Source organism: Caballeronia sp. ATUFL_F1_KS39, assembly GCF_023630985.1.
In the GTDB taxonomy this organism is placed as follows: Bacteria; Pseudomonadota; Gammaproteobacteria; order Burkholderiales; family Burkholderiaceae; genus Caballeronia; species Caballeronia zhejiangensis.
This window is the reverse complement of sequence record NZ_JALQDZ010000041.1, coordinates 1-57,671: the sequence shown is the minus strand read 5'-3', so window position 1 is coordinate 57,671 and position 57,671 is coordinate 1. Positions and strand designations below refer to the sequence as shown.

The window sequence follows — 57,671 nt, the reverse complement described above, 5'->3', positions numbered from 1 at the left end:
TGCCTGGCTGCCGCTGATATGACGCGACACCAGTTCGACGCTCGATGCGCTGTCGCCGCGACGAATGGCATCGAGAATGGCGGCATGCTCTTCATACGTCTCCGCGATGCCATCGCCCTTCACGAGATCGAGCCGGCGCACCACGCGGATACGGTCGGTGACGCGCTGCATCGTCGCGGTGAGTTCATCGTTGCCCGCGGCCGCTACCAGCGCATGATGCAGCGATTCGTCCAGTTCGACGAGCTTTCGTCCATCGACGACCCGGCGCGCACGGCCAACGCGCCAGATGCGATCGAGCGCATCGAGCAGCAAGTGGAGATCGGCTTGCGGCGTTTCGCCATTGCAGAGCTTGCGCACGGCGAAGACCTCGATCATCTGACGCATCTCGTAGAGGTCGTCGAAACGCTTGTTGTCGATGGGCACCACTTCCCAGCCGCCGCGCACATAGCCTTGCATCAGGCCATCGCTTTGCAGGCGTTGCAGCGCTTCGCGTGCAGGCGTACGCGATACGCCGAAGCGTTCCGCAATGGCGCCTTCCGTCAGCCGGTCGCCGGGCAGGATCCGCATGTCGAAGATTTCCTCGCGCAGCGTGTAATAAACGTGATCCGCGCGCGACAGCGCGGCGTCTTGCGCGTTGACAAGGCTTGCGTCGGCCATAACGGTGAGCGGGATAGCGTGCATGGACGGGAAGCTTATCAAAGGGCTGCGCGTCGCCAGAATTGCCGGACGGCAAAAATCGCTTTGTGGATAAATGGCGCGTTCGCCAGCGAAGCTGCCGCGCGATTTAACGCTTCAATTCGAAGATGCTGTCGATCTCGACCGGGATGCCCATCGGCAACGTATGCACGCCGAGCGCGCTTCGAGCGGGAAGCCTGTCTTGTCCGAACAATGTCAGCAAGAGGTCGCTGGCGCCGTTGGCCACTTGCGGATGTTGCGTGAACGACTGTTCGCCGCGCACGTAGACCGTCAGCCGGCTGCATCGCTCGATGTTGTCCAGACCGCAGGCTTGATCGACGCAAGCCAGGATCATCAGCATCGTCAGATGCGCCGCGTGGCGCGCCGTTTCGACAGACATGTCGCCGCCGACCATTCCGACGATTGGCTTGCCGTTTTCGAAAGGCCCGAGACCGGAAACATAGACCTGACTGCCCGCAATCGACACCGTTCGATAGGAGCCGAGCGGCGCGATGGGCGCCGGCAGTTCGATCCCCGCTTGTGCAAGGCGTTCGGATACGTTCATGTTCGGCTCACCGTGATGTGATCAAAACACTAGCGTAACCCGGTCAATATCCTCGGCTATCGCGATCGCGATTTGTATTTCCAGAAGGGCGGCCCGTCCTGCGCGTCACTGTTTCGCTCCGATCCCCTCGATGCGCCACAACTGCGTCTCGAGGCGGGGGCCTGTCTCGGGCTTGAACCAGCTCATGTCCTGGATGTGGGAACTCGTAACGTAGAGGGTCCCGTCGGGGCCCTCGGAGAACGTATCGGGCCAGCGCAGCCGCTTGTCCTGCACGAGGGTCGTGATGCGATCCCCGTCACGGACTCTGACTGCGTCCTGCTCGATCGCGCTCAGATAAAGCCGCCCGCGCTCATCGATCCAAAGACCGTCGGTCGGCTCGGTCTCGGCGACACGCTCCACGCGCGCTTCGAGGTCCTTCTCCGACAGACGCGGGTTCTGCAATGCGTTTGTCGCGATGCGATAGAGCGTGCGACCGGTCAGTGCTTTCCAGTAGAGCGTGCGCCCATCGCGCGAAAGCGCGAGGCTGTCGGCGGCGAATTCGACTCCGCGTCCGTCGGGTCGGCGTAGCGGCTGCCCGTCGATCCTGACGACCACGTCCTTTTCCGGCTGCGTGCTCGGATGGCCGCCGAGCACGCGCCTGGCCTTGCCGGTCTGCAGATCCACGACCACGAGCGCTCCCTTGGCCCCGGCATCGGTCAGATAGGCATAGTGACCATCCGGCGAAAACCGCACATCGTTCAGATAGCTTCCCTGAGGCGCGACGCTCTCGTCGAAGCGGATCACCTGCGCGACCTGGTTCGCCTTGAGGTCGATCTTGACGAGCTTGGGTCCGCCCGGCACGAGCGATGCCGTGGCTGGCGCGGCCGGATCGACGACCCAAAGATTGCCGTGTGCATCGGTCACGACGCTCTGGACGCACACGAAATGATCTCCGGCGGACATCTGGTTCTTCTTCTCGTTGCGCCATGCATTCCACTCGTCGTCCGGGTAGGGTTTGATCTGGCCGTCGCGCGTCACTTCTGCAACCGAGACCGGCGCATCTTCTGTCCAGCGCGGAAAATTGACGAAGATGCGCCCATCCTTCGAAACGGTCACGCCCGTAACCTGGTGTTCGAATTTTGCGACCTGTTGCAGTTGTGGCGTATCGGATGTAGGCCCCGCGTGCTGCTGTGCGATGGATGCATTGGCGAGAAGCGTCATCGCCACGATGGCGGACGCGGCTGCGATTCGGATCATGGTCGTTTCCTTTGCATGGCGGCACTCGGGATGCGCGGCGAATTCAAGGCGCGAACACGGCGCGGACGCAGCCGTCGGTCTTGTGCTTGAACATGTCGTAGCCGCGTGGCCCGTCCTCCAGCGAGAAGCGGTGAGTGGCGAGGTAAGCAGGGTTCAGCTCGCCTTTCTGCGCGTGCGAGAGCAGCCGATCCATATAGGCTTGCCCGTGCTGCTGCGCGCTGCGCACCGTCATGCCCTTGTTCATGATGGCGCCCATCGGGAACTTATCGATCAGCCCGTAGACGCCGAGCACCGACAGCGTGCCGCCTTTGCGGCAGGCCGTCACGGCCTCGCGCAGCGCCTGGCCGCGGTCCGTCTCCAGACGCAGCGCCTGTTTGACGCGGTCATACGCGTATTGCGGCCCGGTGCCGTGCGCTTCCATTCCTACCGCGTCGATGCACGCGTCGGGGCCGCGCCCGCCGGTCATCTCCATGAGCGTTTCGAGGACGCTGTCGACCGCCGTATAGTCGATCGTCTCGGAGCCGGCGTGCTCGCGCGCCATCTGCAAGCGCTCGGGAAAGCGGTCGATCGCGATGACGCGCTCCGCGCCCATCAGACGCGCGCTTTGCTGCGCCATCAGCCCCACGCCGCCGCAGCCCCAGACCGCGACCGTGTCGCCCGGCTGGATGTTGCAGAAGTCGGCGCCCATGTAGCCGGTCGGCGCCGCATCGAAGAGGAACAGCGCCGTATCGTCCGCGACGCCGTCAGGGACTTTGAAGCAGTCGTTGTCGGCAAACGGTACGCGCACGTATTGCGCGTGCGCGCCCGCATAGCCGCCGAACGCGTGCGTGTAGCCGTAGATGCCTGCGGTCGTATGTCCGCCCAGAAGGGGTGCCTGTAGCTCGGGCTTGGGATGCGTGTTGTCGCACAACGAGTAGAGGGAGTGCTGGCAATACCAGCATTGCCCGCAAACGATGAATGAAGGAACCACGACGCGGTCGCCCTTTGCGAGGCGCTTCACCTCGGGGCCGATTTCCTCGATCACGCCCATGAACTCGTGGCCGATGACATCGCCCGACTTCATCGTCGGGATGTAGCCGTCGATGAAGTGAAGATCCGAGCCGCAAGTCGTCGACAGACTGACGCGCAGGATCGCGTCGCGGGGATTGATGATCTCCGGGTCTTTCACAGTCCCGACGCGCAGGTCGTTTACCCCGTTCCAGTACAGTGCTCGCATGCTCACTCTCCTTAACGCGTGGTTGCGCGAGCAGCGGGCTGCCGCTCAGTGGTGGGAATCTCGCCGGTCTCGACGAGGCTCTTGAAGCGCCGCAGCGCGTTGTCCGCGACCAGATTCAGCGGCGTGGTCCCGAGAAGTTGCAGCAGGCCTTCACCGAGCGCGCCGCCGGGCGGGTCGAACCGGACGTGCAGCGTCGCCACGGTGCCGCGGTCGTTCGGGGCGGCGTCGAAGCGGACGGATCCCTCGTTCGGAATGGCGGCGCCAGGCAGCGAGCGCCAGCCGACGCCTCCGCCGGGGCCGTCGACGATCTCCGATTCCCATTGGTAGGCGCGACCGAGCGGCGTCCTTATTTCCCAGCGCATGCGGCCGTCGCCCGCCGGGTGCAACGTCGCGAAGCCTGCCACGAGTTGCGGGAGCGTCCCGGGCGCAAGCCAGAGCCGACGAAGCTCGTCCGCAGTCTTGCCGATGGTGATTGCGCGCTCCACCTCCGGCGTCGCGCCGGCGGTCCCACTTCGCCCCTTGTTGTCTGCCCGTCCGCGATGGAGCGGGACACCGTACCCGGCACTCGCCGCTGCCATGCCCGCGCAGGCAGTGAGCGCGAGAGCCACGGCGCCTTTCTTTCGTCCGGCGAGTCCGGACACGATCAAGGCCGCGCTGAGCGCGACGGGGATCCAGCCAATCCCTTGCATGGCTTCTCCGGCCGACACGCCCGAAGAATGGCCGCCGCGCCTCAGTGATTCGCGCGGCCGGATAGCATGAATGTTGCTTGCCATAACAAATGCTCCAAAGGTTACTGATCGCCGTGGTGCCCGCTACGCGGTTCGTACCGTGCAGCGGGATCGACGAGACATGTTGGCGACGCTCGAGCCCATTGCACGCGTGGCAATGATTGAGCGATGAGCCCGAGCGCTCATGCAACCACGATCGCTGCGTCGCTTCGCTAGCCTCCCGGATGCAAGACCACCTTGGTCCAGCCGTGGTCGCGCACGTCGAAGTGCTGATAGGCGTCAGGCGCCTGGTCGAGTTTCAACTCATGCGACACGATGAACGATGGCTTCGCGCGGCCCGCGTGTATCAGATCACGCAACTGCCGGTTGTATGCCTTGACGTTGCACTGGCCCGTGGCGATGTGCTGCCCCTTGAACCAGCACTTGCCCCAGTCGAACGCGATCTGACCTTTCTTCGCCAGTTCGTCCTGCGCGCCCGGATCCTCGGGAATGAACACGCCCACCACGCCGATCCCGCCGGTGAACTTGACCGACGACACGAGGTTGTTCATCGTGAGATTGGGGTTCTCGTGGCGTTGCGGAGCCGGATCGTGGCACTGGTAGCCAACGCATTCGCATCCCACGTCCGCGCCCATGCCTTGGGTGAGATCCATGACCCGCTGCACCGGATCTTCCTTCGAATAATCGATCGCGATCGCGCCGATGGACTCCGCGAGCTTGAGCCGGTCGGGATGGCAATCGACCACCATGACGCTGCGGGCGCCCTTGATCATCGCCGAGTGCGCGGCCATCAGACCGACGGGGCCGGAGCCGTAGATCACCACGGCGTCGCCGGGCCTCATGCGGGCGAGTTCGGTCGCGTGCCAGCCGGTCGGGAAGATGTCGGCGCACATCACGTAGTCGGTCTGCTTCTGCTGGGCGTCAGGCGGCAGCTTCAAGGACATGAAGTCGGCCCAAGGCACCCGGAGATATTCGGCCTGTCCGCCCGGCCACGGACCCATGTCCGCAAAGCCGAATGCGCCGCCGGCGATTCCCGGCTGGTTCGCGCTCAGGCAAAACGCCGTGAGGCCGCGCTCGCAGTTCATGCAGTGGCCACAACTTACATTGAATGGCAGGCACACCCAGTCGCCGGGCTTGATCCGCTCCACGGCAGGCCCGACCTCCTGAACGACGCCCAGATTTTCATGACCGAAGATGCGGCCTTGCTCGAAGTCGGTTCGGCCCTCGTACATATGCAGATCGGAACCGCAGATGTTGGTACTGGTGATTCTGACGATGGCGTCGGTCGGACGCTCGATCTTGGGATCCGGAACATTCTCGACCGTAACTTCACGAGGACCGCGATACACAACGGCTTTCATATGTTTCTCCCGAGAGTTCAACTGCGAAGAGCCTGAGCCGCGAAACCTTCGGCGGCTGTCGGCGTCGACAAACCCGCAGACCCACCTGCGGTACGTCCCTCTCTCATGCAGACCGGCACTTTGCAGACAGCGTCTGCTATTGCTGGTTGAAGCCGGACAATCTATCGCCATCCTAAATAGTGAGTGCCATGCGCTTCCGGATTTTTGGTGACGGTGCGCGATGTAAGGGCAGCTATCCGCGTGCCCGATTCGGGTCGACAGAGGCGACTCGCGGATGAGCATCGAGATTCAGTGCGATTGATACGGCTATCTAATCGATGCGTGGGGGTGACGTGTAATCGCGTAGTCGCGGAGAACTTGCACCGGGCTGCAGATCTTGCAAGAGCGGCCTGGTTCGAGAACCGGAAGGGTCGCTATTCGGTCAGTTGACTCGCGGGCTTAACCTGCATCGCCGGTCGTTTGTCGAAGCGCTTGTCCATGACAAAAAAGCTCGGCGCGCCCGCAGATCGGACACGGCAGCGCATAAGGACATTCATTGACATGGACGCCGATGCAGGACCAGCGACTCCCGATTCCCGGCCGGCGTCGATGGCCCGATGGACAACCAACGATGCGGGCAAGACAGCATGCGTTGAACGGAACGTCGAATGCTGTTTGCGTGGCGGTTGCCGCGTTGCTGTGAAGCGAAGAGGATGCCGCGCGATACAACCGCTCACTCACAGTGGAGGCTAGCGATGAGAGCGCTCATCTGGGAAGGCAAGAAGGACATCCGGTGCGAGTCGGTTCCGGACCCGGTCATAGAACATCCCCGCGATGCGATCATTAAGGTAACGACATGTGCCATCTGCGGCTCGGACTTGCATCTGTTCGATGGGTTCATGCCCGGCATGGAATCCGGCGACATCATGGGCCACGAATTCATGGGCGAGGTGGTGGAAGTCGGCAACGCGAATAGCACGCTGAAGATCGGCGATCGGGTCGTCGTTCCCTTCACGATCATCTGCGGCGAATGCGAACAATGCAAGCGCGGCAACTTTTCCGTCTGTGAGCGGAGCAATCGGAACCAGGACGTCGCGAACAAGGTGTTCGGCCACACGACTGCGGGCTTGTTCGGCTATACGCATCTCACAGGCGGCTATCCGGGCGGTCAGGCCGAATACGTGCGCGTACCGTATGCGGACAGAACGCACGTGAAGATTCCCGACGGCCTCACCGACGAGCAGGTGCTCTTCCTCGGCGACATCTTTCCGACCGGCTGGCAGGCGGCGGCTCAGTGCGACATCGAGCCGACAGACACCGTTGCGATCTGGGGGGCAGGGCCCGTCGGCCAGATGACGATTCGCAGCGCCGTTCTGCTCGGCGCGAAGCAGGTGATTGCAATCGACCGGGTGCCCGAGCGTCTCGCCATGGCGCGTGCGGGCGGGGCCACGGTCATCAACTTCGAAGAAGAGAGCGTCCTCGAGCGCTTGGCCGATCTCACACAAGGCAAGGGCCCCGAGAAGTGCATCGACGCGGTCGGCATGGAGTCGCATGCGACGCGCTCATTCGATTCCCTGTACGACCGGGCGAAGCAGGCCGTGATGTTGGAAACGGACCGGCCGCACGTATTGCGGGAGATGATCTACGTCTGCCGTCCGGCGGGCACGCTGTCGGTTCCAGGCGTGTACGGCGGTCTCATCGACAAGATTCCGTTCGGCGCTTCCATGAACAAGGGGCTGACATGGCGCATGGGTCAAACACATGTGAACCGCTGGACGGACGACCTGTTGCGACGCATTCAGGAAGGGCAGATTGATCCGTCGTTCGTCATCACGCACACGGTGCCGCTCGATCAAGGACCCGAGATGTACAAGACATTCCGCGACAAGGAAGATGGCTGCATCAAGGTCGTGCTGAAGCCTTAGTCGGGAAGACGGCGGCTTGCCTGAATCCGCTGGTGCGGAGGTTCCGCCGTGACCGTTGAAACGGTCGCACGATCATGGACGGAAGCACCGCGAATGTCACCGCCGCAAGCCGCCTTCTTCTATGGCGCGGCGACCGCACTGTCGACGGCTTGAGTCAGTTGCGCGATATCGACCGGCTTCGTGAAGTGAAAATCGAATCCGGCGTCTGTTGTGCGCGCCCGGTCCTGTTGCTGACCCCAGCCGGTGACGGCAATGAGCGTCACGTCGTGCGTCGAGGGCGTTGCCCGTATGCGGCGCGCGACGTCGAGCCCGCTCATGCCCGGCAAGCCGAGGTCGAGCAAGATCACGTTCGGGTTGTATTCGCCGAGGAGTTCGATCGCCTCTTCGCCGGAATAGACTGTTCGTACATCGTGTCCCTGCATCTCCAGAAACGCCGTCATTGCGTCCGCTGCATCGACGTTGTCGTCGACGACCAGGATTCGGCGCTTCGGGGCCGACGCGTGAACGGCAAGCGCAGCGCGTGTTGGCGCCGGCATGGGCAACACGCGCGACGTCGCGGGCAGATGAATGGCAAAGCAGCTCCCCCGATCCTTTCCGCCACTCGACGCGGTGAGTCGGCCTCCATGCAGCTCGATGAGCGATTTGGACAGCGCGAGTCCGATGCCAAGACCGCCCTGCCGATGCTGATCGCGATTGACCTGGGAAAACATCGCGAAGATCGCCGACAGTTTGTCCGGCTCGATGCCGATACCGTTGTCCGTGACCGACAGGACGATCTCGGCGTCGTCAGCCGTCGCCGCGAGTTCGATGCGCCCGCCCGGTGGCGTGTACTTCGCCGCGTTCATCAGCAGGTTGGCCAGCACTTGCGCGAGCCGGAGCCGGTCCGCCTCGATATGCAATGGTCTGACGGGCGGCTTGATGACGAGCTCGTGCCCCTTGCCTGCGAGGATCGGTCTCGCGATTTCGACCGCTTCGTCGACGACTTCGCGCATCGCCACGGCCTCTTTGCGCAGCTTGAGCGCGCCGCGCGTGATGCGCGACACGTCCAGCAAGTCGTCGAGCAGAAGCGCCATCGCGGCCGACTGCCGGCGCAGCACGCTGATGCACCAGATCCTGCGCTCTTCCGTCAAGTTCGGCTGTTCGAGTATCTCCGCGACGTGTCGGATCGGCGCCAACGGATTACGCAATTCATGTGCGAGCGTCGCGAGAAACTCGTCCTTGCGGCGGTCAGCCTCCGAAAGGGCCTGTTCGGCCCGCACGCGTGGCGTCACGTCTCCGAACCACGCCACGACCGAACCGTCCAGAGACGCCGCGACGACGTGAAACCACTGCTCGCCGTTTTCACCCGATACGCGTATGTCGAAGGCCTCTCTTCCCGGGCGCTGGGCGAGCGGTGTGAGCCGCTCGAGCAGCATGTTCGCCTCCCACCCGGTCGGACGCACATATGCCGTGGAACTGCCGATCACGACTGCGGCGTTCTGATTGAAAAGCTGGGCGGCCGCCTTGTTCAGATAGTCCCATCGAAACTCGGCGATGCGGCCCTCGCGAACGACCGGGGTCAGGATGACGAACGGCACGCCTGCGCTGTCCAGGGCCACGTCGAACCGGTGTCGCGCCTGGCGCTCGACCTGCAGAAGGCGATCCGTGGCCTCCTGCGTAGCGGCTTCGGCGCTTCCTGCACGCCGCGCCACCTTGGCGAGTTGCTGCCCGGCCGCCACCAGAAATGCCCCGACCAACGCGTATGCCACCAGCACGATGCGGTCGTCGTGTTGCAGAACGGCCAGACTGCCGACGGGCGGCATCCAGAGCGCGCCGAAGGCCATGCCGCTCACGAGAAGCAGCGATCCCGACCACGCGCCGAACAGCACCGTGATCAACGGAAGCGTCGCGCTGAAGAAGAGGAATGTCAGCCGTCCGTGGGCAACCATCGTCAGCGCCTGTTGAGCTGTCACGATAACGGCGGTAGCTGCAATACCGAAGACCAGGCGCTGTTTCGGTGGATATTGGGCGATGCGTACGATCATGGTCGTGACTCGATTGGGCTGGTTGTTATCCTGTCCACTGTGCAGTCTTTGTTCCTATCTTCTCGCGACTTGCAGAGCGTTGGAATCCGCTGCCGGCGGAACTCGGTGCCCCTCGCTCGGTCAGCGAGTCGGGTCCGAGTCGCCAACAAAAAAGCGCCGACTCCATTACGGGGGCGGCGCTTGAAAGTCCGTCAAAGAAGCGAGATTCCGACGAACCTGAGAGACCTGAATTCTAGGCAGAAAGGTCCACCGGTTCTAATAGCATCGCGTGATGGCTCGGATAAAACTTTCTTATATCGGGATTACACAGGATGACTCTTGCCTTTCTTTTTGGTGCCTTGGCTCGGCACGACGAAGCCGGCCCGCCACCCGCCATCACCGCAGCGGCGCGATCCCGTCCGCGACGCCGGCTGGCATGCAGATATGCTTGAGCTCGGTGAAATCCGCAAGGGCATCATAGCCATGAAGCCGTCCCAGCCCGCTTTGACGATAGCCGCCGGTTTCCGCCTCGGCGAATAGCTTGTTGTGATCGTTGATCCACACCGTCCCGTTGCGCAGCGCCCGCGCCATGCGAAACGCGCGCGGACCATCGTTCGTCCACACGCTCGCGGAGAGGCCGAAAACCGTATCGTTGGCTTTCAGAATCGCTTCCTGCTCGTTCTCGAACACCTCCAGCGTGACGAACGGACCGAATATCTCGTCCTGACAGAAGAACGCCTTGGGGTCGGCATGCTCGACGAGCGTCGGCGACAGAAACGCATGTCCCGATGGAGCACCGCGCAGCAGCACGCGATCGGCAGTCGCGCACGCACGTTCGATCGTGTGCTCGACGGAATCGCGCGTGGCGGCGTCGATGAGCGCGCCGATATCCGTCGCCGGATCGATGCCCGGCCCCACCTTCAGCGACGCGAGCGCCGACGCGAGCTTCTCGCGCATGTCCGCCGCCCGCGACGCATGAACCAGCACGCGGCGCGCCGCGGTGCATTGCTGACCCGAGATGATCGTCGCGGCCCGCGCGAGACGCGGCGCGATGGCGTCGATATCCGCATCGCCGAACACGACGCAGCACGACTTGCCGCCGAGTTCGAGCGACAGCTTCTTGATGCTGTCCGCCGCCGCGACCATGATCTTCTTGCCCGTCGCGGTCGATCCCGTAAAGCTGAGGACATCGACGCCGTGTGAATCCGCGAGCCGCTCGCTCGCCGCATATCCGCGCTCGTTGACGAGATTCACGGCGCCCTTGGGCAACGCGGTGAGCTCGAAGCAGCGCATCATCGCGGCCGTCACGAGCGAAGTCTGGGCGGCGGGCTTGACGATCGCCGTGCAACCGGCCGCCAGCGCGGGCGCGAGCGAGCGCACGAGCAACACGGCGGGCGCGTTCCACGGCACGATGATCGCGACGACGCCGGCCGCTTCGCGCAGCATCGTCGATATCGTGCCGGGTTCAGGCTCCAGCACATGCCCGGCGATATGGCGCGCAAGACCCGCGTAATAGCGCACCTCCGAGATGGCGCCCGCGATCTCGCCACGCGACTGCGCGATCGTCTTGCCGTTCTCGCGCGTGAGCAGCGTCGCGAGCGACTCGCGCTCGTGGTCCAGCGCCGCGGCCCACGCCAGCAGCACGTCCTGACGCAAACGCGCGTCCTGCGCCCACGTCGTGCGATCGAACACATGTCGCGCGGCGGCGATGGCTGCGTCGGCTTCGTGCGCGCCGCCGTCGGCATATTGGCCGATGGCTTCCCCCGTCGCGGGGTCGATGCTGTCGAGCGTCGGCGTGCCGGTCCATTCGCCGGCGATCCAGTGTCGTGCGTTCATGCGGAGCTTTCCTTGATTAAGGGGGAGGGTTCGTCACCCGAAAAGTTCGACGCCCGATGCAACTCGTCGCCGATGATCGCGATGAGCGCTTCGGCCGCCGCGCTCAACGGGCGGCGCGGATGGCTCACGCAGAGAATGTGTCGCACGATGCGCGGCGCAAGAATCGGACATGCGCGCAACGTGCCGTGCCGCGCGGCCCGCTCGACGACGATGCGCGGCAGGATCGTCGCGAAGCGCGTATTTTCGACGAGCTTGAGAATGGTCGACAGCACGTCGATCTCGAAGCGCGGCGCAAGCAGGATGTCTTCGTGCTGCGCGGCGCTGTCGAGCACGCCGCGCAGACCGTGGCGCTTGGTCGGCAGCACGAGTTCCAGTTCCGGCAGTTGCGCGAGTTCGATCGCGTGCGGCAGATCCGGTCCATGCGTCGCACTGGTGGCGAGCACCATCTCTTCGTCGAGCAGCGGGCGCGAGTCGAGCGAAAGACGCGCGCGCGGCTTGTTGATGATGGCGGCATCGAGCTGGCCGCCCGCGACCCAGTCGATGAAGGTGGCGCTGTAGCCATCGGCGACGGTGACTTCGACATCCGGGTAACGCGCGTGAAAGCGCGACAGCGAATCCGCGAGCACGCTCTCCGTCACCGATGCGATCAACCCTATGCCGACATGTCCCGTGACCACTTCGTCGCGCTGCACGAGTTGCTGCCGCGCGTGGGCCAGGTCCCGCATGATCGGCAAGAACAGGCGGTACATCAGCCGTCCCGCGGCGGTCGGCGCCATGCCGTGCGCGCCGCGCTCGAAAAGCTGCTGATGCAATTCGTCCTCGAGCTTCGCGATCTGCATGCTGAGCGCGGGCTGCACGATGTTGAGACGCTTGGCCGCGCGCGTGACCGAGCCGTCCTCGAACAGCGCGATGAAGTACTGGATTTGCTTGAGGTCCATGTTCCGTGGGGTATCAGCGATGCTAATAGGCGACCGCACCGTTATCAGACTGCTTCGATGGACCGCGCCGGGCGTTTGTTCAGGCTTGCTGCTCAAGCGCCCATTCGCGCGTGCTCCATTGATACGTGAGCGCAACAACCGTGTCATCCGGGCTAGCACCGATATAAGCACGAATGATTCGGCGCATCAATAAACAGTATTAGCCGTTATGGGGCGATCTCGCTACGCTTCATCCAATGCGCTGGCTTTGGCAGGCGCGCCCAGATGGAGACGCTGATGAACACACGCGATGCCGCAACGAACGGCAATCCCGCATTCTCGTGGGCCCCGGATCGCACCGATACCGGCTCCCTTTCGCTGCGCGACTGGCTCGCGCATCTTGCGCGGACCGGCCGCGTCGCGACGATCGACAAGCCCGTTGCGCTCGAACATGAACTCGCTGCCATCGCCAAGCGCCTCGACGGCACGCAGGCGGCGTTCTTCACGCAGCCGGGCGGTCACGCGGTGCCTGTCGTCAGCGGCTTCATGGCGAAGCGTGCATGGATCGCGGAAGCGATGGGCGTCGACGAAACCGAACTGCTCGCCCGCTTCTCGGCTGCTGCTGCTGCGCCGCTTCCATCGAAACGCGTCGAACGTGAAAACGCGCCGTGCCAGCAAGTCGTGCATACGAACGGCATCGACCTGCACGCGCTGTTGCCGATTCCGACGCATAGCGAACACGACAACGGCCCGTACATCACCGCGGGTCTCGTGATTGCACGCAATCCGCGGACCGGCGTGCAGAACGTTTCGATCAACCGCATTCAGGTGCATGGCCGCGACCGCATGGCGATCCTGCTGCTGCCGCGCCACCTCTATGCCTTTCAGCGCGCGGCGGAAGAAGCCGGCGATGCGCTGGATGTCGCCGTAGCCATCGGCGTCGATCCGCTCACGATGCTCGCTTCGCAAGCGATCACGCCGATCGATCACGACGAGCTGGAGATCGCGGGTGCGCTGCATGGCGCGCCGCTGCCCGTCGTCGCGTGCGTGACGAACGGCGTGCATGTGCCGGCGTTCGCGGAGATCGTGATCGAAGGGCGCATTCTGCCGGACGTGCGCGAGCCGGAAGGCCCGTTCGGCGAATTCCCGAAGTACTACAGTGCAAAGGAAGCGCGCGAAGTCATCGAAGTGACGGCGGTGACGCATCGGCTCGATCCGGTCTTTCATACGATCGTGCCCGCCGAGATGGAGCATCTGCTGCTCGGTGCGATTCCGCGCGAAGCGACGCTGCTCGCGCACCTTCAACGCAGCCATCCCAACGTGAAGGACGTGCATCTTTCGGTGGGCGGCGTGTGCCGTTATCACCTGTGGGTGCAGTTCGACAAGAAGCGCGAGGGCGAAGCGAAGAACGTGATCCTCTGCGCGTTCGGCGCGCATTACGACATCAAGCAAGTGGTCGTAGTCGATCCCGATGTGAACGTGCACGATCCCGCCGAAATCGAATGGGCCATCGCGACGCGTTTTCAGGCGGACCGCGATCTCGTCGTGATCGCGGGCGCGCAGGGTTCGCCGCTCGATCCGTCGACGACTGTCGGCCAGCCCGCCGATGCGCCCGCGCATCTGCAAGGCATGAGCACGAAGATGGGCCTCGATGCGACGCGCCCCGTCGTCTATGCCGAGCACGTCTTTACGCGCGTGCGCATTCCCGGACAGGACGCAGTCGATCTGGACGCGCTCGTCGCCGCCGACAACAGCGCACTGGACGCCTACCTGGCGCGCAATCATGGCTGAGCAGAAGAAGCGCATCGTCGTCGGCATTTCCGGCGCGAGCGGCGCGGTGATCGGCGTGCGCCTGCTCGCTGCGTTGCGGCGGCTCGGCACGCACGAGACGCATCTGATCGTGTCGGCATCGGGCGCGGTGACGGCGGCGCAGGAACTCGGGCTGACACGCGGCGACATCGACCAGCTCGCCGACGTCGTCCACAACGTGCGCGATATCGGCGCGTCGGTCGCGAGCGGATCGTATGTCAGCGACGGCATGGTGATTGCACCGTGTTCGATGAAGACGCTCGCGGCCGTCGCCAACGGCTTCGCCGACAACCTGCTCACGCGCGCCGCCGACGTGATGCTCAAGGAACGCCGCCGCCTCGTGCTCGTCGCGCGCGAAACGCCGCTCAATCTCGCGCATCTGCGCAACATGACGCTCGCCACCGAAATGGGCGCGATCGTGATGCCGCCGGTGCCCGCGTTCTACGCGCATCCGAAGAGCATCGACGATGTGGTCGATCACACGGTCGGGCGCATTCTCGATCTCTTCGGCATCGAGCATCAGGAGATCGCGCGACGCTGGAGCGGCCTCGCCGATGCATTCGGCCGCCGCGCGCAAGATGAGGAATGATGCGATGAATCAGCGCGATACCGCCTTCGCAGATATCAATGCACGCGTCGCCGACGACGCCGTTGCCACGCCGCAGCGCCACGTCGGCCGCGCCATGCAGCGCCTCGAAGATCCGGCGATTCTCACGGGCCGCGGCCGTTACGGCGATGACATTGCCGTGAAACCAGGCACGCTGCACGCCGCGGTCCTGCGCTCGCCGCACGCTCATGCCGACATCGTTTCTATCGACACGGACGCCTCGTTGAAGCTGCACGGCGTGCATGCGGTGCTCACGCGCGACGATCTGCGTGCGTGGTCGCGTCCGTTCGTCGTCGGCGTGAAATCGCCGATGGAACAGTGGGCGCTCGCCATGGACCGCGTGCGCTATGTGGGCGAGCCGGTCGCGGTCGCCATCGCGGATTCGCGTGCCCTCGCGGAAGACGCGCTCGATCTCATCAAGGTCGAATACGCGACGCTCGATCCGGTCACGTCGATCGAGCAGTCGGTGCGGGACGACGCGCCGTTGCTGCACGAGCGCGTCGGCAGCAACGTCGTCAGCGACCGGCATTTCCGCTACGGCGAGCCGGAAGCGGCGTTCGAGAACGCGCCGCATCGCGTGAAGCTCGTCGCGCAGTATCCGCGCAACACCTGCGCGCCGATCGAGTGCGGCGTCGTGATCGCCGAATATCTGTCCGGCGACGAAGGCTACGACGTCACGTCGAACTTCATGGGGCCGTTCTCGCTGCACGCCGTCATGGCGATGGCGCTGAACGTGCCAGCGAACCGTCTGCGCCACAAGGCTCCGCGCGACTCGGGCGGCAGCTTCGGCGTGAAGCAGGCCGTGTTTCCGTATGTCGTGCTGATGTGCCTCGCGTCGCGCAAGGCGGGCGCGCCGGTGAAATGGGTCGAGGACCGGCTGGAGCACCTGAGCGCGGCGACCTCCGCGACGGCGCGCCTCTCGACCATCGAGGCGGCGGTGCAAAGCGATGGCCGCATCGTCGCGCTGTCCTACGACCAGCTCGAAGACGTCGGCGGTTACGTGCGCGCGCCGGAGCCCGCGACGTTCTACCGGATGCACGGCTGTCTGACGGGCGCGTATGCGATCCCGAATCTGCTCGTGCGCAATCGGGTCGTGCTCACGAACAAGACGCCGACCGGCCTCGTGCGCGGCTTCGGCGGACCGCAGGTGTACTTCGCGCTCGAGCGGCTGATTCAGCGCATTGCCATCGAACTGAAGCTCGACGTGCTCGACGTGTATCGCCGCAACTTCGTTCCCGCCGATGCGTTTCCGTATCGCGCGGCGGCCGGCGCGCTGCTCGATTCAGGCAACTATCAGGAAGCGCTGCGCCGCTCGATCGACGAAGGCGGCTACGCCGAACTCGTCGCACGCCGCGATGCCGCGCGCAGGGAAGGGCGGCTCTTCGGCATCGGCTTCGCGGCGATCGTGGAGCCGTCGGTATCGAACATGGGCTACATCACGACCGTCATGCCCGCCGACGCGCGCCGCAAGGCCGGGCCGAAGAACGGCGCGATCGCGAGCGCCACAGTCAGCGTCGATCTGCTGGGCGGCGTCGTCGTGACGATCGCATCGACGCCCGCGGGGCAGGGGCACATGACGGTGTGCGCGCAAGTCGTCGCCGATGTGCTCGGGCTGGACCCGAAGGACATCGTCGTCAACGTCGAATTCGATACGCACAAGGACGCGTGGTCCGTCGCGGCGGGCAACTATTCGAGCCGCTTCGCGGGCGCGGTGGCGGGCACGGTGCATCTGGCCGCCACGCGCGTGCGCGAGAAGCTGTCGCGCGTGCTCGCGAAGCAGTTCGGCTGCTCGCCCGACGAGATCCGCTTCGAAGGCGCGCGCATCTTTCCTGTGCACGCCGAGGATCGCGCGCTGCCGTTCGCGCGCGCCGCGAGCAATGCGCCGCACTGGGCGCCCGCGCTCCTGCCCGAAGGCGAGGAGCCGGGCCTGCGCGAGACGGTGTTCTGGTCGCCGCCGCACATGGACGCGCCCGACGAGGCCGACCGCATCAACACGTCGGCGGCGTATGGCTTCGCGTTCGACATGTGCGGCGTCGAAGTGGACCGGGCGACCGGGCGCGTGCGGATCGACCGTTATGTCACCGTGCACGATGCCGGCACGATCCTCAATCCCGCGCTCGCCGATGGCCAGATTCGCGGCGCCTTCGCGCAGGGCGTCGGCGCGGCGCTGATGGAGGAGTTCCGCTACGGCGCGGACGGCAGCTTCCAGTCCGGCACGCTCGCCGACTATCTGATGCCGACGACCTGCGAAGTGCCCGATCCGGTGATCGTGCATCTGGAGACGCCGTCGCCGTTCACGCCGCTCGGCGCGAAAGGGCTCGGCGAAGGCAACAACATGAGCACGCCGCCGTGCATCGCGAACGCGGTGGCCGATGCGCTCGGCGTCGAAGACATTCGCTTGCCGCTCACGCCGTCCAGGGTCATGGCGATGATCGGCATCGACGATCCGGAGCCGTCGCGCCCCGAATATCGCGAAGCGCCGGCGGCGAAGCCCGCGACGCCGGGCGGCGGACGCGCACTGACGGCGCAGGGAAGCGTCGATCTGCCCGCGACGCCGGAAGCCGTGTTCGCCGTGCTGCTCGATCCGAAGGCGCTCGCTAACGTGATTCCGGGCTGTCATGCGCTCGAAGAAACCGCGCCGAACCAGTATCGCGCGGACGTGACCGTGGGCGTCGGCCTCATCAAGGCACGTTTCGAGGCGCGCATCGGCTTGTCGGAGATCGACGCGCCGCATCGTCTGCGGCTGGCGGGCGCGGGCACGTCGCCGCTCGGCAGCGCGCGCGGCAGCGGTCTCGTCGAACTGAAGCCGCAAGGCAGCGGCACGCGGCTCACGTACGACTACGAAGCGCAGGTGTCGGGCAAGGTCGCCGCGGTCGGCGGCCGCATGCTCGAAGGCGCGACGAAGGTCGTGCTGAATCAATTGTTCGAATCGCTCGGGCGGCAGGCGGCGGGCAAGCCGGTGCAGACGCGCGGATCGTGGCTCGCGAGATTCCTCGCACGTTTCAGGAGGCGCGCATGAAGCCCGTAGCGTTCGATTATCTGCGCGCGCCGACCACGCAGGACGCGCTCGACGCCCTTGCGCAATACGGCGAGGACGCGCGCGTGCTGGCGGGCGGACAGTCGCTGATGGCCGTGCTCAACATGCGGCTCGCGCAGCCGAAGATGCTCGTCGATATATCCCGCACCGCCGAACTCAGTGCCGTGCGCATCGACGAGAAAGCGGGGCGGCTCGTCGTGAGTGCGGCCGCGACGCAAGGCAGCGTCGAATGGCGCGCGACGCTCGCAGAAGAAGTGCCGCTGCTCGCGATGGCCTTTCCGCATATCTCGCATTTTCAGATCCGCAATCGCGGAACGGTGTGCGGATCGATCGCACATGCGGACCCGAGCGCGGAACTGCCGCTCGTGCTCTCGGCGCTCGGCGGCGACGTGATGCTGCGCTCGAAGAAGAAGCGGCGCACGCTCGCCGCGCAGGATTTCTTTCAGGGCATGTTGATGACCGCGCGCGAGCCGGACGAACTCGTCGAAGCGGTGCGCTTTCCGCTGCGAAAAGCTGGCGAGCGCTACGCGTTCAGCGAATTCTCCGCGCGTCACGGCGATTTCGCGATCGTCGCGTGCGCGGCGGTCGTATCGGACGATGCGATTCGCATCGCGGTGGGCGGCGTCGCCGACAGGCCCGTGGTCGAAAGCTGGCCGCGTCTCGCAGGCGACGACCTGCGCGGCGCACTGAACGATTTGAGCTGGAAACTGAACGCGCAGGACGACGCGCATATCAGCGCGAAATATCGCCGGAATCTGGTCCGGCAACTCGGATGGCGTGTGATCGAGGAGGCGAAGTGAGCGACATGTCGGCAAACATCATGCGGCGGGACGAACGGCAGCGCATCGCGCTGACGCTCAACGGCCGCGAACGCAGCGGCCATTGCGAGCCGCGCGAACTGCTGTCGGATTTCATCCGGCACGAACTGGGCGCGACCGGCACGCACGTCGGCTGCGAACACGGCGTCTGCGGCGCATGCACCGTGCACGTCGATGGCGTCGCGGCGCGCGCGTGCCTGATGCTCGCGGTGCAGGCGGACGGACGGCGTATCGATACCGTCGAAGGTCTCGCGCCCGAGCAGACGCTCGGCGACCTGCAGCAGGCGTTCCAGCGGCATCACGCCTTGCAGTGCGGCTTCTGCACGGCGGGCATCCTCATGTCGTGCGCGGATTATCTGCAACGCGTGCCGAATCCGACCGAGGAGCAAGTGCGCGAAATGCTGTCGGGGCATATCTGCCGCTGTACGGGCTACACGCCGATCGTGGCGGCGGTGCTCGACGTGGCGGCGCGCCGCCGGACGCAAGCGGACACGAGCGAGGTCGAACATGCTTGATCTCGGCCGCACCTTTCTGCAAAGCGTCGAGCGCAGTCCGAACGCGCTCGCGCTCGTCGATGGCGAACTGCAACTGACCTATGCACAGTGGCATCGCGTGATCCTGAATGTCGCCGATGGCCTGCGCGCGCTCGGTCTCGAACGCGGCGACCGGCTGCTCGTCGTGCTGCAGAACCGCTGGGAAATGGCGACGCTGCATTGGGCGGGACAATTCGCCGGCATCGTGATCGTGCCGCTCAACTGGCGCGCGAAGCCGGAGGAACTCGACTATTGCGTGACCGATGCCGGCGTGAAGGCGATCGTCTACGAGCCCGTTTGCGCCGATGCCGTCATCCAGAGTCCGGCTGCGCAGAACGTGCCGCGCATCGGCCTCGACGATGCGCCCGGCCGCAACCTGGGCTTCGATGCGCTCGTTGCCGACCGCAGCGAAGCGCGCCACGACGCGACGACGCGCGCCACCGCCGACGACATCTCGCTGATCCTCTACACGTCCGGCACCACCGGCAAGGCCAAGGGCGTGCCGCGGCGTCATCGTCACGAACGCGCGGGCGCGCTCGCGCATGTCGCGCAGAACCTGTATCGGCGGGGCGAGAGAACGCTCGGCGTGATGCCGCTCTATCACACGATGGGCGTGCGCTCGCTGCTCGCGATGGCGCTCGTCGACGGCCTGTTCGTCTGCGTGCGCCGCTGGAACGCGAAGCTCGCGCTCGAATCCATCGCCGCGCACGGGCTCACGTGCCTCTACCTCGTGCCGACGCTCTATCACGACCTGCTCGCCGACAAGACGTTCGCGGCCACGGACACGTCGTCGGTCAGGAAGCTCGGTTTCGCGGGCGCGCCGATGAACGACGGCCTGCTCAAGCGCCTGTCTGCCGCCTTCGAGCCGGAACTCTTCGTCAATCACTATGGCTCGTCCGAGGTCTATACGTTCAGCATCGATCAGGACGCGACGAAGAAGCCCGGCAGCGCGGGGCGCGCGGGCATCAACACGCGGCTGCGCGTCGTGAAGCTGGATGCCGTATCGCCCGATCAGATCGCCGCTGTCGGCGAGGAAGGCCAGATCATCGCGGACCTGCTCGGCGACGAGGCTTTCGAAGGCTACTGGAATCGCCCGGACGCGAATGCGAAGTCGCTGCGCGAAGGCTGGTACTTCACCGGCGACACCGGCTACTTCGATGCCGACGGCGACCTGTACGTCACCGGCCGCGTCGACGACATGATCATCAGCGGCGGAGAAAACATCTCGCCCGTGGATATCGAATCGGTGCTGTCGCTGCATCCGGCCGTCGACGAAGTCGCGGTCGCGGGCGTCAAGGACGAGCGATGGGGCCAGCGCGTCGTCGCGTTCATCAAGCGCCGCGAGTTCGTCGATGCAGAAGCGCTCGACGGCTGGTGCCGTCAGTCCGATCTCGTCAACTTCAAGCGGCCGCGCGAATACGTGTTCGTCGACGACATACCGAAGTCTCCGGTCGGCAAGATCCTGCGCCGCAAGCTGCAGGCCGGCGAATACGCGAGCGAGACCCACGCAACCTCTACAGAGACCACCAAGGAGTAACCGAACATGAGCGATTTGAACCATCGCGGCCAGACGCTGCTGCAAGACCTGGACGGCTTTTCAGTCGAGATCGACGCCGCCCGCGAGCGCGCCGACATCATCCTGCATCGCCCGCCGTTCAACGTCATTTCGATGCACGCCCGCGACCAGTTGCGCGCTGCATTCGAGGCGCTCGACGAGGACGACCGCGTGCGCGTGATCGTCGTGCGCGCCAGGGGCGAGCACTTCTCGAGCGGCGGCGACATCAAGGGCTTTCTCGAGGCATCGCCGGAACATGTGTCGAAGCTCGCGTGGAATATCGCGGCGCCCGCGCGCTGCTCGAAGCCGGTCATCGCGGCCAATCGCGGATTCTGCTTCGGCGTGGGCTTCGAGTTGTCGCTCGCGTGCGATTTCCGCATCGTCACCGATACGACGTTCTATGCGCTGCCGGAGCAGAAGCTCGGGCAGATTCCCGGCTCGGGCGGCTCGGCGCGCTTGCAGTCGATGGTCGGCATCGGCCGCACGAAGGACATCGTGATGCGCTCGCGCCGCATTCCCGGCAAGCAGGCGTACGAATGGGGCATCGCGGTGGACTGCGTGGCCGACGCGGAACTCGAATCGGCGACGGATGCGCTCGTCGACGAACTGCGCGCGTTCTCGCCGCTGGCACAGCGCACGGCGAAGAAGCTGCTGAACGACTCGGAAGACGCGCCGCTTTCGATCGCGATCGAACTCGAAGGCCATTGCTATAGCCGCCTGCGCTCGTCGGACGATTTCCGCGAAGGCGTCGAAGCGTTCCACGGCAAGCGCAAGCCGGTGTTTCGCGGGTCCTGATCCCGCGCTTTGCACAATAAAAGGAGACAGGCGATGGAGCGCTTCGATGTCGTGATCGTGGGCGGCGGCTCGGCGGGATGCGTGCTGGCGCATCGGCTGTCGGCGGTGCCGTCGCTGCGCGTCGCGCTGATCGAGGCGGGCGCGGATACGCCGCCCGGCGCCGTGCCCGAGGCCATTCTCGACAGCTATCCGATGCCGGTCTTCTGCGGCGATACCTACATCTGGCCCGACCTGAAAGCGAAGGCCACGAAGGATGCCGCGCCGCGCGTCTACGAGCAGGGCCGCGTGATGGGCGGCGGCTCGAGCATCAACGTGCAGTCGGCCAATCGCGGCCTGCCGCGCGATTACGACGAATGGGCCGCGAACGGCGCCGATGGCTGGGCGTGGCGCGACGTGCTGCCGTACTTTCGCAAGCTCGAACGCGACGTGAACTTTCCCGGCGGCGAGATGCACGGCAGCGACGGCCCGGTGCCGATCCGCCGCATCATGCCCGACGACTGGCCGGCGTTCTGCCACGCGTTCGCAAAGGGTCTGCGCGAGAACGGGGTCGCGCAGTTGCAGGACCAGAATGGCGAGTTCGGCGACGGGTTCTTTCCCGGCGCGTTCTCCAATATCGACGATCGGCGCGTGTCCACGGCCATCGCCTATCTCGACGAGGCCACGCGCAGGCGTCCGAATCTCGCGGTCTACGCGAAGCTGCGCGTGGAACGCATCGTGATGGACGGCGCGACGGCGCGCGGTGTCGTCGCGATTGCGGAGAACGGCGAGCGCGTTCAGTTCGATGCGGACGAAGTCGTGCTGAGCGCGGGCGCGCTGCAGTCGCCGGCGATGCTGATGCGCGCGGGCATCGGCGATGCGCGCGAGCTCGCGGCGCTCGGCATCGCGTGCGAAGTGGACTTGCCGGGCGTCGGACGCAATCTGCAGGATCATCCGTCGCTGACGTTCTGTCATTTTCTCGAGCCGCGCTTTCGCATGCCGCTCGCACGACGCCGCGCCAGCATGATGGCCGCGCGTCTGAGTTCCGGCGTCGCGGGCTGCGATGCCTCGGACCTGTATCTGTCGAGCGCGACGCGTGCGGCGTGGCATGCGCTCGGCAACCGGCTCGGACTCTTCTTTCTGTGGTGCAACCGGCCGTATTCGCGTGGCCGCGTGCAGCTCGCATCGCCCGATGCGGCCGCCGCGCCGCGCGTCGATCTCAATCTGCTCGACGACGAACGCGATGTGCAGCGCCTCGCCGCGGGCGTGCGGATGCTGGCGAGCGTGGTCCACGCATCGGGACTCGGGCGCAGTTCGCGCGACTTCTTTCCGGCGGCGTTTTCTGCGCGCGTGAAGGCGCTGAGCCGGGTCGGCGAGGGCAATGCGCGCCTCACGTCCGTTCTCGGCGTGCTGCTCGATGCGCCCGCGCCGGTGCGCCGTTTCCTCATCGAACGCTTCTTCACGCGCGGACTGAAGATGGACGCGCTGCTCGCCGACGACCGCGCGCTCGCCGCGTTCATCCGCGCGAACGTGTTCGGCGTGTGGCACGCGAGCGGCACATGCCGCATGGGCGGCGCGGAGGATCGCGATGCCGTCACGGATACCGAAGGGCGCGTGCACGGCGCGCGCGGCTTGCGCGTCGTGGATGCATCGCTGATGCCGAGGCTGCCATCGGCCAATACGAACATACCGACCATCATGATCGCCGAGAAGATCGCCGACGCGATGGTCGCGCAGCGAAGCGCGAGCATGGCCCCGCCGCTCGCCGCCGCGTACTGACACTGCTCGAGCAATTTCGTTTTTCAATCGTAACAAGAGCACGCATCCATAAAAGCGTGCCTGCGGTAATCCAAAGGAGATACACATGTCCGTAGCAGCGCAAGACGGAGCCGCCGTGCTTCCGGCAAATCAGCGGCAGATCATGGGTGCAGTGATGGCGTCCTGCATCGGCTGGGCCCTCGATCTGTTCGACTTGTTCGTGTTGTTGTATGTGGCGCCGGTTGTCGGGCGTCTGTTCTTCCCGTCCGAACACGCGATGCTCTCGCTCGCGGCGGTCTACGCTTCATTCGCGGTGACGCTGCTGATGCGTCCGCTCGGCTCCGCGCTCTTCGGCTCGTATGCGGATCGTCGCGGCCGCAAGGGCGCCATGATCTTCGCGGTCGTCGGCGTCGGGTTGTCCACTGCGGCTTTCGGCGCGCTGCCGACGGTCGCGCAGGCCGGCATCGTCGCGCCGATCCTCTTCCTGCTGCTGCGTCTCGTGCAGGGCGTGTTCGTCGGCGGCGTGGTGGCGTCGACGCATACGATCGGCACCGAATCGGTCGCGCCGAAATATCGCGGCGCGGTGTCGGGGCTGATCGGCGGCGGCGGCGCGGGACTCGGCGCGCTTCTGGCATCGCTCACCTTTCTCGCGATGTCCGCGCTCTTTCCCGGCGATGCCTTCGACGTGTGGGGCTGGCGCTGCATGTTCTTCACCGGGATCGTGAGTTCGGTGCTCGGTCTCTTCGTCTTCAACAGTCTCGAAGAGTCGCCGCTGTGGAAGAAGCTCGCCGCCGAAAAAGCCGCGAAGGCCGCGGCGAATACCGAGCGCGCAAAGGCCGAAGTGGTGCGCTCGCCGATCCGCACGCTGTTCTCGCGCGAGTACCGCGGCGTGTTGTTCGTGAATCTCCTGCTGACCATCGGCGGCGGCAGCGGCTACTACCTCACGTCGGGCTATCTGCCGACGTTCCTCAAGGTCGTGAGCCACGCGCCGAACGGGGCGGCCGCCGCGATCCTGATGATCTGCAGCGTGGCGGTGGTGATCGCATCGGTTTTGGCGGGGCATCTCAGCACGTTCATCGGGCGCAAGGGCGCGTTCATCTGGATCGGCATCATCCGGCTCGTCGCCTTGCCCGGCCTCTTTCTGCTGTTGCCGACGGCAGAAAGCATCACGATGATCGGCGTCTATGCGGTGTTGTTGTCCGCGCTCGGCAGCGCCGGTTACGCGCCCATACTGATCTTCCTGAACGAGCGCTTTCCGACCGCGATTCGCGCGACCGGAACGGGCCTCTCGTGGAACATCGGCTTCGCGATCGGCGGGATGATGCCGACCTTCGTCTCGCTCGTCGCGAAGGATGCGAGCCAGTTGCCGTCGACGCTCGCGATTTTCGTCGGCGCGATCAGCGTGATCTTTCTCGTCGGCGCGTTCGTGGTGCCGGAGACGCTCGGCAAGCTCGAGAACGGCAACGCGGGCAGTCCTTCGTGACCTTCACGGCGCGCGTCATTCCGGCGCGCGCGTCGTCACGCGTCCGATCTCCTCGGCGATGATCGCGATCAATGCCTCGGCGGCCGGCCCGATCGGCCGCTTCGGATGCGTCACCTGAATGATGTGGCGCACGATGGGCGGCGCCGAGATCGTGCGTATGCGCAAGCGGCCTTCGTCCGCTTGCGCCTGCACCACGACGCGCGGCAGGATCGTCGCGACGCTGCTCTGCTCGACGAACTGCACGATGGTACTCAGCAGATCGATCTCGAACTTCGGCTGGATGACGACATCGGCCGCCATCAGGGCGGCATCGAGCGCGCCGCGCAGACCGTTGCGCCGCGTAGGCAACACGAGCTCGATGTCCGGCTGCCCGGTCAGATCGATCGTGCCGGGAAGCTCGGGGCCGTGCAGCGCGCTCGTCACCAGCACCATTTCTTCGACGAGCAACGGCTTGACGTCCAGCATCAGGCGTCCGCGCGGCTTGTTGATGATGGCCGCATCGAGCCGGCCCGATTCGACGGCGTCGATCAGTTGCGCGCTGAAGCCATCGGCGACGGATACTTCGACTTGCGGGAAAAGCGCATCGAAGCGGGCGAGCGATTCGGGCAATACGCTCTGCGCTTCCGACGAGACCATCCCAAGCGACACGCGGCCCGTCACGATGACATCGCGACGGCTCAGGTGCTCCCTTGCGTGGTCGATGTCGCGCAGGATCGGCGTGTAGAGGCGGTACATCAATCGTGCGGCTTCGGTGGGCGCCATGCCGTGCGGCCCGCGCTCGAAGAGCTTCTGCCGGATCTCGGATTCGAGTTTGGCGACCTGCATGCTGAGCGCCGGCTGCGCAATGTTCAGCCGCTTTGCGGCACGCGTGACGGTGCCTTCCTCGAAAAGCGCGATGAAGTACTGAATCTGCTTCAGTTCCATGAGACGGGGTGTGCGGGACGGTCCGTGAACATAGTACCGCGCGCCGTCTTTCAGGGGGCGGCGTCGCGTCGCCAACCGGAGAATCGAGTCGCCGGTTGCCTGCAACGAGACCGCCCCGGCCGCCGTCAGCTCGTCGCGATGACGGCGATCTCCACCAGCAACGCAGGCGACGCGAGCTTCGCTTCCACGGTCGCACGCGTCGGCGCGCAGCCTTCGGGAACCCACGCATCCCACACTTCGTTCATGCCCGCGAAATCACGCGCGATATCCGACAGCCACACTTGCGCCGACACGAGACGGGTCTTGTCGATGCCCGCCTTGTCCAGGAAGCCATCGATCTTTTCGAGCACCTTTGCCGTCTGCAGCTTGATATCGGGCGTCTGATCCGCGGACGTCTGCCCGCCGATGAACACGAGTCCCGCCGCCTTCACGACGCGGCTCATGCGCTGATTGGTGTCGATGCGAACGATATCGCTCATTACTTGTTCTCCTTACGAAAGGGTTGGGGAATACGGATCAGTGCGTGACGAGCGGCAACGCATCGGCGGCTGCCGACGTGGCGCGCACATCGAAACGGTCGATGGCGAATGCATCGAGCGACAGCGACGGCTCGCCGTCGAGCATGAGTTCGGAGACGAGCTTGCCGCAGCCCGGCCCGAGCTGAAAGCCGCTGCCGCAATAGCCGAACGAGTAGTACAAATTCGACGCCGTGCGGCTTGCCGAAATCACCGGCAGTTCATCTTCGGTAAATGCTTCGACGCCCGCCCACGCGCGATTCACGCCGAGATGACGCAGATGCGGAAAAAGATCCGTGACCGTCTGCGCGCTTTTCACGAGGCGCATGAAATCGACTTCGCCGTGACGGTTCGCCAGTTCCGCGATGCCGATCAGCTTGCCGCCGATCACGACCGTGCCGTTGTCGAATTGCTTGAAGGACAGCGGACGGCCCGTCGCGCCGAGCGTCGCGCGGCAGAAGGGCGCGACCCGGTGCGTGACCATCAGCATCAGGCCTTCGGGATGCACGGGCACCGGCTCGCCCGCCTGCTTCGACAACTCGCCGGACCACGCGCCCGACGCGATGAGCATCTTCTGCGCGCCGAACGTGCCGCGCGGCGTCTGCGCGAACCATCGCTCGCCGCGCTGTTCGATGCGTCTCACCGGCGTGCCTTCCAGAAAGCGCACGCCCAGACGTTGCGCCGCGAGCCTGAAGGCAGTCGTCGTGCGGTACGGCAACGCGTAGCCATCGCGCTCGACCCAGATGCCGCCGGTCACGTGCCTCGCGAGCGCCGGTTCCAGTTCGAGCACGGTTTCGCGATCGATGATCTTCTCGTGCGTGAAGCCATGCGACGCCAAAAGCGCGACGCGTTCGCGGCAGGTTTCGAGCTCGGCTTCCGTTTCCGCGATCTTCAGTTGCCCCGACGGCACGAAGCCGCCATCCTCGCCCAGCAGATCGGTCATGCCGTGCCATATTTCGCGCGACATCAGCGCGAGCGGAATTTCGGGCAGCGGACGCCCGAGCGTGCGCACGCCGCCCGCGTTGACGCCCGACGAATGACGCGCCACGTAATCCGCTTCGAGCACGATGACTTTTACGCCGCGCTTCGCCAGATGCAACGCGCTGCTGGTGCCGTGCAGACCGCCGCCGACGACGATCACATCGCCTTCGCTGATTTCATTCACCGGCGAGTTCTCCGAGCGTGAGCGGTTTGATCGGCGGGCGAATGCGGTAATAGCCGACCTCGGCAGGCGACACGCGCCGCGCATCCGCGATGACTTCCGTCACCGTCAGCCCGCACATGCGGCCTTGGCACGGTCCCATGCCGCAGCGCCCGAACGACTTCGCCTGGTTCGGCCCGACGCAGCCCAGCTCGACGAACTTGCGCAACTCGCCCGCAGTGACTTCCTCGCATCGGCAGACGATGGTTTCGTTCTTCGGAATGCGGTTCACATCGCGCGGACGATACAGCGAATCGAGGAACGGACGGATGCGCAGGGCGCCCGCGAGATCGCGCCTGAGCGCCATCGCTTCGAGATCGCGCTTGCGGGTATCGATCGCGCCGAGTTGCGCCGCCACCGCGACGCCCGCGAGCGCGCCCTGCAAGGCCGCCGCCTGCGCGCCGCCGATCCCCGCGCCGTCACCCGCGACGAAGATGCCGGGCACGTCGAGCTCGCCCCATGCGTCGGTCTTCGGCGTGAAGCAGAGTTGCGCGTTATCCCAGCGATGCGTCGCGCGCAACGCCTGCGTGAACTGCGTATTCGGCACGACGCCCTGATGCAGCAGAATCACGTCCGCTTCGATGCGGTGCGCCGCGCCCTGCGTCGTGAAGCCGAGCGCGCTCGCATGCTCCACGCCGTCGGCGCCGGTGCGCGATTCGACGCGCAGGTCGTCGGCGGCCTCGAACATCGGCACGCCCGCTTCGCGCAGCGTGCGCATCAGCTGCAGTCCTTTGCTGAGATACGGCCACGCGCGCAAGGCCGACAGCATGTGACGCTTCGCGCGCCAGCGGTCTTCGTGGCGCGTCGTGTCGACGAGCGCGCGAATCGGCACGCCCGCGCGGATGTACTGCCAGCCGAGCAGATAGAGAAGCGGTCCGCATCCCGCGAGAATCGGCGGCGCGGCAGGCACTTCGCCCGCGCTCTTGAGCAGGATTTGCGCGGCGCCCGCCGTCAGCACGCCGGGCAGCGTCCAGCCGGGAATCGGAAAAGGCCGCTCCATCGCGCCGCTCGCGAGAATCACGCGCTGGGCGTCGAAGCTGCCGATCCTGCCGTCCTTCAGATAGTTGATGCCGCGCTCGCGCGTGACCTGCCACACGGTCGCGCCCGTCAGATGCCGCGCGCCCGATGCCGCGAACGCCTGGGCGATCGCGCCGCCCGCCGCGTAATCGGGACCGAGAATCTCCTTGCGGCGCGCGTCCGCCCGGCCGATGCCGCGATAGATCTGTCCGCCGGCGGCGTCCTGTTCGTCGATCAACACGGTCTTGAGGCCCGCGCGCGCGGCACGCGTCGCGGCGCTCATGCCCGCGGGACCGGCGCCGATCACGACGACATCGACAGCTTCGGCATGCGACGAAACGAGTTCAGCGGCCATGTGCGTTCTCCAGCGATGCGTCGGCGGTATCGGTGCCGATCGAAGGGGGCAGATCGCGCGCGCCTTCCTGCGACCGGATGCGCATGCCGGCTTTCACTTCGACCATGCAGCTCTGGCGGCTCGGCACGCCGTCGATCTCGACGAGGCATTCGAAGCACGCACCCATCATGCAGTAAGGCGCGCGCGGTGCGCCCGAAACCGGCGTCGCGCGAAACCGCGACACGCCCGCCGCGAGCAAAGCCGCCGCGACGGAGCGTCCGCCTTGCACGGTCAGCGCCCGGTCGTTGAAGAAGATGTCGATGCTCGCGCCGTCCGCGCCCGGCAGCGGCTTGAAAAGCGTAGGTGTCGATGAAGTCATGTCGTGCGTGCTCAATGTGCGGAGATGAGTTCTTTGGCGTGCTCGAAGCGGCGCGCGGAGAAGGTGGGCAGTTCGTCGGGAACCGGTGCGCCGAGAATCCACGGAGCGATGCGCATCGCGTGCGCGGCGGCGAGCGTCACGCCGCTGTGGCAGGTCACGACGAACGCGCCGGGATGCCGCTCCGACTGGTCATAGACGGGAAAGCCGTCGGGGCTGTAGACGCGCAACGCGGCCCACATGCGGACGAGGCGCACATGCTCCAGCAGCGGGAAGGCGCGCACCGCACGCCGGGCGATATCGGCGAGGACGGGCGTGGTCGTGAAATCGTCGAAGCCCACTTCTTCCATCGAATCGCCGAATTGCAGGCTGCCTTCGTCGGTCTGACGCACGTTGAGCGTCGGATAGTGCAGGAACGGCGCGACGCGCTCGCTCACCAGCACTTGTCCGCGATTGGGCGCGACCGGCGCATTCAGCCCGACGAACGGCGCGAGCGTGCGATTGCCGAGACCCGCCGCCAGCACCACGCGTCCCGCGCGATACGTGCCGCGCTTGCCCTGCACGACGAAGCCGTTCGCTTCGGGCACGATGCGCTCGGCGCGCTCGCCGGAAACGAGGCGCACGCCGCGCGTCTGCATCGACGTATGAAGGCCGCGCAGCAGTTTCAGCGGATTCACATGGCCGTCCATCGGCGTATAGCTCGCGCCGATCACCTTCGGCCCGACTTGCGGAATGCGCTCGCGCACTTCGGCGCCGGTGAGGATCTGATACGGGTAATCGCCGAGTTCGGCTTGCAGCGTCGAAAGGCGCTTTTCGCGGTCGGCGAGTTCGGCGTCGTTGAAGCAGAAGTGGAAGCCGCCGGGCTGGCGCAGCGCCACATCGACGCCCGATTCGGCGTGAAGCGACTCCGCGAGCGCAGGCCAGCGCACCGCCGACGAACGCGACCAGCGCGCATACGGCGACAGGCCGTAGCCCTTGCCCTGAATCCACACGAGGCCGAAGTTGCCGCGCGAGGCACGCAAGCCGCCGTCGTCTTCATCGAGCACGGTCACGCGCGCGCCTTCGCGGGCGAGACCGTAGGCGACGGCGGATCCGACGAGGCCGCCGCCGAGAACGAGTACGTCGGGACTAGCAGAAGTCATCGGGCTTCTCCGATCAGAATACGGTCGAGTCCGACCATGCGGTCGAGCAGAATCATCAGGAGCACCGTGCCGACGATCAGCACCGCCGAGACGCTCGCGACCAGCGGATCGATCGTCTGCGCGATCTGGTTGTACATGGCGACCGGCAGCGTCGTGGTGCCGGGCGTGGCGACGAAAATCGTCATCGTCAGTTCGTCGAAGCTCTGGATGAAGGACAGCACCCAGCCGCCCGCGACGCCGGTGCGGATCATCGGCAACACGACGCGGCGAAACGCGGTGAAGCGGCTCGCGCCACAGGACAGCGCCGCGCGTTCGGCATCGCGGTCCAGGCCGACCGCCGACGAGAGCGCGAGCCGCAGCGCATACGGCAGCACGATCACCACATGCGCGCACACGAGCGACCAGAACGATCCCGACAGATTCAGCATCGACAGGAAGCGCAGGAACGCGATGCCGAGCACGACGGCGGGAATCATCATCGGCGAGAGGAAGAAGCCCGTGAGCGCGGCGCGGCCGGGAAAGCGGTAACGCGCGATCGCCAGCGCGGCCGGCACGGCGAGCAGTACGCCGATGGTCGCCGCCGCGAACGCGAGCTTGATCGACAGCCAGAACGCCGACACGATGTCGCCGTTCTCGATGATCGCGTGGAACCAGCGCAACGATGCGCCGTCGAAGGGCATCGAAATGAAGCCCTTGTCGGTGAACGAGACGAGCATCACCACGACGAGCGGCGCGAGAATGAAAGTCAGGAAAAGCGCGTTGAATACGAGCGCGAGCGGGCCGTTCTGCTTCATGTGCGTGTCCTCGCGGTCAGTCGAAAATGTGCTTGAAGCGGCGCTCGGCGAGACGGCTGCATCCCATCACGATGGCCACGTTCGCGATCAGCAGCAACACGGCGATGCTCGCGCCGAGCGGCCAGTTCAGCGTGCCGAGAAACTCGTCGTAGGCGGCGGTCGCGACCACCTTGAGCCGCCGTCCGCCAATGAGCGCGGGCGTGGCGAATGCGGACGCCGACAGCGCGAAGACGATGATCGATCCCGACAGCACGCCCGGCATGATCTGCGGCAGCACCACGCGGCGAAACACCTTGAGCGGCGATCCGCCGAGCGAGCGGCCCGCCCATTCCACTTGCGGGTCGAGCTTCTGCATGTTGGCCCAGACGGACATCACCATGAACGGCACCAGCACGTGCGTCAGCGCGATGATCATGCCGGTCATCGTGAAGACGAGGCGGATGGGTTCGTCGGTGATATGCAGGGCTTGCAGCACGTTATTGAGCACGCCGTTGTTGCCGAGCAGAATCTGCCAGCCGAGCGTGCGCACGACGACCGAGATCAGCAGCGGCCCGAGCACGATCAGCAGACACAGCGATTGCCACGGCTTCTTCATGCGCGCGAGGATGATCGTCTCCGGCACGCCGAGCACGATCGACAGGAGCGTCACGCCCGTTGCGAGGCCCGCCGTGCGCAGAAAGATCGTGCCGTAGTACGGGTCGCTCACGACTTCCCAATAGTTCGACAGCGTGAACGCGCTGGTGATGCCGGCCGTATCGCTGAAAACGCGGAAGGAGAGGACGAGCGTGAGGATCAAGGGCACCAGCAGCAGGCCGGTGAACAGCAGCAGCGCGGGGCCGGACAAGAGCCACGGCGCAGCGCCGGGGCGAGCGTCGTCAAGCGTGGCCATGCAGCGTCTCCTTGCCGTCTTGCGTGAGCACGCGCAGGTCGTCGTCGGTCCAGTCGAGACCCACTTCGTCGCCTTCTTGCGGCGGCGGCGCGCCGTGGTTCGGCTGCGCGATGCGCAACTTGCCGAGCGCCGTCTCCACTTCGAGCAGCCATTGATTGCCGATGAACACACGCGTCGCGATACGTCCTCTGATGCGCGCATCGCCGTTGGCGAGATGCACTTTCTCCGGGCGAATATAGACATTCACCGCGCCATCGACGTGACGGCCTTCGTGCGGCACATGCAGTTCCGTCCCGGCGACGTTCACGACCGCGCAACGCGGATTGCGCTGCAGCACTTCGCCCGCGAACGCATTCGTGCGGCCGAGAAAGGTCGAAGCGAAGGGCGTCGCCGGACGCTCGTACGCATCGTAGGGCGTGGAGAGTTGCGCGATCTTGCCGCCATGCATCACCGCGATGCGGTCGCTCATGGTCATCGCCTCGACCTGATCGTGCGTGACGAGGATCGTCGTGATGCCGAGACGCTTCTGGATCGCGCGCAATTCGATGTGCATTTCCTCGCGCAGCTTCGCGTCCAGATTGGACATCGGTTCGTCGAGCAGCAACAGTTCCGGCTGCATGGCGATGGCGCGCGCAATCGCCACGCGCTGCCGCTGCCCGCCCGACAGTTCCTTCGGATAGCGATGCCCGAGGCCCTTGAGCCGCACCAGAGCGAGCGCCTCCTCGATGCGCTCTTCGCGCTCGCGGCGCTTCACCTTGCGCATCTCCAGCCCGAAGCCGACGTTGCCCGCCACCGTCATGTGAGGAAACAGCGCGTAGCTTTGAAACACCACGCCGATGCCGCGCTTCTCCGGGCGCTCGTTGGTGATGTCGCGGCCATCGAGCAGGATGCGGCCGCTCGTCGGCGTGACGAAGCCCGCGACCATCTGCAGTGTCGTGGTCTTGCCGCAGCCGGACGGACCGAGCAGCGAGAGAAATTCGCCGCGTTCGACGGACAGATCGACATGTTCGATCGCCGTGAAATCGCCGTAGCGTTTGGAGATGCCCTGAAGCGTCAGGAATGCCATGCGCGTGACTCCTTCGACAGATGCGGATGCGCGGCTTTAGCGCTCGACCGAACGGTTCCAGCGTTCCGTCCATTCCGTGCGATGCTGGTTGATCGTCGCCCAGTCGACGGCGGTGAGCTTCGACACCTGCTCGGGACCGTAAGGCACGCGCGCGGCGACTTCCGGCGCGAGCTTCACGGTCTTGTTGACCGGCCCGAGACCGATGTTCTGCGCTTGCAGCAGTTGCACTTCGGGCGTCAGCAAGTATTGAACGAATTCCTGCGACAGCTTGGGCTGCGCGTTTTCCGCGAGCACGCACGCCGCCACTTGCAGCGCGACCGCGCCTTCCTTCGGATAGACGAACTTGAGCGGAAACCCGGTGTTCTGCAACGCGACCGCGCGACCGCTGCCGTAGGGCGCGAGAATCACGTCGCCGGATTGCATCTGGCCATCCATTTCGCCGGGCGTCGGGGCCCACGAGAGCACGTTGGGCGCGACTTGCTTGGTCATCGCCGTGAAGCCGGGATCGATGTTCTTCTCGCCGCCGCCCGAGAGACGCGCGAGCATCACGAGGGTATGCAGGCCGTAAGTGTTGGTGATCGGCGGAACGCCGAGCTTGCCCTTGATGCGCGCATCGGTGAGCACTTTCCACGAGTCCGGCGGCGGCAGGCCGGCCTTCTTGAACGCTTCTTCGTTATAGCCGATGCCCGTCGCCACCATGCCGACGCCGATCGCCGTCGGGCCGAGTTTCGCGAGCGGATACACGTCGTTCATGATGGGCGCGTCGTCGAGCTTCGCGCACAGGTTCATCTGCATGGCCTGATACATCGGGCCGTCGTCCATCACCGCGACATTGATCTGCTGATGGCCCTTTTGCGCCTGCAACTTCGCGAGCGTGTCGCTCGAATTGCCCGCCACATAGACGACCTTCACGTTGTGCGCCTTCTCGAACGCCGGAATGATTTTCTGCCGATACAACTGTTCGTTCGAACCGCCGACATTGGCGACGTACAGCGTCGTGTCGGCCTGCGCGAGCATCGGCGCGGCAACGGCCGCCGAGAACGCGAGAGCGGCGATGACGCGACGTGCGGGAAGAGCGGACGGACGGCGATGCAACGCTTTTTTCATGACGAGGATCTCCATTGCGGGGGCGTGGGCGGGTGGGATTTGGAAGACATCTGGCCCATCGACGGATCGAGTGTCGCGCTGTCAATTCATATCGTCCAATACAAATAAAATACCTACCTATACATGGTTGATATACATTTCATCGGGTCATGGTGACTACTTAAGGGAAAGCGCGCATGAACCTGAAGCACATCGAGGCGTTTCGCGCGGTCATGATTTCCGGGTCGATGACGGCCGCGGCCAAGGCGCTCTTCACATCGCAGCCGAACGTCAGCCGGCTCATTTCGCAACTCGAACGCGACACCGGTTTGCAGCTTTTCCAGCGCAGCGGCGTGCGTCTGATTCCGACCAGCGAAGGCACCGCGTTCTTTCGTGAAGTGGAGCGCGCGTTCGTCGGCTTGCAGGGTCTCGCGAATGCGGCGGCGCAGATCCGCAATCTCGGCAGCGGGCGGTTGCGCATCGCGGCGATGCCATCGGCCGGCATGACGCTCGTGCCCCATGCGATCAAGCGATTTCATGCGCTGTTTCCCGACGTGACGGTCTCGCTGCATGTCAATACGTCGGGGACGGTGAATCACTGGACGGCATCGCGCTTTTGCGATCTCGGGGTCGCGGTGTATGTGAGCGAAGCGTCCGATTGCGAGGTCGAGCAGTTATCGAACGTGGCCGCCGTGTGTGTGATGCCGGCGAATCATCGGCTCGCGGCGAAGCGCAACATTCGGCCGAAGGATCTCGAAGGCGAATCGTTCATCTCGCTCTGTCACGGCGATGGCACGCGCGCCGTGATGGATGAAGTCTTTCAGCGCGCGGGCGTGCAGCGCGTGCTGGCCATCGAGGCGCAATACACGGCCATGTGCTGCGAGATGGTTCGGCACGGCATGGGCGTGACGCTCGCGCATCCGATCGTGGCGCGAGACTTCGTCGGACCCGACATCGTCATCCGGCCGTTTCAGCCGGTCACGCGCTTTCCGACGTATCTGCTGTTTCCGCCGCATCGGCCGCGTGAGCGGCTTGCATCCGCGTTCGTGGAGGTCCTGCGCGAGCTGCACGACGAACTGCTCGATGGGATCGTCTAGCCGTCGAACGGTGCTCATCGGCTCGGCGTATTCACCGCAATCCTTTCACGAAGTACGCGGTCGCCTTTCGCAAGCATCTCGATACGGGGTCTTGCACTGTCCGGCCACGCCGTGACGGCGTTTGGCTCCGCGGCACGCGGCATGCTGGCAATCAGCATTCCAGAAAGGAGATTCCATGAACACCACACCGACTGCGACGGCCCTGGACGTGGGCGCGCCGCATGCGCAGCGCGTCGCCTGTACGCTCTCGATCAACGGCGGGACGCAGACCTTCGACATCGAGCCGTGGACGACGCTGCTCGATCTTCTGCGCGAGCGGTGCCAGCTCACCGGCACGAAAAAGGGCTGCGACCACGGGCAGTGTGGCGCTTGCACCGCGCTCGTCGATGGCCAGCGCATCAATACGTGTCTCGCGCTCGCCGTTTCATACGACGGCGCGGAAATCACGACAATCGAAGGGCTCGCGAGCGGCGACACGCTGCATCCGATGCAGCAGGCGTTCATCGACTGTGACGCGTTCCAGTGCGGCTACTGTACGCCGGGCCAGATCTGCTCGGCGGTCGGCATGCTCGCGGAAGGACATGCACACGACGCCACGGAAGTGCGCGAGGCGATGAGCGGAAACATCTGTCGATGCGGCGCGTATCCGAACATCGTGCAGGCGATTCTGCAAGTATCGAGCGCGAACGGCGTCGATGAGACCGCCGTCGAGAACGGGGAGACGCACTCATGAACCGGTTCTCCTACACGCGCGCGAACGATGTATCCGCGGCGCTCGAAGCGCACCGCGCACCGTCGGCGCCGTTTCTCGCGGGCGGCACCAATCTCGTCGATCTCATCAAGGAAGGCGTCGCGCGTCCCGAGCGGCTCGTCGATATCCGCCGCCTGCCGATAGCGGCGATTCAGCCGAGCGCGGACGGTGGCATCGAAATCGGCGCGCTCGCCACGAACAGCGCCGTGGCCTACGACGAACGCATCCAGTCGCGCTACCCGCTGCTGTCGAAGGCGATTCTGTCCGGCGCTTCGGCGCAGATTCGCAATGTCGCGACGGTCGGCGGCAATCTCCTGCAGCGCACGCGTTGTCACTATTTCTACGACACCGCCACGCCATGCAACAAGCGCCGGCCCGGCAGCGGCTGCGGCGCGATGAATGGCGTCAACCGCATTCATGCCATTCTCGGCGCGAGCGAGCATTGCATCGCCGTTCATCCGTCCGATATGTGCGTGGCGCTCGCCGCGCTCGACGCCTCCGTGCGCGTGACAGGCGGCGAAGGCGAGCGCGTCGTGCCGTTCGACGCGTTTCACCGGCTTCCCGGCGATGCGCCGCATATCGATACGAACCTGCGCGACGACGAGATCATCGTCGCTGTCACGTTGCCCGCCGAGGGCTTCGCCGATCGCTACGCCTACGTCAAGGTACGCGACCGCGCGTCGTTCGCGTTCGCGCTGGTGTCGGTCGCGCTCGCGCTCAAGCTCGACGGCACGCGCATCGAAGCGGTCCGCTGCGCGCTCGGCGGCGTGGCGCACAAGCCGTGGCGCAATCGCGATGCCGAAGCCGCGTTGCGGGGCAAGACGCTCGACGCTACGACGGTGCGCGATTTCGCGAGCGCGATGATGCGCGACGCGCGCGGCCTGCCCGGCAACGCATTCAAGATCGAACTGACCGCGCGCGCCATCGAGCGCGCTTTCGAGCAGGCATCGGGGATCAGCCTCGCCGCCAGAGAGGACGACGCATCATGAACTTTCCGAACGAACTGGAACGCATCGCCGAACGGGGCGCGCATGTCAGCGGCAAGCCCGTCAGCCGGGTCGACGGCAGGAAGAAGGTGACGGGCGAGGCCCGCTACGCAGCCGAATTTTTTTCCGATGCAATGACCTACGGCTTCGTGCTCCCGAGCCGAATCGCGAGCGGGCGCATCGTGTCGATCGAGTCGCGGCGCGCGCTGGAATTGCCGGGCGTGCTGATGGTGCTCACGCACGAGAACCGGCCCGAACTGCCGCTGCGCGACGCGGCGTGGCAGGACCAGTCCGCGCCGGGCGGCATGCCGTTTCGGCCGCTCTGGGACGACCGCATCTGGTACAGCGGCCAGCCGGTCGCGCTCGTCGTCGCGGAAAGCCATGAACTGGCGCGTCATGCCGCTTCGCTGATCGAAGTCACCTACGAGCGAAGCAGCCACTGCACGGATCTGCGCGAGGTGGAAGCCGAGAGCTATCCGCCATCGACCGAAAAGGGCGGCTTCGAGCCTCCGCCGCCGCCTCGCGGCGATGCCGACGGCGCGCTTGCCGCAGCCGCCGTGAAAATCGACAGCCGCTATTCGACGCCGGCCGAGTATCACAACCCGATCGAATTGCACGGCTGCACGGTGATTCCCGAAGCCTCCGGCAAGTTCGTCGTGTACGAGAAGACGCAGGGCGTGCTCAACACGAAGCAGTATCTGACGAAGCTCTTCGGCTTCGACGACGACGCGCTCGAAGTCGTCTCGCCGTTCGTCGGCGGCGCGTTCGGCTCGGCGCTGCGTCCGCAATATCATCTGCCGCTTGCCGTCATGGCCGCGCGCGATCTGAAGCGGCCCGTGCGCCTCGTGCTGACGCGGCAGCAGATGTTCACCTTCGCGCATCGGCCGATGAGCCTGCAACGGGTCGCGCTCGCCGCGAATCGCGACGGCAAACTGCAGGCGGTCATCCACGAGGCGGTGTCGGAAACCTCGCAATACGAGGACTATTGCGATGTCATGGTGAACTGGGCCGGACAGCTCTACGCCTGCGACAACGTGCGGATGGACTACAAGGTGAGCAAGCTCGACGTGCCGACGCCCGCCGACATGCGCGCGCCGGGCGCAGCGCAGGGCCTCTTTCCGCTCGAAATGGCGATGGACGAGCTCGCCGAGGCGCTCGACATGGACCCGCTGAAGTTGCGCCTCATCAACTACGCGGAGCGCGACGGAAACAAGAACCTGCCGTTCTCCAGCAAGGCGCTGCGTCAGTGCTTCGAAGAAGGCGCCGCGCGCTTCGGCTGGGACAGGCGCCCGCTCGCGCCGCGTTCGATGCGCGAGGGTAACGAGCTCGTCGGCTGGGGCATGGCGACGGGCATCTGGGACGCGATGCAGAACGAGGCTTCCGCGCTCGCGCAAATCGGGGCGGACGGACGTGTCGTCGTGGCGAGCGCCACGGCGGACATCGGCACCGGCACCTACACGGTGATGACGCAGCTCGCCGCCGATGCGCTCGGCGTGCCGCTCGAGCACGTCGATTTTCGTCTGGGCGACAGCCGTCTGCCGAAGGCGCCGCTCGAAGGCGGATCGTGGACAGTGTCATCGGTCGGCAGCGCGGTGCACGCGGCCTGTACGCGTTTGCGCGGGAAGCTGACGGCGCTCGCGGCCGAACACGGCGGCGAAGCGTTCGCTCGCGCGCAGCCCGACACGATGCAACTCGACGGCGAATACGTCGTTTGCGGCGAGGGCAAGGCGCAACGCGTGTCGCTGCGGGAACTGATGACGCGCGCCGGCCTCGACACGCTCGACGCGCAGGTAACGGTCACGCCGCACGACAGGCAGCAGTCGTATTCCATTGCCACGCACTCGGCGGTATTCGTCGAAGCGCGCGTCGATGCCGCGCTCGGCACGGTGCGCGTGACGCGCGTGGTCAGCGCGGTGGCGGCAGGACGCATCGTCAATCCGAAGACGGCGGCGAGTCAGATATCGGGCGGCGTGGTTTGGGGCATCAGCATGGCGTTGCACGAGCACGGGCAGTTCGACCACGAGCTCGGCCGGCAGATGAACCACAACCTGTCCGAATACCACGTACCGGTGAACGCGGACATCCACGACATAGATGTGCTCTTCGTCGACGAGCATGACGACATCGTGAATCCGCTCGGCGCGAAGGGCGTGGGGGAGATCGGCGTGGTCGGCGTCGCGGCGGCGGTCGCCAACGCGATCTGGCATGCGACGGGCAAACGCGTACGGGATTTGCCGATCACGCTGGAGACAGTCTTCGCATGATTGGCAGGCCGGCGATCCTCGCATGGCAGAAACCGCCGCGAAGCCGCTTTCTGCAGACAATTGTGCGACGGCGCACGTCAGGCCGGTGCGCCGAGCGTTAAGTTAGCGCTTCCAAAACTGATGCGTCCCAGCGCCGCGGTGGTCCGCGATGTCTTCGGGGCAACGGACATGGCCCTCGTCAAGATCACCGCCCGCGAACTGCAAATTGGTACGCCGCTTCCGTTCGCCGTGTATTCCGCAGCCGGCAAGCTCCTTTTGGCGCGCGGATATCGGGTTCAGTCGGAGAGCCAGCGCGACCGGATTCTGGCGGCCGGGGGCTTGCGCAGCGAGGATGCGGTGACGAGTGCGTCGAGCGAAAGCGCACCCCGGCCAGCCGGAATACTCATCTCGACTGCCAGACATGAAGAGGAATCGGGCGAGGCCATCCTCGACGAGCCCATAGCGAACCCTGGAATGCTGCCGAAGACGCTGGACAGCATCCAGGTGACGGTCGACGGAAGCGGAACGCTGCGTTGTCAGACCGACTTCGTTGGTTCCATTACCGGCCGCGCGCTGCTCGTGACCGCTACGGACGGACACGAGTTGTTCGAAACCGGCGCCGAGGTCGCTTGCAGTGCGCTCAGAGGGCGTCACATCCATCAGTTTCGCAGCACCGTGATCGGACGAAGCGAGACGCCGGTACGCGTCATCTATCTCGCATGGCCCGAGTCCGTGAAGACTCAGGTCGTGCGCAACCATGTGCGCGTTTCGACGGAGATGCCGGGACGGCTCATTAGAAACGACTGTATCGCCGCCGGGTTCGACATTTCGGTCACGAACGTGAGTCTGGGCGGAGTCGCCTTCCGTGCCTCCGACGCCCTCGTCAACGTCGCCGAGCACTTCCGGTTAGGACTGCGCCTGCGCGCCGGAGATAAGTCTCACGCGGTCGTGTTCAACTGCATCGCGCGCAATGTCAGGCGCGTCGACGGCGGCGTCCTGATAGGCGCCGAGTTCAGCAGCCAACAGGCGGATACCATGGCGCTTCTGAGGCATCACATGTTCGAAGCCGCAACGGGCAGTGCCGCGCAGTTGCGCTGAACACGACGCGAATCGCGGAGCGCCGCCGACATCGACGTATCGCGCCGCCTGGGTCATCGATGAATGATGCGCGTCGCCCGAAACGGCCGACGAGCCTTGCCGCTCGTTCGCATCGGCATGAAACCAATCCAGGGCTTTTCGGTCGACCCTATGTCGATCGATAACGCGCGTCACTGCGCACGTACCTGGAAAGGCGAACCATTCACATCATGGACAAAAGAGCACTCATCATTGGAGCCACCGGCATCGTCGGCGGCAATCTGGCCGACCATCTGCTCGCATCCGGCGACTGGCACATCACCGGACTCTCGCGCGGACGTTCCGCCTTGCGTGACGGTGTCGAATCGATTACGGCGGATCTCACATCGGCCGAATCGGTGCAGCGCGCGTTGAGCGGGAAGCAATTCACGCATGTGTTTTTCACGGCATGGTCGCGACAGGCGACGGAGCAGGAAAATATCCGCGTCAACGGCGCGATGGTTCGTCATGTACTCGAGGCGCTCGGACCTTCCGGCACGCTGAAGCACGCTGCGCTCGTCACAGGGCTCAAGCACTATCTGGGGCCGTTCGAAGCCTATGCGAAGGGCAGCGTGCCGCTGACGCCGTTTCGCGAGGAGCAGGGGCGGCAGGATGTCGATAATTTCTACTACGAGCAGGAGGATCGGCTGTTCGACGCCGCCAGGCAGTTCGGTTTCGGCTGGAGCGTTCATCGTCCGCATACGGTCATCGGCTTCGCGGTCGGTAATGCGATGAACATGGGCGTGACACTCGCGGTGTACGCGACGCTCTGCAAGGCGAGCGGCGCGCCGTTCATATTTCCCGGGTCCGCAGCCCAATGGAACGGCCTTACCGACATGACGGATGCCCGCCTGCTGGCGCGTCATCTGGAATGGGCGGCGACGTCACCGAACGCCCGCGACGAAGCATTCAACGTGGTCAACGGCGACGTGTTCCGCTGGAAGTGGATGTGGTCGCTCGTCGCGAATTACTTCGGAATCGAGCCGGTGGAATTCGACGGCACGATGCGTCCGCTCGAAGATCGCATGCAGGATGCGGGCGAGGCGTGGCGTGAAATCGCCGCGCGCCACCATCTTGCCGAAGCCGATATCGGCAAGCTCGCGTCCTGGTGGCACGCGGACGCCGATCTGGGGCGGCCCATGGAGGTGCTCACCGATATGAGCAAGAGCCGCAAGGCAGGCTTTCTCGACTATCAAAGCACGCCCGACTCTTTCATTGCGCTATTCGATCGTTTGAAGACGCTTCGCATCATTCCCAGCTGAAGCGTCCGATATGCCGGACGTCTCGTCGTCCGGTACAAAACCGCACCGAGCGTCCTGGTACTTTCCCTTACCGAATAGCTCAGTCCACATCTGAATTGCCATAGGCAATATCGCTATTGCATTCATTGCATTGCCAGCGTGTGCGCGGAATCGTATCTTCGTCTCCATTCGAGGAGACATGTATGAAGATCGCATTTCTGGGCGCGGGCGCGCTGGGCTGCGCCATCGGCGCCGCGTTGACCGAAGGGGGTCACGAGACGTGGCTCGTCGACAAGTTCGCGGCGCACGTAGAGGCCATGTCCCGCGACGGCCTGCAAGTCGACGACGAACGCGGCACGCGCCGCGTCAAGGTGCGCGCGACGATGAACCCCGCCGACGTCGGGCCGGTGGACGTCGTGATCGTACTGGTCAAATCCTTCCACACCGATTCGGCGATGCGCGGCGCGCTCGACCTCATCGGCCCCGAGACGCTCGTGCTGTCCCTTCAGAACGGCCTCGGTCACGAAGACGTGCTGAGCGATATCGTCGGACGCGAGCGCGTCCTTGCGGGCAAGACCTACGTCGGTGGCGTGTTGCGCGCACCGGGACACATCCAGTCCGGCGTGACCGGAAAGATCACCATCATCGGCGAACTCGACGGCCGCGTGACGCCTCGCGCCCAAGCCGTGGCGGAAGCGTTCAACAGCGCGGGGCTCACGACCACGGTCAGCGACAACATCCTCGGCACGATGTGGGACAAGCTGCTGATCAACGTCGCGACCGGTGCCATCACAGGCATCACGCGTTTGACGTATGGGCAGCTTTACAGCGAACCGGTGCTGAAGGCGACCTCGCTTGCCGCCATCGAGGAAGCGATGGCCGCGGCGAAGGCGGCCGGCATCGAACTTTCCATCACGCGTGCGGAAGACGCCTGGAACATGGCCGCCGAAGGACTGCCGGCCGCGTTCAAGACCTCCATGCTGCAAAGCCTGGAGAAGTCGTCCGTCACCGAAATCGACTTCATCAACGGCGCGGTCGTGCGATGGGGCGAACGGCTCGGCGTGCCGACGCCGGTGAATTCGACGCTCGTGGCGTGCATAAAAGGCATCGAGCGTGGCATGACCGACCGCCAGAATGAGGAGCGCGCGGCATGAGCGCAACCAAAGCCTATCTCGAACACGTCGCGATCTGGGTGAAGGATATCCACTGGCACATTCGCTTCTTCGAAGAAGTGCTCGGCATGACCATGCGCGAAGTGGACGGCCCGCGCGACGAGCCGCGTCAGTACTGGACACTCGGCGGACTCCAGTTCATCAGCGATCCGACTTACGACGGTCCCGAAGGTCGGCTCGCGCATCTGGGCGTGATGTGCGAGGACCTCGAAGCCGCGCTCGCCGCCGCGCAGCCGTTCGGCGTCACGGAGATGACGCAGGGCCGCAACTGGCTGCGTCTGCCCGACGGGCTCGCCGTCGAACTCATTCAGGCAAGACCCGCCACATGCGTCGCGCAGGCGCTGTCGATCAATCCACGCGCGGAGGCGTGAGCATGAGCACCATCAACATCACCGAGAAATACTGGGACGATGCGCAGGAAGGCGACGCGTGCGTCAGCCCGACCTACACCGTCACGAAGGAACGCATTCTCGCTTACGCCGATCTCACGGGCGACCATACGCCGGTGCATGTCGACGAGGACTATGCCAACGCGAGCCACTTCGGGTCGATCGTCGCGCATGGCCTGTTCGGGCTGTCGATCGCCGATGGCCTCAAGACACAGAGCGACTATCGCTTCCTGCCGGGCATGTCGCTCGGCTGGACGTGGGACTTCGTGCTGCCGATCAAGGTCAACGACGTGCTGCATGTGAAGTTTCGCGTGACGTCCATGCGCGCGAGCAAGAGCCGTCCGGGCTGGGGCATCGTCGTGTTGCCGTCCGAACTGATCAACCAGAACGGCGAAGTCGTTCAACGCGGCGAGCATCGTCTGATGGTCCCGCGCCGTCCGGGAGCCTACTGATGCAAGCCCGTCCCCTCGAAGGCTTTCGCGTCGTCGACTACAGCCACTTTCTCGCCGGTCCGTATGTCGGACGCTGTCTCGCCGCGCTCGGCGCCGAAGTCATCAAAGTCGAGCGTCCCGGCAGCGGCGATGCAGGCCGCCAGCACGCGACGATCCTCGACGACCAGCAAAGCGCCTACTTCCTCCAGTTGAACATGGGCAAGCGCGGCGTGAGCGTCGACATGAAAGATCCGCGGGGCAAGGCGTTCATGCAGCGCCTGTGCGATTCGGCGGATGTGTTCATCGAGAACTATCGCCCCGGTGCGCTGGATAAGCTCGGCCTCGGCTATGCCGCGCTCTCCGAGCGCAATCCGGGTCTCGTCTATTGCTCGATCTCGGCGTATGGTCACACGGGTCCGGACGCGCATCGCGCAGGCTTTGGGCTGATCGCGGAAGCGAAGAGCGGCATCATGCAGATGATCGGCAACCCGGGCGAACCGCCGCCGCTCATGCGGATTTCGCTCGGCGACATGTACACCGGCATTCATGCGGTGGCCGCGATCAACGCTGCCTTGCTCGGCCGCGTGAAGAGCGGACGCGGCCAGCATATCGACATGGCGCTGTACGACACGCTGTTCTCGATGCACGAATATGCCGTCCAGTGCTACACGATGCAGGGCGTGGTCCCCGAGCAGACTGGCCATGACATGCCGACATCGACCTTATACGGCGTGTTCAGAGCAAGCGATGGCGATTTGGTCATCGCCGCGCAGGTCGACGAATCGTGGAAGCGCTTCGCCGCGGCCGTCGAGCAAAATGGCGGCCCCGCGGGCTTCGCGACCGATGCGCGCCTGCACAGCCTGAACGGGCGCAATGCGAACCGCGAGGCCATTCTCGCGGTCGTGAAGCCGTGGGTCGCTGCACGCAACGTCGCCGATGTGCTCGCGCTGCTGGACAGCGTCAATGTGCCCTGCGCGAAGGTGCAACGCATCGACGAGGTCGTGGCCGATCCGCAGATCGTCGCGCGCGGCATGGTGATCGAACAGGAGCATCCGCGTCTGGGCACGCTGCGTCTGCCGAACCTGCCGTTTCGCTTCTCGGACTGCGATACGTCGATTCGCGAGGTCGGCCCCGATCTCGGGCAACACAACGAGGAAGTCGCGCGGTCGCTGGGCTTCAGCGCGGCCGAGATCGATGCGATGCAGACCGACGGCGTGCTGTTCTCGAAGCCGGGGGCATGATGAGCGATCGATACGCGGTCATCGGCAATCCGATCGGGCACACGAAGTCGCCGTTGATCCACGGCTTCTTCGCGCAAGAGACCGGCCAGGACATGAGCTATGAGGCCATCGAAGGGCCTGTGGAACCTGCCAGCGGCTTCTCCGATAGCGTCAAGCGCTTCATTGCAGCGGGCGGCCGCGGCATGAACGTGACCGCGCCCTTCAAACTCGCTGCATTCGCCATGTCCGATGAGCGCAGCGAACGAGCGCAGCTCTCGGGCGCGGTCAACGCGATGAAGTTCGAGGGCGGCCGAATCATCGCCGAAAACTTCGATGGCGTCGGACTCGTGCGCGACATCGAAGTCAACCTGCATCAGCCGATGGTCGGCAAGCGCGTGCTGATCCTCGGCGCGGGCGGCGCTGCGCGCGGCGCGCTGCTGCCGTTCGTCGCGGCACGGCCTGCCGAGCTCGTCGTCGCCAACCGGCATGTGGACAAGGCGCGTGCGCTTGTCGAACAGGTCGCCCGATCGAACACTGCTGGCGGATCGCTCACCGCGTGCGGGTATGCGGACCTGGGGGCACTGGGGCGCTTCGACCTCGTCATCAACGCGACATCCGCGAGCCTGACCGGGCAACTGCCGCCGGTGCCAGCGAGTGTCTTCAGCGCTGGCGGAAGCGCCTATGAACTCGCTTACGGGAAGGGGCTCACGCCTTTCTTGCGGCTGGCGCGCGATGCAGGGGTGAAAAGTATCGCTGACGGCGTGGGCATGCTGGTCGAGCAGGCTGCGGAGGCGTTCGCGTGGTGGCGGGGCGTGCGTCCAGAAACGCGCGCGCTCATCGAGCGGCTGACCGTTCCGCTCGATTGATCCGGCGAAAAGAGGCGCAGCGGTCGAGAAGACATCGGTGGAATGAACATTAACGGTCTGCAATTAGACTAGGACGAAAGAATGAAAACGTTTCTTATGCTGCATGGTGTCAACCACAACATGTTCGGCAAGCGAGATCCCGTTCAGTACGGCACGGCCACGCTCGCCGACATCGATGAGAAATTGCAGGCGCTCGCGAATCAACTCGGCGTAACGGTCGAAAGCTATCAGAGCAACAGCGAGGGCGACATGTGCGAACGCATCCATCAGGCGTTTGCCGACAAGGTCGATGGCGTGCTCATCAATGCGGGCGCATGGACGCATTACAGTTACGGCATCCGCGATGCACTCGCCATTCTGACCGTGCCCGTCGTGGAGATTCATATGTCGAACATCCATGCACGCGAGGCTTTCCGTCATCATTCGGTGTTCGCGGAAATCGTCAAGGGGCAGATATGCGGGTTCGGTATCGAAAGCTATTCCCTTGGTCTGCGCGCGGCGGTGTCCGCGGCAGCGTGACAAACCAAGCCAGGTCCGGTGTGCGTCATCTCTGATGCAATGGTCGCAAGAGCGACATTGCGTTCTACAATGGATGCATGACCACGCCCGATCTGCCCGACCTCAAGCTGCTTCAGCTCTTCGATCTGCTCTATGACGTTCGCAGCGTCACGCGTGCAGCGGAGCAGCTTGGACAGGCCCAACCGACCGTTAGCATCTGGCTCGCGCGCTTGCGCGAACATCTGCAGGATCCCCTTTTCATTCGCACGCCAGGCGGCATGACGCCCACGCCTCAGGCGGATGCGCTGATCGGTCCGTGCAGGGAAATCCTCGAGTCGCTTCGCAGATTCTCGTCGTGGGAGATTTCTTTCGATCCGGTCACGGCGAAGCGACGGTTTCGCATCTGCATGACCGACGCGAGTCATATCACCTTGCTTCCGCGGATGCTGGCCTATGTGCGCGCCAAGGCACCGGGCATCCGTCTGGAGGCGGCGCGGATCGACGGCAACACCGAGCGCGCGCTCGAATCTGGCGAGGCCGATCTGGCGATCGGTCATGTTCCGTGGCTCGGCGGCGGAATGTATCAGCAACAGCTCTATATGCAGGATTGGGTGTGTCTCGCCAACCCGGACCATCCGCGCGTCCGCGCGAAGCTGACACTGAAGCAATACCGCAGCGAAGGGCACGTCATCATCGCCGCAGGCACGGGTGCGCAGTTACTCGAGCAGGCATTATTGCGCGATGGAATCGAACGTGATGTCGTGCTGGAGCTTCCGGGAATGCTTGGGCTTGGATCGATTGTCAAATCAACCGACCTGATCGCGACGCTGCCGCGAAACATTGGAGAAACCTTGGCAAAAGTGAATGGCCTTGCGGTTCACTCTTGCCCGTTCCCGGTAGAGAAGTTCGCGGTGCGGCAGCATTGGCATGCGAAGTACCACGACGAAGCGGGAAACCGCTGGCTTCGCTCTGTCGTCGCTGAGCTATTCCTCGCGAAAAACTAGACGGGCGAATAGCAATCGTCGTTCCGCCGGGCGCAGGAACAACGGTTGCAGCAAATTCCTCTCCGGGGCGGCGTGCCCTGCCACGACCTAGGAGACGAATATGGCTCACTTGTGCGACGTATGCGGCGCACGGCCCGCGACCGTGCGCCTCGCGGTGCTGCGCAACGGCCGCCGTCACGTCATCGACGTGTGCGATTTTCACTATGCGCAGCTCACGCGGCACCAGCGCGCGCTCTCGCCGCTCGAATCGCTGTTCATGGGCGGCGCGCCCGGCGAGGCGTCCGCGCCCGAAAGTGCCGCACAGCAAGAACCGCGCGATGCCGGTGTGCGGCGCAACGAAAACGAAGGCGCGAACATCGACCGATACTTCAGCGACGGCGCGAAAGAGATGCTGATGCGCGCCGCCGAGCGCGCCGTGCAATCCGGCTGCTCGCAGGTCGACACGGAACATCTGCTCTACGAGCTTGCAAACAACGCCGTCATCGAGTCGATTCTCAAGAGCATCGGCATCGATGCGGCCGAAGTCCGCGGCTTCATCGACGCCAACGCGCAACGCCGCGAGCGCGCGAGCCCGCCGCCGGACGGCATGATCGCCGTGTCGCCTCGTCTGAAGAGCGCGCTCGACCGCGCTTTTCTCGCATCGCGTCAGCTGCGGCATAGCTACGTCGCGCCGGAGCATTTGCTGATCGGCCTTGCCGATGTACCCGACAGCTTCGCGGGCCAATTGCTCGGCAAGCTCGGTGTCGATCAGCAGGCGCTCAGGCAGCAGACCGCGCAGACGGTCGGCGCGGGCGGACCGCCGCGCGGCGACGGGCCGCCGTCACGCACGCCGCATCTCGACAAGTTCAGCCGCGATCTCACCGCGCTCGCACGTGAAGGGCATCTCGACCCCGTGATCGGACGCGCGCGCGAAATCGAAACCATGGTCGAAGTGCTCGCGCGCCGGCGCAAGAACAATCCGGTGCTGATCGGCGAGCCGGGTGTGGGCAAGACCGCGGTCGTCGAAGGGCTCGCGCAGCGCATGGTCAACGGCGATGTGCCCGAGTCGCTCCGCGACAAGCGCCTCGTCGAGCTGAACATCAACTCGCTGGTTGCGGGCGCGAAGTATCGCGGCGAGTTCGAGGAGCGCGTGAAGCAGGTCGTCGATGAAATCACCGCGAATCGCGAGAAGCTGCTGCTGTTCGTGGATGAAGTGCATACCATCGTCGGCGCGGGGCAGGGCGGCGGCGAAGGCGGACTGGATATCGCCAACGTGTTCAAGCCGGCGATGGCGCGCGGCGAGCTGAACATGATCGGGGCGACCACGCTTGCCGAGTATCAGAAGCACATCGAAAAGGACGCGGCGCTCGAGCGGCGCTTTCAGCCGGTGCTGGTCGCGGAGCCGACCGTCGCGCAGACCATCAATATCCTGCGTGGACTGCGCGACCGGCTCGAAGCGCACCACAAGGTCACGATCCAGGACGATGCGATCGTCGGCGCGGCGGAACTGTCGGATCGCTATATCACGGGGCGCTTTCTGCCTGACAAGGCGATCGATCTCGTCGATCAGGCCGCGGCGCGCGTGAATCTGTCGGCCACATCGCGCCCCGCCGATATCCTCGAACTGGAGTCCGAGCTCGCGCAATTGCGACGCGAACAGGACTATGCGGCATCGCGCAAGCAGTTCGACCGCGCGCATGCTTTGGACAGCGAGATCGCGCAGAAGGAAAAGCAACTCGGCGATGCCACGGATAGCTGGAAGCAGCGCGTCGGCACGAACACGTCGACGGTGACGGTCGCGCACGTCGCCGAGATCGTCGCGACGATCACCGGTATTCCCGTGACTCAACTGACCGAGGAGGAGCGTGCCCGTCTGCTGCAGATGGAAGAGCGCCTGCACAAGCGGGTGATCGGGCAGCAAGAAGCGGTCGTTGCGGTGTCGGACGCGGTGCGGCGCGCACGTACCGGCTTGCAGGGCCGCAACCGGCCGATCGCCGTGTTCCTGTTCCTCGGGCCGACGGGTGTGGGCAAGACGGAGCTTGCGAAAGCGCTGGCGGAAGTCGTCTTCGGCGATGAAGACGCCATGCTGCGCGTCGACATGAGCGAATACATGGAGCGTCACGCGGTGTCGCGGCTCATCGGCTCGCCGCCGGGTTATGTCGGCTATGACGAAGGCGGCCAGTTGACGGAGCGCGTGCGGCGTCGGCCTTATAGCGTGATCCTGCTCGACGAGATCGAAAAGGCGCATCCCGATGTGTACAACGTGCTTCTGCAAGTCTTCGACGACGGGCGCCTGACCGACGGCAAAGGCCGCGTGGTCGATTTCAGCAACACGCTGATCATCGCGACGAGCAATCTCGGCTCTGACGTGATCGCCGGTCAGAAGCGCGCGACGCTCGGATTCACGACCAACGCGAGCGATGCGGACGCATCGGTTCAGAATGGCGTGATGAGCGTGCTGCGCCAGCATTTCAGGCCCGAGTTCCTGAACCGGATCGACGACATCATTCTGTTTTCCTCGCTCGGCCGCGATGAGGTGCGCCAGATCGTTCGGCTGATGCTCGATCAGGTGCAGCGCCTCGCGCACAGCCAGGACGTCGTGCTGGAGTTCGACGAATCCGTCGTCGATCATCTCGCGGACGTCGGCTACCGTCCCGAGTTCGGTGCGCGCGAACTGCGTCGGCAGATCAGGCAGTCGATCGAAAACCAGTTGGCGAAGGAAATGCTCAAGGGCGACGTTACCGAGGGCGCACAAGTGAAGTGCCACTACGACGCGGAGAACAAGCGGCTCGCGTTCGATGTGAAGCGCGCGGGACTGGCGAATCAGGCGGGCGAGGGCACGCCGCCCACACCTTGACCGCGAGCATCACTACGCCAAACCTCGCGTCTTTCAAGCCGACGGGCGACGGTCGCGTCATGATCCGGCAGGGTTATCCCCGATCCATTCGGAGAGAAAACATGTAATCATATATATGAATTCGATGGAGACGATCATGCAGGCCGATGGCCGCTTACCCCGTTATCAGCGCCTGCGGGATGAAATGGTTGCCCTGATCGCGGCTCGTGAATGGCGCCCGGGCGAAGCGATCCCGACCGAGCAGGCGCTTTCTCAAAGCTACGGCCTTGCTGTCGGCACAGTGCGAAAGGCCGTCGATCTGCTCGTCGCGGAAGGCATGCTCGAGCGCTTTCAGGGAAGAGGGACCTTTGTACGGCGCGCGAACTTCGACGGCTCCCTGTTTCGCTTCTTCCGCTTTCAAACACGGCAAGGCGAACGGCGCATTCCGGAGAGTCGCATACTGCGCCGGGACGTGGTCGATGCGCCATCGGCGGTAGCCGCGAGACTGCAGATATCGAGCACGGCGCGCGTGATCCAGATGTCGCGCGTGCGGCTGATCGACGGCGTTCCGATGCTCGCCGAAGAGATCTGGTTGCCCTACGCACGTTTTGCGGCGTTTGCGAAGATGGACGTGGGCGAGATCGGCGACCTCCTTTACCCGGTCTACGAGACGCAGTGCAATCAGATCGTGGCATCCGCCACGGAAACCCTTACCGTCGAAGCCATCGGCTCGCGACACGCGAAGCTTTTGAACATCGAGCCGGGGACGCCTGCCGTGGTCATCGAGCGTCTCGCATTCGGCTACGATCGGCAGCCGCTCGAGTGGCGCCGTTCGCGCGGACCCGCCAGCGAATTCATCTATCAAGCGGAGATCCGCTAGCCAAAGAACCGCGATTGGGAGACGGCATGCGCAACCGGTTCAGGGCCGTTCGCCTGAAGCCGACGCGACCATGCTTCCCTTTCCGAGCACGATCGATTCACGAGCACGCTCGGCAAACCATTCCAAACCTAAGATTCATTCCATGACCAGTCTAGATATCGATTTGTTGCTGACCGCGCTGATCAGCGTGGTGCTGCTTGTCGCGCTCATCGTGTCGCGCATCAAGATGCATCCGCTTCTCGCTTTGCTCGTCGTTTCAATCGGCGTAGGGTTCGCAACCGGCATGGAGCCGGGAAGCATCGTCAAGCATCTGACCAACGGCGCGGGCAAGACGTTGGGCGCGGTGGGCGTCGTCATCGCGCTGGGTGCGATGCTCGGCAAAATCCTCGCGGATGCGGGCATTACCGAGCAGATTGCCGAGGCCATTCTGAGGCGCGCCTCCGACCGTATGATTCCCTGGGCGATGACCCTCGTGGCTTTCGTGGTCGGCATTCCGATGTTCTTCGAAGTGGGGCTGGTCGTCATGCTTCCCTTGATCTTCAGCGTAGCGCGCAAGCTGGAAAGCCATGCCCGGTTCAAGGGCTCGGCCTATGTGTACGTCGGCGTGCCCGTGATTTCGGCTCTTGCCGCGATGCACGGCATGGTGCCGCCCCATCCGGGTCCTTTGACGGCTATCGCCACGCTCAAGACTTCGGTGGGGCCGACCATGCTGTACGGCTTTCTGGCGGCCATTCCCGCGATGATTCTGGGCGGCCCGCTCTATGGCGCGTTCATCTCGCCGCGCATGAGCACCAGGCCCGATCAGGCCTTGCTGGACCAGTTCACCGTCGTCGAACAGTCCGACAATGGCCACCGCGCCGGGGTCGGTCTCGGCGTGCTGGCGGCCCTGTTGCCCGCCATCCTGATGCTGGTTCATGCGGTGGCGGAGATGGTGTTGCCGAAGAACGCACCGATGCTGCACGTTGCCAGCTTCCTCGGCAATCCGCTGATAGCCATGCTGCTGGGCGTACTTTTCGCAGTTGCGGCGCTGGTCCTCGCCCGGGGCGGCGATGCCGAAAAGCTGCGTCACGCGCTCGGCAACAGCCTCAAGCCGATTGCTTCCATCATCATGATCATCGCCGGCGGCGGCGCGTTTCAGGAAATGCTGACCAGTGCGAAGGTGGGTGAGGCGATCGTGCATCTGACGCAGCACTTCGCTTTTCCCCCGCTGATCCTCGGATGGCTGATCGCGATGTTGCTGTCCGTGTCTACCGGATCGGCGACGGTGGGAATCGTCGGCGCGGCGGGTCTGCTGGCTCCGCTGGCCGGCGCCGATCCGAGCCTTAACCTGCCTTTGCTGGCCTTGTCCATCGGCTGCGGTTCGCTGTTCTTCAACTATGCGAACCACGCCGGCTTCTGGATGGTGAAGGAATCGTTCGGCATGACGATGGGCGAAGCCACCAAAACGATCTCGGTGGTTCAATCCATCGTGGCTGTGGTTGGCCTGGTGATGGCGCTGATCTTCAACGCGGCAGTCCACGTTGGCTGAACTGCAGGGAACACGCCGGCAATCAGTCATCGGAGCGCTGACGACTCCAGACGAAGCGCGTGATCACCGCGCGTGCGCAGCTTCGTGACGGCCACGGCTACAACCGTGCCCAAAGCCCAGCCTAGGGTGGCCAAGCTGCCTAGGCCTCGCAGAATGGCAAGGGCGAAGGTCCAGGGATTGTCGCTGCCGATGTTCGGACCGCCGAAGCGAGCGCGTTGAAACTTTCGTTGCGGCACAGGCTCGTTGTCGTCGATGGTTTCGCAAGTCAGTGCGTCGCTTCGCTTACGGTGGGCATTCCAATGGTTCCGTCTTCCGTCCATCGCGCACCTCGGCGATTCCCAACGCGGCACGGGGCGCTTGGCGGCGTGCAGCATCGACGTATAGGCATCGACATAATTCTGCGCCATCCTGCTGGCGCTGAAGCGGCGCTCGAATTGCGCGCGGACGCGGGCGCGCGACAGCTCGTCGATCCGATGCAGTGCGCCGACCGCGTCTTGCACGTCTTCGCAGATGAAACCGGTCACGCCATGATCGATCACCTCGGGCACCGCTCCGCGCTTGAACGCAATCACCGGCGTCCCGCACGCCATCGATTCGATCATCACCAGGCCGAACGGCTCGTTCCAGTCGATCGGAAACAGTAGCGCCTTCGCACCCGACAGAAAATCCGGCTTCCGCGTTTCGCTGATTTCACCGATGAATTCGACGTGCGCCTGCGAAAGCAGCGGCTCGACAGTCGACGCGAAATACTTCTCATCAGCCTTGTCGACCTTCGCCGCAATCTTCAGCGGCAAGCCGCTTCGCGCCGCGATCTCGATGGCGAGATCGGCACGCTTTTGCGGGCTGATGCGGCCGAGGAACGCCAGATATTCCGGCTTCTTGTGCGGCTGCGGCGTGAGCAGGCCGTCCGGCAAGCCGTGATACACCGTCTTCAGCCAGTTTGCGCGCGGCAAGGGGCTACGCTGGTCGTCCGAGATCGAGATGATGTTCGCGTGCGTGAACGTCGCGAAGATCGCGCGCAGCTCGGGCAGATCGAGACGGCCGTGCAGCGTCGTGACGAACGGCGTATCGCTTTGAGAGAACAGCGGGAACGGCAGGTACTCGAGATGGAAGTGCAAGACGTCGAACTCATGCGCGCGGCGGCGAACGGTTTCGAGCAGCAGCATGTGCGGGGCAAGCGAATCGCGGATGCCCGGATCGAGCCGCAGAGCGCGCGGCCAGGCTGGTTCGAGCCTCGCGCGGGTCTGCGAATCGCCGCTTGCGAACAAGGTCACATCGTGGCCGAGGTCGACGAGTGCATCTGTCAGATACGACACCACGCGCTCAGTGCCGCCGTATAACTTCGGGGGAACCGCTTCGTGCAACGGTGCGATTTGTGCGATTCGCATAGGTTGGTTCTCCAGTGCGGCCCGGCCTGCGGATTCGTGCAACGCGAGTGCTCAGACATGCTCGCGACGCTCGAGCCTATCCCTGCGGGACGTCCCCTCTCATGCAGACCGGCACCTTGCAGACAGCTTCTGCTATTGCGGGTTGAATCCAGACAATCTATCGCCATCCTAAACAGTGAGTGCCAACGACGCGCATTATTCGTGACGGTGCGTGATGAAATCGGCAGCTATCGGCGTGCCCGATTCATGTCGACAGAGTCGGCTCGCGGATGAGCATCGAGATTCGGTGCGATTGGTACGGCTATCTAATCGATGCGTGGCGCGCGACGTGTAATCGCGTAATCGCGGAGAACTTGCACTTGGCTGCAGATGTTGCAACAGCGGCTCGGCTCGCGAACCGGAAGGGTCGCCATTCGGTCAGTTGACGCGCACGCATAGTCTGCATCGGTGATGCCTTGTCATGAGCACGTGTCCAGGACGACGAAGCGCACCGATCTGGTGACGGGCCGCGGATCAGACACAGAGACGAGCCGTTTCGCGAACCGCTCACATCGCGTAGCACACGGAGATGCTTCCCCTGGCGTGGACACCGATGCAGAGCCACCGGCCACCCGTTGCCCGTGGTCGCGATGATTCAACGCGAAAAGAAGATCGGTGCAAGAGAGCAGGCATTTAACGGAACGTCGAATGCTGTCCGATACCACCGCTCACTCACGATGAACGTTAGCGATGAGTCAGGCATCCGTTTCATCGCGGCCGGCGAATTAGCCGACACGCCGCACGGAGGAACACATTCGAAAGAGACTTGTCAGGAGATGCCCCTCGACACCCGGCGGTTCGAAAGAACTCAGCGCTGTGCGCCATAGATATCGAATCGCCCCAACCGGAGACGATTGATATGCCAGCCCTTTGCGAGATTTGTCATGCCCGTCCGGCGGTTGCGCAGGTAACCGTCGTGCAGAACGGCCGCCGCAAATCGATGTCGATTTGCGAGTACGACTATCGCCAGTTGATGCGGCATCAAACCATGCTGAATCCTTTCGATTCCTTACTGGGCGGCGGAGGGCTGTCGCGTCTGATGGGTGACACGGACGGCACTGGCGAGGAAGACGAGGACGATATCGTCGCTTCGGTGCCGCGCGAGTCCGTCGACGTGACCGATGCCTTCAGCGAGCAGACGATGGAACTTCTGCAACGCGCCGCCGAAAAGGCGCACGAATTGCAGAAGACCGAACTCGACACCGAGCAGGTGCTTTACGTGCTGGCCGACATGGACGTCGTGCAGGCGCTCTTCAAGGAGTTGAAGCTTTCTGCCGACGACATCCGCCGCTATATCGACGAGCACGCGCAAAAGGGCAAAGCCGCGCCCGATACGCCGGTCGAAAAGATGACGATTTCGCCGCGCTTGAAGAAGGCTTTTCAGTACGCGTTCCAGGCCTCGCGAGAACTCGGGCATTCCTATGTCGGTCCCGAGCATGTGCTGATAGGGCTTGCGTCCGTGACCGACAGCATCGCCGGGGGGCTCCTCAGAAAGTACGGCGTCACGCCCGAGGCGCTTCGCCAGAAAGTGGTGAAGGTCGTGGGCAAGGGTGCGGAAGACGGCCGCGTCGATACGCCGACCGGCACGCCGACGCTCGACAAGTTCGGCCGCGATCTCACCGCGATGGCGCGCGCAGGCAAGCTCGACCCGGTGCTCGGACGCGCACAGGAAATCGAAAGTACCATCGAGGTGCTCGCGAGGCGCAAGAAGAATAATCCTGTGTTGATCGGCGAGCCGGGTGTGGGCAAGACTGCGATCGTCGAAGGGCTGGCACAGCGCATCGTGAACGACGACGTGCCCGAAGACTTGCGCAACAAGCGGCTCATCGAGATCAACATCAATTCGATGGTCGCGGGCGCGAAGTATCGCGGCGAATTCGAAGAGCGCGCAAAGCAGGTGATCGACGAGATCACTTCGAAGCAGGATGAACTCATCGTGTTCATCGACGAGTTGCACACGATAGTCGGCGCGGGTCAGGGCGGCGGCGAGGGCGGACTCGACATCGCGAACGTGCTGAAGCCGGCGCTCGCGCGCGGCGAGCTGAGTTTGATCGGCGCGACGACACTCAACGAATACCAGAAGCACATCGAGAAGGATGCGGCGCTCGAGCGGCGCTTTCAGCCGGTGCTCGTGCCGGAGCCGACGGTCGAGCAAACCATCGTCATTTTGCGCGGCTTGCGCGACAAACTCGAAGCGCACCATCAGGTCACTTTCGCCGATGAAGCGTTCGTCGCGGCAGCGGAGTTGTCGGACCGCTACATCACGTCACGTTATTTGCCCGACAAGGCTATCGATCTCATCGATCAGGCTGCGGCGCGCGTGCGAATCGGCTCGAAGTCGCGCCCGCCCGAAATGCAGGAGCTGGAAGCGGAAATCGCCCAGTCGAAGCGCGAGCAGGCCTATGCCTCGTCGCGCAAGCGTTTCGATGAAGCGAAGAACTTCGAGGAACGCATCAACGAGAAGCAGACGAAGCTCGACGACCTGACCGAGGCATGGCAGCGCAAGACCGGATCGGAGACGCTCGAAGTGACGGTTGCAGCGGTCGCGGAAGTGGTCTCGCGTCTCACCGGCATTCCCGTCACCGAACTCACGCAGGAAGAACGCGAAAGACTGCTCGAGATGGAGAGCAAGCTGCGCGAACGCGTGATCGGTCAGGACGAAGCCGTGGTCGCGGTGAGCGATGCGGTGCGGCTGTCACGCGCGGGCATGGGGCAAGCGCACCGGCCCATCGCGACGTTCCTGTTCCTCGGACCGACGGGCGTCGGCAAGACCGAGCTTGCGAAGGCGCTAGCGGAGACCGTATTCGGTGACGAGCAGGCGGTGATCCGCATCGACATGTCCGAGTACATGGAGCGCCACGCAGTCGCGCGGCTGATCGGCGCGCCGCCGGGATACGTCGGCTATGACGAAGGGGGACAGCTGACCGAACGCGTGCGCCGCCGTCCCTACTGCGTGATCTTGCTCGACGAAATCGAGAAGGCGCATCCCGATGTGAACAATGTGCTGCTGCAAGTATTCGACGATGGCCGCCTCACCGATGGCAAGGGCCGCGTCGTCGACTTCAGCAACACCGTCATCATCTCGACCAGCAATCTTGGCGCGTCCATCATCATGGACAACCTCGAGAGAACCGAGAAGGACCGCGACACCGAGGCAGCCATGCGCGAGAAGCTCATGGACGTGCTGAAAGGCCACTTTCGCCCCGAGTTCCTGAATCGCATCGACGAAATCATCGTGTTCCACGGGCTTTCGCGCGAGAACATCCGCTCGATCGTGCAGATACAGCTGGACCGCGTCGCGCGCACGGCGGCGGCTCAGGACATCACGCTCAGGGTGCAGGACCCGGTCATCGATCATCTTGCCGATGTGGGTTATCGGCCCGAATTCGGCGCACGCGAACTGAAACGCCAGATCCGCCAGCAACTGGAGACCCGGCTCGCGAAGGAGATTCTCGGCGGCAAACTCGCTCCGGGCGACACGGTAGACGTGAGCTACGACAAGGACAAGGACGCGATCACGTTCGCCAAGGTCGAGGGCGAAGCGAAGCCGAAACAAAACAAGTCCGGTCCAGCGAGCAAGAAGAAGAACGGGGCAAAGTCGGCGGAACGCAGCAAGGAGTCGGCCAAGAGCGAACATTGAACGCGGCCGTTGCCAATGCCGTCCGAAGCGCGCACGGTCAGGTTCGACCGGGCGCCCCGCGGCACGTACGGATAGACGATTCGCTAGCTGTCGCAATTCCAAGTACGACATTTCAATTGAGCCTCGGCATCAATTGTCAAAGCAAAATTGAAATGTCGTACCACCGGCTAAATACAGATGTCGTGTTTTTGATGTGTGATTGGCTCTGTTT

At 64.5% G+C, this 57,671-nt stretch carries 46 protein-coding genes and 1 pseudogene (1 of these 47 running past the window's edge); 27 read left to right on the top strand and 20 right to left on the bottom strand.

The window, feature by feature from the left end:
- From NCR93_RS21415 to NCR93_RS21390, 6 genes are all read right to left on the bottom strand, one after another.
- Nucleotides 1–657, bottom strand: partial view of a GntR family transcriptional regulator gene (locus NCR93_RS21415; protein ID WP_175980907.1) — the 5' portion only. The gene continues 102 nt to the left of window position 1, outside the view; only the first 657 of its 759 coding nucleotides appear in the window; the start codon lies at nucleotides 655–657; its stop codon lies beyond the left edge, outside the window.
- A 127-nt stretch (nucleotides 658–784) separates the two neighbouring features.
- Nucleotides 785–1,240 carry a RidA family protein gene (locus NCR93_RS21410; RefSeq protein WP_175980905.1) on the bottom strand — a complete coding sequence of 152 codons (456 nt, stop codon included), beginning with the start codon at nucleotides 1,238–1,240 and terminating at the stop codon, nucleotides 785–787.
- A gap of 105 nt (nucleotides 1,241–1,345) precedes the next feature.
- The gene (locus NCR93_RS21405; RefSeq protein ID WP_241484849.1) at nucleotides 1,346–2,440 is read right to left on the bottom strand and encodes an SMP-30/gluconolactonase/LRE family protein; all 1,095 of its coding nucleotides are present in this window, start codon (nucleotides 2,438–2,440) and stop codon (nucleotides 1,346–1,348) included.
- Nucleotides 2,441–2,519: 79 nt separating this feature from the next.
- The gene (locus NCR93_RS21400; protein ID WP_250532280.1) at nucleotides 2,520–3,692 is read right to left on the bottom strand and encodes a zinc-dependent alcohol dehydrogenase; all 1,173 of its coding nucleotides are present in this window, start codon (nucleotides 3,690–3,692) and stop codon (nucleotides 2,520–2,522) included.
- Nucleotides 3,693–3,703: 11 nt separating this feature from the next.
- Nucleotides 3,704–4,465, bottom strand: a complete 762-nt coding sequence (locus NCR93_RS21395; RefSeq protein WP_208456991.1) for an SRPBCC family protein — start codon at nucleotides 4,463–4,465, stop codon at nucleotides 3,704–3,706.
- A gap of 167 nt (nucleotides 4,466–4,632) precedes the next feature.
- Complete coding sequence (locus NCR93_RS21390) at nucleotides 4,633–5,781, bottom strand: glutathione-independent formaldehyde dehydrogenase (RefSeq protein WP_175980903.1); 1,149 nt, start codon at nucleotides 5,779–5,781, stop codon at nucleotides 4,633–4,635.
- A gap of 734 nt (nucleotides 5,782–6,515) precedes the next feature.
- Between NCR93_RS21390 and NCR93_RS21385 the strand changes: the two genes are divergently transcribed.
- A complete protein-coding gene (locus NCR93_RS21385) occupies nucleotides 6,516–7,685 on the top strand; it encodes a zinc-dependent alcohol dehydrogenase (RefSeq protein ID WP_175980901.1) in 1,170 nt (389 codons plus the stop codon).
- A gap of 119 nt (nucleotides 7,686–7,804) precedes the next feature.
- On the opposite strand, the gene NCR93_RS21380 is transcribed toward NCR93_RS21385, so the two are convergent.
- The 3 genes from NCR93_RS21380 to NCR93_RS21370 all read right to left on the bottom strand — a co-directional run bounded on the left by NCR93_RS21380 (nucleotide 7,805) and on the right by NCR93_RS21370 (nucleotide 12,462).
- On the bottom strand, nucleotides 7,805–9,709 hold the full coding sequence (locus NCR93_RS21380; protein ID WP_250497380.1) for a hybrid sensor histidine kinase/response regulator: 1,905 nt from the start codon (nucleotides 9,707–9,709) through the stop codon (nucleotides 7,805–7,807).
- Nucleotides 9,710–10,084: 375 nt separating this feature from the next.
- Nucleotides 10,085–11,524: an aldehyde dehydrogenase family protein gene (locus tag NCR93_RS21375; RefSeq protein WP_175980896.1), complete on the bottom strand. Its 1,440-nt coding sequence runs from the start codon at nucleotides 11,522–11,524 to the stop codon at nucleotides 10,085–10,087.
- The gene (locus NCR93_RS21370; RefSeq protein ID WP_008348104.1) at nucleotides 11,521–12,462 is read right to left on the bottom strand and encodes a LysR family transcriptional regulator; all 942 of its coding nucleotides are present in this window, start codon (nucleotides 12,460–12,462) and stop codon (nucleotides 11,521–11,523) included. Before NCR93_RS21370 ends, NCR93_RS21375 begins: the two co-directional genes overlap by 4 nt.
- Nucleotides 12,463–12,738: 276 nt before the next feature.
- Between NCR93_RS21370 and NCR93_RS21365 the strand changes: the two genes are divergently transcribed.
- The 9 genes from NCR93_RS21365 to NCR93_RS21325 all read left to right on the top strand — a co-directional run bounded on the left by NCR93_RS21365 (nucleotide 12,739) and on the right by NCR93_RS21325 (nucleotide 24,812).
- Nucleotides 12,739–14,232 (top strand): UbiD family decarboxylase, encoded by a 1,494-nt coding sequence (locus tag NCR93_RS21365; protein WP_034471030.1) that lies wholly within the window; start codon nucleotides 12,739–12,741, stop codon nucleotides 14,230–14,232.
- Nucleotides 14,225–14,839: a UbiX family flavin prenyltransferase gene (locus NCR93_RS21360; protein ID WP_175980894.1), complete on the top strand. Its 615-nt coding sequence runs from the start codon at nucleotides 14,225–14,227 to the stop codon at nucleotides 14,837–14,839. Before NCR93_RS21365 ends, NCR93_RS21360 begins: the two co-directional genes overlap by 8 nt.
- Before the next feature lie 4 nt (nucleotides 14,840–14,843).
- Entirely contained in the window at nucleotides 14,844–17,876 is a 3,033-nt protein-coding gene (locus NCR93_RS21355; RefSeq protein WP_175980892.1) for a xanthine dehydrogenase family protein molybdopterin-binding subunit, read from the top strand.
- On the top strand, nucleotides 17,873–18,694 hold the full coding sequence (locus tag NCR93_RS21350; protein WP_175980890.1) for an FAD binding domain-containing protein: 822 nt from the start codon (nucleotides 17,873–17,875) through the stop codon (nucleotides 18,692–18,694). The genes NCR93_RS21355 and NCR93_RS21350 overlap by 4 nt, the downstream gene beginning before the upstream one ends.
- A gap of 5 nt (nucleotides 18,695–18,699) precedes the next feature.
- Nucleotides 18,700–19,227 carry a (2Fe-2S)-binding protein gene (locus NCR93_RS21345; RefSeq protein ID WP_085955302.1) on the top strand — a complete coding sequence of 176 codons (528 nt, stop codon included), beginning with the start codon at nucleotides 18,700–18,702 and terminating at the stop codon, nucleotides 19,225–19,227.
- Entirely contained in the window at nucleotides 19,220–20,782 is a 1,563-nt protein-coding gene (locus NCR93_RS21340; RefSeq protein WP_239294829.1) for an AMP-binding protein, read from the top strand. Before NCR93_RS21345 ends, NCR93_RS21340 begins: the two co-directional genes overlap by 8 nt.
- A 6-nt stretch (nucleotides 20,783–20,788) precedes the next feature.
- Complete coding sequence (locus NCR93_RS21335) at nucleotides 20,789–21,595, top strand: enoyl-CoA hydratase/isomerase family protein (RefSeq protein ID WP_008348095.1); 807 nt, start codon at nucleotides 20,789–20,791, stop codon at nucleotides 21,593–21,595.
- Nucleotides 21,596–21,628: 33 nt separating this feature from the next.
- Nucleotides 21,629–23,350 carry a GMC family oxidoreductase gene (locus tag NCR93_RS21330; protein WP_175980886.1) on the top strand — a complete coding sequence of 574 codons (1,722 nt, stop codon included), beginning with the start codon at nucleotides 21,629–21,631 and terminating at the stop codon, nucleotides 23,348–23,350.
- Between the two features lie 85 nt (nucleotides 23,351–23,435).
- On the top strand, nucleotides 23,436–24,812 hold the full coding sequence (locus NCR93_RS21325; RefSeq protein WP_008348091.1) for an MFS transporter: 1,377 nt from the start codon (nucleotides 23,436–23,438) through the stop codon (nucleotides 24,810–24,812).
- Nucleotides 24,813–24,827: 15 nt separating this feature from the next.
- On the opposite strand, the gene NCR93_RS21320 is transcribed toward NCR93_RS21325, so the two are convergent.
- From NCR93_RS21320 to NCR93_RS21275, 10 genes are all read right to left on the bottom strand, one after another.
- Nucleotides 24,828–25,736, bottom strand: coding sequence for a LysR family transcriptional regulator (locus tag NCR93_RS21320; protein WP_008348089.1), 909 nt, complete (start codon nucleotides 25,734–25,736; stop codon nucleotides 24,828–24,830).
- A gap of 125 nt (nucleotides 25,737–25,861) precedes the next feature.
- Nucleotides 25,862–26,215, bottom strand: coding sequence for a RidA family protein (locus NCR93_RS21315; RefSeq protein ID WP_175980884.1), 354 nt, complete (start codon nucleotides 26,213–26,215; stop codon nucleotides 25,862–25,864).
- Between the two features lie 37 nt (nucleotides 26,216–26,252).
- On the bottom strand, nucleotides 26,253–27,416 hold the full coding sequence (locus NCR93_RS21310; RefSeq protein WP_175980882.1) for an NAD(P)/FAD-dependent oxidoreductase: 1,164 nt from the start codon (nucleotides 27,414–27,416) through the stop codon (nucleotides 26,253–26,255).
- Nucleotides 27,409–28,824, bottom strand: a complete 1,416-nt coding sequence (locus tag NCR93_RS21305) for an NAD(P)/FAD-dependent oxidoreductase (protein ID WP_008348083.1) — start codon at nucleotides 28,822–28,824, stop codon at nucleotides 27,409–27,411. Before NCR93_RS21305 ends, NCR93_RS21310 begins: the two co-directional genes overlap by 8 nt.
- Entirely contained in the window at nucleotides 28,814–29,182 is a 369-nt protein-coding gene (locus NCR93_RS21300; RefSeq protein WP_033536269.1) for a (2Fe-2S)-binding protein, read from the bottom strand. The genes NCR93_RS21305 and NCR93_RS21300 overlap by 11 nt, the downstream gene beginning before the upstream one ends.
- A gap of 11 nt (nucleotides 29,183–29,193) precedes the next feature.
- Nucleotides 29,194–30,321 carry an NAD(P)/FAD-dependent oxidoreductase gene (locus NCR93_RS21295; protein ID WP_175980880.1) on the bottom strand — a complete coding sequence of 376 codons (1,128 nt, stop codon included), beginning with the start codon at nucleotides 30,319–30,321 and terminating at the stop codon, nucleotides 29,194–29,196.
- Nucleotides 30,318–31,115: an ABC transporter permease gene (locus tag NCR93_RS21290; protein ID WP_175980878.1), complete on the bottom strand. Its 798-nt coding sequence runs from the start codon at nucleotides 31,113–31,115 to the stop codon at nucleotides 30,318–30,320. Before NCR93_RS21290 ends, NCR93_RS21295 begins: the two co-directional genes overlap by 4 nt.
- 16 nt (nucleotides 31,116–31,131) lie before the next feature.
- Complete coding sequence (locus NCR93_RS21285) at nucleotides 31,132–32,004, bottom strand: ABC transporter permease (RefSeq protein WP_175980876.1); 873 nt, start codon at nucleotides 32,002–32,004, stop codon at nucleotides 31,132–31,134.
- The gene (locus NCR93_RS21280) at nucleotides 31,991–33,070 is read right to left on the bottom strand and encodes an ABC transporter ATP-binding protein (protein ID WP_175980874.1); all 1,080 of its coding nucleotides are present in this window, start codon (nucleotides 33,068–33,070) and stop codon (nucleotides 31,991–31,993) included. The genes NCR93_RS21285 and NCR93_RS21280 overlap by 14 nt, the downstream gene beginning before the upstream one ends.
- 36 nt (nucleotides 33,071–33,106) lie before the next feature.
- On the bottom strand, nucleotides 33,107–34,177 hold the full coding sequence (locus tag NCR93_RS21275; protein WP_008348073.1) for an ABC transporter substrate-binding protein: 1,071 nt from the start codon (nucleotides 34,175–34,177) through the stop codon (nucleotides 33,107–33,109).
- Nucleotides 34,178–34,353: 176 nt separating this feature from the next.
- On the opposite strand from NCR93_RS21275, the gene NCR93_RS21270 reads away from it, so the two are divergent.
- The 16 genes from NCR93_RS21270 to NCR93_RS21195 all read left to right on the top strand — a co-directional run bounded on the left by NCR93_RS21270 (nucleotide 34,354) and on the right by NCR93_RS21195 (nucleotide 52,393).
- Complete coding sequence (locus NCR93_RS21270) at nucleotides 34,354–35,253, top strand: LysR substrate-binding domain-containing protein (RefSeq protein ID WP_175980873.1); 900 nt, start codon at nucleotides 34,354–34,356, stop codon at nucleotides 35,251–35,253.
- A 175-nt stretch (nucleotides 35,254–35,428) separates the two neighbouring features.
- Complete coding sequence (locus NCR93_RS21265; RefSeq protein WP_175980871.1) at nucleotides 35,429–35,986, top strand: (2Fe-2S)-binding protein; 558 nt, start codon at nucleotides 35,429–35,431, stop codon at nucleotides 35,984–35,986.
- Entirely contained in the window at nucleotides 35,983–36,993 is a 1,011-nt protein-coding gene (locus NCR93_RS21260) for an FAD binding domain-containing protein (protein ID WP_175980869.1), read from the top strand. The genes NCR93_RS21265 and NCR93_RS21260 overlap by 4 nt, the downstream gene beginning before the upstream one ends.
- On the top strand, nucleotides 36,990–39,254 hold the full coding sequence (locus tag NCR93_RS21255; RefSeq protein ID WP_250497379.1) for a xanthine dehydrogenase family protein molybdopterin-binding subunit: 2,265 nt from the start codon (nucleotides 36,990–36,992) through the stop codon (nucleotides 39,252–39,254). Before NCR93_RS21260 ends, NCR93_RS21255 begins: the two co-directional genes overlap by 4 nt.
- 168 nt (nucleotides 39,255–39,422) lie before the next feature.
- Entirely contained in the window at nucleotides 39,423–40,331 is a 909-nt protein-coding gene (locus tag NCR93_RS21250) for a PilZ domain-containing protein (protein ID WP_175980865.1), read from the top strand.
- Nucleotides 40,332–40,540: 209 nt separating this feature from the next.
- A complete protein-coding gene (locus tag NCR93_RS21245) occupies nucleotides 40,541–41,611 on the top strand; it encodes an SDR family oxidoreductase (protein ID WP_175980863.1) in 1,071 nt (356 codons plus the stop codon).
- 182 nt (nucleotides 41,612–41,793) lie between these two features.
- Nucleotides 41,794–42,744, top strand: coding sequence for a ketopantoate reductase family protein (locus tag NCR93_RS21240; RefSeq protein ID WP_175980862.1), 951 nt, complete (start codon nucleotides 41,794–41,796; stop codon nucleotides 42,742–42,744).
- Nucleotides 42,741–43,133, top strand: a complete 393-nt coding sequence (locus NCR93_RS21235; RefSeq protein WP_175980860.1) for a VOC family protein — start codon at nucleotides 42,741–42,743, stop codon at nucleotides 43,131–43,133. Before NCR93_RS21240 ends, NCR93_RS21235 begins: the two co-directional genes overlap by 4 nt.
- 2 nt (nucleotides 43,134–43,135) lie before the next feature.
- Nucleotides 43,136–43,603 carry a MaoC family dehydratase gene (locus NCR93_RS21230; RefSeq protein WP_033536206.1) on the top strand — a complete coding sequence of 156 codons (468 nt, stop codon included), beginning with the start codon at nucleotides 43,136–43,138 and terminating at the stop codon, nucleotides 43,601–43,603.
- Entirely contained in the window at nucleotides 43,603–44,823 is a 1,221-nt protein-coding gene (locus tag NCR93_RS21225) for a CaiB/BaiF CoA transferase family protein (protein WP_175980858.1), read from the top strand. The genes NCR93_RS21230 and NCR93_RS21225 overlap by 1 nt, the downstream gene beginning before the upstream one ends.
- Nucleotides 44,823–45,668 carry a shikimate dehydrogenase gene (gene aroE / locus NCR93_RS21220; RefSeq protein WP_175981255.1) on the top strand — a complete coding sequence of 282 codons (846 nt, stop codon included), beginning with the start codon at nucleotides 44,823–44,825 and terminating at the stop codon, nucleotides 45,666–45,668. Before NCR93_RS21225 ends, aroE begins: the two co-directional genes overlap by 1 nt.
- 81 nt (nucleotides 45,669–45,749) lie before the next feature.
- Entirely contained in the window at nucleotides 45,750–46,187 is a 438-nt protein-coding gene (gene aroQ, locus NCR93_RS21215; protein WP_033536205.1) for a type II 3-dehydroquinate dehydratase, read from the top strand.
- A 77-nt stretch (nucleotides 46,188–46,264) separates the two neighbouring features.
- Nucleotides 46,265–47,170: a LysR family transcriptional regulator gene (locus tag NCR93_RS21210; protein ID WP_008348049.1), complete on the top strand. Its 906-nt coding sequence runs from the start codon at nucleotides 46,265–46,267 to the stop codon at nucleotides 47,168–47,170.
- Between the two features lie 100 nt (nucleotides 47,171–47,270).
- The gene (locus NCR93_RS21205; RefSeq protein WP_034470945.1) at nucleotides 47,271–50,006 is read left to right on the top strand and encodes an ATP-dependent Clp protease ATP-binding subunit; all 2,736 of its coding nucleotides are present in this window, start codon (nucleotides 47,271–47,273) and stop codon (nucleotides 50,004–50,006) included.
- A 136-nt stretch (nucleotides 50,007–50,142) separates the two neighbouring features.
- Nucleotides 50,143–50,865 (top strand): GntR family transcriptional regulator, encoded by a 723-nt coding sequence (locus NCR93_RS21200; protein WP_175980857.1) that lies wholly within the window; start codon nucleotides 50,143–50,145, stop codon nucleotides 50,863–50,865.
- A 142-nt stretch (nucleotides 50,866–51,007) separates the two neighbouring features.
- The gene (locus tag NCR93_RS21195; RefSeq protein ID WP_008348044.1) at nucleotides 51,008–52,393 is read left to right on the top strand and encodes a GntP family permease; all 1,386 of its coding nucleotides are present in this window, start codon (nucleotides 51,008–51,010) and stop codon (nucleotides 52,391–52,393) included.
- Between the two features lie 341 nt (nucleotides 52,394–52,734).
- Here NCR93_RS21195 and NCR93_RS21190 read toward each other — a convergent pair.
- Nucleotides 52,735–53,781: pseudogene (locus NCR93_RS21190) on the bottom strand (glycosyltransferase family 4 protein); the annotation flags it as partial.
- An 898-nt stretch (nucleotides 53,782–54,679) separates the two neighbouring features.
- On the opposite strand from NCR93_RS21190, the gene NCR93_RS21185 reads away from it, so the two are divergent.
- A complete protein-coding gene (locus NCR93_RS21185) occupies nucleotides 54,680–57,460 on the top strand; it encodes an ATP-dependent Clp protease ATP-binding subunit (protein WP_175980853.1) in 2,781 nt (926 codons plus the stop codon).
- Nucleotides 57,461–57,671 lie beyond the last annotated feature (211 nt).

Excerpts from the sequence above, each read along its gene's own strand:
- NCR93_RS21315 (WP_175980884.1), bottom strand. The coding sequence starts at position 26,215 with ATGAGCGATATCGTTCGCATCGACACCAATCAGCGCATGAGCCGCGTC.
- NCR93_RS21235 (WP_175980860.1), top strand. The coding sequence starts at position 42,741 with ATGAGCGCAACCAAAGCCTATCTCGAACACGTCGCGATCTGGGTGAAG.
- NCR93_RS21225 (WP_175980858.1), top strand. The coding sequence starts at position 43,603 with ATGCAAGCCCGTCCCCTCGAAGGCTTTCGCGTCGTCGACTACAGCCAC.
- NCR93_RS21410 (WP_175980905.1), bottom strand. The coding sequence starts at position 1,240 with ATGAACGTATCCGAACGCCTTGCACAAGCGGGGATCGAACTGCCGGCG.
- NCR93_RS21305 (WP_008348083.1), bottom strand. The coding sequence starts at position 28,824 with ATGGCCGCTGAACTCGTTTCGTCGCATGCCGAAGCTGTCGATGTCGTC.
- NCR93_RS21380 (WP_250497380.1), bottom strand. The coding sequence starts at position 9,709 with ATGATCGTACGCATCGCCCAATATCCACCGAAACAGCGCCTGGTCTTC.
- NCR93_RS21255 (WP_250497379.1), top strand. The coding sequence starts at position 36,990 with ATGAACTTTCCGAACGAACTGGAACGCATCGCCGAACGGGGCGCGCAT.
- NCR93_RS21205 (WP_034470945.1), top strand. The coding sequence starts at position 47,271 with ATGGCTCACTTGTGCGACGTATGCGGCGCACGGCCCGCGACCGTGCGC.
- NCR93_RS21385 (WP_175980901.1), top strand. The coding sequence starts at position 6,516 with ATGAGAGCGCTCATCTGGGAAGGCAAGAAGGACATCCGGTGCGAGTCG.
- NCR93_RS21335 (WP_008348095.1), top strand. The coding sequence starts at position 20,789 with ATGAGCGATTTGAACCATCGCGGCCAGACGCTGCTGCAAGACCTGGAC.
- NCR93_RS21300 (WP_033536269.1), bottom strand. The coding sequence starts at position 29,182 with ATGACTTCATCGACACCTACGCTTTTCAAGCCGCTGCCGGGCGCGGAC.
- NCR93_RS21265 (WP_175980871.1), top strand. The coding sequence starts at position 35,429 with ATGAACACCACACCGACTGCGACGGCCCTGGACGTGGGCGCGCCGCAT.
- NCR93_RS21330 (WP_175980886.1), top strand. The coding sequence starts at position 21,629 with ATGGAGCGCTTCGATGTCGTGATCGTGGGCGGCGGCTCGGCGGGATGC.
- NCR93_RS21400 (WP_250532280.1), bottom strand. The coding sequence starts at position 3,692 with ATGCGAGCACTGTACTGGAACGGGGTAAACGACCTGCGCGTCGGGACT.
- NCR93_RS21350 (WP_175980890.1), top strand. The coding sequence starts at position 17,873 with ATGAAGCCCGTAGCGTTCGATTATCTGCGCGCGCCGACCACGCAGGAC.
- NCR93_RS21355 (WP_175980892.1), top strand. The coding sequence starts at position 14,844 with ATGAATCAGCGCGATACCGCCTTCGCAGATATCAATGCACGCGTCGCC.
- NCR93_RS21260 (WP_175980869.1), top strand. The coding sequence starts at position 35,983 with ATGAACCGGTTCTCCTACACGCGCGCGAACGATGTATCCGCGGCGCTC.
- NCR93_RS21210 (WP_008348049.1), top strand. The coding sequence starts at position 46,265 with ATGACCACGCCCGATCTGCCCGACCTCAAGCTGCTTCAGCTCTTCGAT.
- NCR93_RS21390 (WP_175980903.1), bottom strand. The coding sequence starts at position 5,781 with ATGAAAGCCGTTGTGTATCGCGGTCCTCGTGAAGTTACGGTCGAGAAT.
- NCR93_RS21285 (WP_175980876.1), bottom strand. The coding sequence starts at position 32,004 with ATGGCCACGCTTGACGACGCTCGCCCCGGCGCTGCGCCGTGGCTCTTG.
- NCR93_RS21250 (WP_175980865.1), top strand. The coding sequence starts at position 39,423 with ATGGCCCTCGTCAAGATCACCGCCCGCGAACTGCAAATTGGTACGCCG.
- NCR93_RS21275 (WP_008348073.1), bottom strand. The coding sequence starts at position 34,177 with ATGAAAAAAGCGTTGCATCGCCGTCCGTCCGCTCTTCCCGCACGTCGC.
- NCR93_RS21345 (WP_085955302.1), top strand. The coding sequence starts at position 18,700 with ATGTCGGCAAACATCATGCGGCGGGACGAACGGCAGCGCATCGCGCTG.
- NCR93_RS21200 (WP_175980857.1), top strand. The coding sequence starts at position 50,143 with ATGCAGGCCGATGGCCGCTTACCCCGTTATCAGCGCCTGCGGGATGAA.
- NCR93_RS21185 (WP_175980853.1), top strand. The coding sequence starts at position 54,680 with ATGCCAGCCCTTTGCGAGATTTGTCATGCCCGTCCGGCGGTTGCGCAG.
- NCR93_RS21195 (WP_008348044.1), top strand. The coding sequence starts at position 51,008 with ATGACCAGTCTAGATATCGATTTGTTGCTGACCGCGCTGATCAGCGTG.
- NCR93_RS21375 (WP_175980896.1), bottom strand. The coding sequence starts at position 11,524 with ATGAACGCACGACACTGGATCGCCGGCGAATGGACCGGCACGCCGACG.
- NCR93_RS21320 (WP_008348089.1), bottom strand. The coding sequence starts at position 25,736 with ATGGAACTGAAGCAGATTCAGTACTTCATCGCGCTTTTCGAGGAAGGC.
- NCR93_RS21290 (WP_175980878.1), bottom strand. The coding sequence starts at position 31,115 with ATGAAGCAGAACGGCCCGCTCGCGCTCGTATTCAACGCGCTTTTCCTG.
- aroE (WP_175981255.1), top strand. The coding sequence starts at position 44,823 with ATGAGCGATCGATACGCGGTCATCGGCAATCCGATCGGGCACACGAAG.
- NCR93_RS21240 (WP_175980862.1), top strand. The coding sequence starts at position 41,794 with ATGAAGATCGCATTTCTGGGCGCGGGCGCGCTGGGCTGCGCCATCGGC.
- NCR93_RS21360 (WP_175980894.1), top strand. The coding sequence starts at position 14,225 with ATGGCTGAGCAGAAGAAGCGCATCGTCGTCGGCATTTCCGGCGCGAGC.
- NCR93_RS21395 (WP_208456991.1), bottom strand. The coding sequence starts at position 4,465 with ATGGCAAGCAACATTCATGCTATCCGGCCGCGCGAATCACTGAGGCGC.
- NCR93_RS21365 (WP_034471030.1), top strand. The coding sequence starts at position 12,739 with ATGAACACACGCGATGCCGCAACGAACGGCAATCCCGCATTCTCGTGG.
- NCR93_RS21370 (WP_008348104.1), bottom strand. The coding sequence starts at position 12,462 with ATGGACCTCAAGCAAATCCAGTACTTCATCGCGCTGTTCGAGGACGGC.
- NCR93_RS21280 (WP_175980874.1), bottom strand. The coding sequence starts at position 33,070 with ATGGCATTCCTGACGCTTCAGGGCATCTCCAAACGCTACGGCGATTTC.
- NCR93_RS21230 (WP_033536206.1), top strand. The coding sequence starts at position 43,136 with ATGAGCACCATCAACATCACCGAGAAATACTGGGACGATGCGCAGGAA.
- NCR93_RS21325 (WP_008348091.1), top strand. The coding sequence starts at position 23,436 with ATGTCCGTAGCAGCGCAAGACGGAGCCGCCGTGCTTCCGGCAAATCAG.
- NCR93_RS21270 (WP_175980873.1), top strand. The coding sequence starts at position 34,354 with ATGAACCTGAAGCACATCGAGGCGTTTCGCGCGGTCATGATTTCCGGG.
- aroQ (WP_033536205.1), top strand. The coding sequence starts at position 45,750 with ATGAAAACGTTTCTTATGCTGCATGGTGTCAACCACAACATGTTCGGC.
- NCR93_RS21405 (WP_241484849.1), bottom strand. The coding sequence starts at position 2,440 with ATGACGCTTCTCGCCAATGCATCCATCGCACAGCAGCACGCGGGGCCT.
- NCR93_RS21295 (WP_175980880.1), bottom strand. The coding sequence starts at position 30,321 with ATGACTTCTGCTAGTCCCGACGTACTCGTTCTCGGCGGCGGCCTCGTC.
- NCR93_RS21245 (WP_175980863.1), top strand. The coding sequence starts at position 40,541 with ATGGACAAAAGAGCACTCATCATTGGAGCCACCGGCATCGTCGGCGGC.
- NCR93_RS21340 (WP_239294829.1), top strand. The coding sequence starts at position 19,220 with ATGCTTGATCTCGGCCGCACCTTTCTGCAAAGCGTCGAGCGCAGTCCG.